Origin of the sequence: Nonomuraea sp. NPDC049714, assembly GCF_044465295.1 — a bacterium.
Lineage (GTDB): Bacteria > Actinomycetota > Actinomycetes > Streptosporangiales > Streptosporangiaceae > Nonomuraea.
This window is the reverse complement of the sequence record NZ_JBITLM010000018.1, coordinates 120,909-176,301: the sequence shown is the minus strand read 5'-3', so window position 1 is coordinate 176,301 and position 55,393 is coordinate 120,909. Positions and strand designations below refer to the sequence as shown.

54 protein-coding genes and 1 tRNA gene (2 of these 55 only partly in view) are annotated in these 55,393 nt (G+C 72.5%); 37 read left to right on the top strand and 18 right to left on the bottom strand.

From position 1 onward, the window contains the following. The 3 genes in view from fdh to nrfD are tightly spaced (each overlapping or abutting the next) and all read left to right on the top strand, a layout consistent with a single transcriptional unit that may run on beyond the window. Positions 1–2,534: the 3' portion of a formate dehydrogenase gene (gene fdh / locus ACIBQX_RS46015; protein ID WP_397016291.1), read on the top strand. Its footprint begins 643 nt before the window's first position; 2,534 of the gene's 3,177 nt are visible here — the last part of the coding sequence; its start codon lies off the left edge, out of view; its stop codon occupies positions 2,532–2,534. Next, the gene (locus ACIBQX_RS46010) at positions 2,527–3,315 is read left to right on the top strand and encodes a 4Fe-4S dicluster domain-containing protein (protein ID WP_397016289.1); all 789 of its coding nucleotides are present in this window, start codon (positions 2,527–2,529) and stop codon (positions 3,313–3,315) included. The genes fdh and ACIBQX_RS46010 overlap by 8 nt, the downstream gene beginning before the upstream one ends. Next, positions 3,312–4,232: an NrfD/PsrC family molybdoenzyme membrane anchor subunit gene (gene nrfD / locus ACIBQX_RS46005; protein WP_397016287.1), complete on the top strand. Its 921-nt coding sequence runs from the start codon at positions 3,312–3,314 to the stop codon at positions 4,230–4,232. Before ACIBQX_RS46010 ends, nrfD begins: the two co-directional genes overlap by 4 nt. Here nrfD and selD read toward each other — a convergent pair. Beyond that, positions 4,218–5,249: a selenide, water dikinase SelD gene (gene selD / locus ACIBQX_RS46000; protein WP_397016285.1), complete on the bottom strand. Its 1,032-nt coding sequence runs from the start codon at positions 5,247–5,249 to the stop codon at positions 4,218–4,220. The two genes, nrfD and selD, sit on opposite strands and share 15 nt — an antisense overlap. A gap of 121 nt (positions 5,250–5,370) precedes the next feature. On the opposite strand from selD, the gene ACIBQX_RS45995 reads away from it, so the two are divergent. From ACIBQX_RS45995 to fdhA, 5 genes are all read left to right on the top strand, one after another. After that, positions 5,371–5,463: transfer RNA gene (locus ACIBQX_RS45995), tRNA-Sec, on the top strand. Between the two features lie 14 nt (positions 5,464–5,477). Beyond that, the gene (gene selA / locus ACIBQX_RS45990) at positions 5,478–6,779 is read left to right on the top strand and encodes an L-seryl-tRNA(Sec) selenium transferase (RefSeq protein WP_397016283.1); all 1,302 of its coding nucleotides are present in this window, start codon (positions 5,478–5,480) and stop codon (positions 6,777–6,779) included. Beyond that, on the top strand, positions 6,779–8,644 hold the full coding sequence (locus ACIBQX_RS45985) for a SelB C-terminal domain-containing protein (RefSeq protein ID WP_397016281.1): 1,866 nt from the start codon (positions 6,779–6,781) through the stop codon (positions 8,642–8,644). The genes selA and ACIBQX_RS45985 overlap by 1 nt, the downstream gene beginning before the upstream one ends. 67 nt (positions 8,645–8,711) lie before the next feature. Further along, the gene (locus ACIBQX_RS45980; protein WP_397016279.1) at positions 8,712–9,602 is read left to right on the top strand and encodes an MIP/aquaporin family protein; all 891 of its coding nucleotides are present in this window, start codon (positions 8,712–8,714) and stop codon (positions 9,600–9,602) included. Positions 9,603–9,659: 57 nt separating this feature from the next. Next, positions 9,660–10,880, top strand: a complete 1,221-nt coding sequence (gene fdhA, locus ACIBQX_RS45975; protein ID WP_397016277.1) for a formaldehyde dehydrogenase, glutathione-independent — start codon at positions 9,660–9,662, stop codon at positions 10,878–10,880. Between the two features lie 61 nt (positions 10,881–10,941). Here the strand turns inward: fdhA and ACIBQX_RS45970 are convergent, their stop codons facing one another. Further along, entirely contained in the window at positions 10,942–11,796 is an 855-nt protein-coding gene (locus ACIBQX_RS45970) for a hypothetical protein (protein WP_397016275.1), read from the bottom strand. Positions 11,797–12,124: 328 nt separating this feature from the next. Between ACIBQX_RS45970 and ACIBQX_RS45965 the strand changes: the two genes are divergently transcribed. From ACIBQX_RS45965 to ACIBQX_RS45955, 3 genes are all read left to right on the top strand, one after another. Continuing rightward, on the top strand, positions 12,125–12,895 hold the full coding sequence (locus tag ACIBQX_RS45965) for a SigB/SigF/SigG family RNA polymerase sigma factor (protein WP_397016273.1): 771 nt from the start codon (positions 12,125–12,127) through the stop codon (positions 12,893–12,895). A gap of 79 nt (positions 12,896–12,974) precedes the next feature. Then, positions 12,975–13,313, top strand: a complete 339-nt coding sequence (locus tag ACIBQX_RS45960; RefSeq protein WP_397016271.1) for a hypothetical protein — start codon at positions 12,975–12,977, stop codon at positions 13,311–13,313. Positions 13,314–13,420: 107 nt separating this feature from the next. Beyond that, positions 13,421–14,329, top strand: coding sequence for a hypothetical protein (locus ACIBQX_RS45955; RefSeq protein WP_397016269.1), 909 nt, complete (start codon positions 13,421–13,423; stop codon positions 14,327–14,329). Positions 14,330–14,351: 22 nt separating this feature from the next. Here the strand turns inward: ACIBQX_RS45955 and ACIBQX_RS45950 are convergent, their stop codons facing one another. Further along, the gene (locus ACIBQX_RS45950) at positions 14,352–15,314 is read right to left on the bottom strand and encodes a sulfotransferase family protein (RefSeq protein WP_397016267.1); all 963 of its coding nucleotides are present in this window, start codon (positions 15,312–15,314) and stop codon (positions 14,352–14,354) included. Positions 15,315–15,376: 62 nt separating this feature from the next. Here ACIBQX_RS45950 and ACIBQX_RS45945 point away from each other — a divergent pair, with 62 nt between their 5' ends. The 8 genes from ACIBQX_RS45945 (at position 15,377) to ACIBQX_RS45910 (ending at position 23,691) form a co-directional block, all read left to right on the top strand. Beyond that, positions 15,377–16,702, top strand: coding sequence for a lanthionine synthetase LanC family protein (locus ACIBQX_RS45945; RefSeq protein WP_397016265.1), 1,326 nt, complete (start codon positions 15,377–15,379; stop codon positions 16,700–16,702). 338 nt (positions 16,703–17,040) lie between these two features. Then, entirely contained in the window at positions 17,041–17,562 is a 522-nt protein-coding gene (locus tag ACIBQX_RS45940; RefSeq protein ID WP_397016263.1) for a flavin reductase family protein, read from the top strand. Positions 17,563–17,738: 176 nt separating this feature from the next. After that, positions 17,739–18,671 carry a sulfite exporter TauE/SafE family protein gene (locus tag ACIBQX_RS45935; protein WP_397016261.1) on the top strand — a complete coding sequence of 311 codons (933 nt, stop codon included), beginning with the start codon at positions 17,739–17,741 and terminating at the stop codon, positions 18,669–18,671. Between the two features lie 5 nt (positions 18,672–18,676). Further along, positions 18,677–19,066 carry an RrF2 family transcriptional regulator gene (locus ACIBQX_RS45930; protein ID WP_397016259.1) on the top strand — a complete coding sequence of 130 codons (390 nt, stop codon included), beginning with the start codon at positions 18,677–18,679 and terminating at the stop codon, positions 19,064–19,066. A gap of 109 nt (positions 19,067–19,175) precedes the next feature. Then, on the top strand, positions 19,176–20,216 hold the full coding sequence (locus ACIBQX_RS45925; RefSeq protein ID WP_397016257.1) for an Ldh family oxidoreductase: 1,041 nt from the start codon (positions 19,176–19,178) through the stop codon (positions 20,214–20,216). Further along, positions 20,217–21,494 (top strand): MFS transporter, encoded by a 1,278-nt coding sequence (locus ACIBQX_RS45920; RefSeq protein WP_397016255.1) that lies wholly within the window; start codon positions 20,217–20,219, stop codon positions 21,492–21,494. A 14-nt stretch (positions 21,495–21,508) separates the two neighbouring features. After that, positions 21,509–22,273 (top strand): SDR family NAD(P)-dependent oxidoreductase, encoded by a 765-nt coding sequence (locus ACIBQX_RS45915; RefSeq protein ID WP_397016253.1) that lies wholly within the window; start codon positions 21,509–21,511, stop codon positions 22,271–22,273. Beyond that, positions 22,273–23,691, top strand: a complete 1,419-nt coding sequence (locus ACIBQX_RS45910; protein WP_397016251.1) for a mannitol dehydrogenase family protein — start codon at positions 22,273–22,275, stop codon at positions 23,689–23,691. Before ACIBQX_RS45915 ends, ACIBQX_RS45910 begins: the two co-directional genes overlap by 1 nt. A 105-nt stretch (positions 23,692–23,796) precedes the next feature. Here the strand turns inward: ACIBQX_RS45910 and ACIBQX_RS45905 are convergent, their stop codons facing one another. The 4 genes from ACIBQX_RS45905 to ACIBQX_RS45890 all read right to left on the bottom strand — a co-directional run bounded on the left by ACIBQX_RS45905 (position 23,797) and on the right by ACIBQX_RS45890 (position 30,989). Further along, positions 23,797–24,858 (bottom strand): glycoside hydrolase family 19 protein, encoded by a 1,062-nt coding sequence (locus ACIBQX_RS45905; protein WP_397016249.1) that lies wholly within the window; start codon positions 24,856–24,858, stop codon positions 23,797–23,799. A gap of 97 nt (positions 24,859–24,955) precedes the next feature. After that, positions 24,956–26,881 (bottom strand): serine/threonine-protein kinase, encoded by a 1,926-nt coding sequence (locus ACIBQX_RS45900; RefSeq protein WP_397016247.1) that lies wholly within the window; start codon positions 26,879–26,881, stop codon positions 24,956–24,958. A gap of 5 nt (positions 26,882–26,886) precedes the next feature. Further along, the gene (locus ACIBQX_RS45895) at positions 26,887–29,127 is read right to left on the bottom strand and encodes a hypothetical protein (protein ID WP_397016245.1); all 2,241 of its coding nucleotides are present in this window, start codon (positions 29,125–29,127) and stop codon (positions 26,887–26,889) included. Further along, positions 29,124–30,989 carry a serine/threonine protein kinase gene (locus ACIBQX_RS45890; protein WP_397016243.1) on the bottom strand — a complete coding sequence of 622 codons (1,866 nt, stop codon included), beginning with the start codon at positions 30,987–30,989 and terminating at the stop codon, positions 29,124–29,126. The genes ACIBQX_RS45895 and ACIBQX_RS45890 overlap by 4 nt, the downstream gene beginning before the upstream one ends. A 341-nt stretch (positions 30,990–31,330) precedes the next feature. Here ACIBQX_RS45890 and ACIBQX_RS45885 point away from each other — a divergent pair, with 341 nt between their 5' ends. The 11 genes from ACIBQX_RS45885 to ACIBQX_RS45835 all read left to right on the top strand — a co-directional run bounded on the left by ACIBQX_RS45885 (position 31,331) and on the right by ACIBQX_RS45835 (position 41,981). Beyond that, a complete protein-coding gene (locus tag ACIBQX_RS45885) occupies positions 31,331–31,495 on the top strand; it encodes a hypothetical protein (RefSeq protein ID WP_397016241.1) in 165 nt (54 codons plus the stop codon). 74 nt (positions 31,496–31,569) lie between these two features. Further along, positions 31,570–33,213, top strand: coding sequence for a TIGR04028 family ABC transporter substrate-binding protein (locus ACIBQX_RS45880; protein WP_397016239.1), 1,644 nt, complete (start codon positions 31,570–31,572; stop codon positions 33,211–33,213). Further along, positions 33,210–34,142, top strand: a complete 933-nt coding sequence (locus ACIBQX_RS45875; protein WP_397016237.1) for an ABC transporter permease — start codon at positions 33,210–33,212, stop codon at positions 34,140–34,142. Before ACIBQX_RS45880 ends, ACIBQX_RS45875 begins: the two co-directional genes overlap by 4 nt. Further along, entirely contained in the window at positions 34,139–34,948 is an 810-nt protein-coding gene (locus tag ACIBQX_RS45870) for an ABC transporter permease (protein WP_397016235.1), read from the top strand. The genes ACIBQX_RS45875 and ACIBQX_RS45870 overlap by 4 nt, the downstream gene beginning before the upstream one ends. After that, on the top strand, positions 34,945–36,489 hold the full coding sequence (locus tag ACIBQX_RS45865) for a dipeptide ABC transporter ATP-binding protein (RefSeq protein ID WP_397016233.1): 1,545 nt from the start codon (positions 34,945–34,947) through the stop codon (positions 36,487–36,489). The genes ACIBQX_RS45870 and ACIBQX_RS45865 overlap by 4 nt, the downstream gene beginning before the upstream one ends. Next, positions 36,486–37,490, top strand: coding sequence for a putative FMN-dependent luciferase-like monooxygenase (locus ACIBQX_RS45860; RefSeq protein ID WP_397016231.1), 1,005 nt, complete (start codon positions 36,486–36,488; stop codon positions 37,488–37,490). Before ACIBQX_RS45865 ends, ACIBQX_RS45860 begins: the two co-directional genes overlap by 4 nt. Beyond that, complete coding sequence (locus tag ACIBQX_RS45855; protein WP_397016229.1) at positions 37,487–38,083, top strand: CMD domain protein; 597 nt, start codon at positions 37,487–37,489, stop codon at positions 38,081–38,083. Before ACIBQX_RS45860 ends, ACIBQX_RS45855 begins: the two co-directional genes overlap by 4 nt. Then, positions 38,080–38,649 carry an alkylhydroperoxidase domain protein gene (locus tag ACIBQX_RS45850; protein ID WP_397016227.1) on the top strand — a complete coding sequence of 190 codons (570 nt, stop codon included), beginning with the start codon at positions 38,080–38,082 and terminating at the stop codon, positions 38,647–38,649. Before ACIBQX_RS45855 ends, ACIBQX_RS45850 begins: the two co-directional genes overlap by 4 nt. Positions 38,650–38,680: 31 nt before the next feature. Then, positions 38,681–39,307 (top strand): VOC family protein, encoded by a 627-nt coding sequence (locus ACIBQX_RS45845; protein WP_397016225.1) that lies wholly within the window; start codon positions 38,681–38,683, stop codon positions 39,305–39,307. Between the two features lie 10 nt (positions 39,308–39,317). Continuing rightward, positions 39,318–39,878 carry an OsmC family protein gene (locus ACIBQX_RS45840; protein ID WP_397016223.1) on the top strand — a complete coding sequence of 187 codons (561 nt, stop codon included), beginning with the start codon at positions 39,318–39,320 and terminating at the stop codon, positions 39,876–39,878. Between the two features lie 69 nt (positions 39,879–39,947). Further along, positions 39,948–41,981: a M14 family zinc carboxypeptidase gene (locus ACIBQX_RS45835; protein ID WP_397016221.1), complete on the top strand. Its 2,034-nt coding sequence runs from the start codon at positions 39,948–39,950 to the stop codon at positions 41,979–41,981. Here ACIBQX_RS45835 and ACIBQX_RS45830 read toward each other — a convergent pair. Continuing rightward, positions 41,966–43,090, bottom strand: a complete 1,125-nt coding sequence (locus ACIBQX_RS45830; protein ID WP_397016219.1) for a hypothetical protein — start codon at positions 43,088–43,090, stop codon at positions 41,966–41,968. The two genes, ACIBQX_RS45835 and ACIBQX_RS45830, sit on opposite strands and share 16 nt — an antisense overlap. A gap of 67 nt (positions 43,091–43,157) precedes the next feature. After that, entirely contained in the window at positions 43,158–44,549 is a 1,392-nt protein-coding gene (locus ACIBQX_RS45825) for an amino acid permease (protein ID WP_397016217.1), read from the bottom strand. A gap of 128 nt (positions 44,550–44,677) precedes the next feature. Here ACIBQX_RS45825 and ACIBQX_RS45820 point away from each other — a divergent pair, with 128 nt between their 5' ends. Further along, positions 44,678–45,034 carry a 4a-hydroxytetrahydrobiopterin dehydratase gene (locus ACIBQX_RS45820; protein ID WP_397016215.1) on the top strand — a complete coding sequence of 119 codons (357 nt, stop codon included), beginning with the start codon at positions 44,678–44,680 and terminating at the stop codon, positions 45,032–45,034. 11 nt (positions 45,035–45,045) lie between these two features. On the opposite strand, the gene ACIBQX_RS45815 is transcribed toward ACIBQX_RS45820, so the two are convergent. Genes ACIBQX_RS45815 through ACIBQX_RS45805 form a run of 3 tightly spaced genes read right to left on the bottom strand, consistent with a single transcriptional unit; the run spans position 45,046 to position 47,658 of the window. After that, positions 45,046–46,059: an NAD(P)/FAD-dependent oxidoreductase gene (locus ACIBQX_RS45815; RefSeq protein WP_397016214.1), complete on the bottom strand. Its 1,014-nt coding sequence runs from the start codon at positions 46,057–46,059 to the stop codon at positions 45,046–45,048. After that, on the bottom strand, positions 46,056–46,580 hold the full coding sequence (locus tag ACIBQX_RS45810; protein ID WP_397016213.1) for an isoprenylcysteine carboxyl methyltransferase family protein: 525 nt from the start codon (positions 46,578–46,580) through the stop codon (positions 46,056–46,058). Before ACIBQX_RS45810 ends, ACIBQX_RS45815 begins: the two co-directional genes overlap by 4 nt. A 7-nt stretch (positions 46,581–46,587) precedes the next feature. Beyond that, positions 46,588–47,658 (bottom strand): type III polyketide synthase, encoded by a 1,071-nt coding sequence (locus ACIBQX_RS45805; protein WP_397016211.1) that lies wholly within the window; start codon positions 47,656–47,658, stop codon positions 46,588–46,590. A 127-nt stretch (positions 47,659–47,785) separates the two neighbouring features. Here ACIBQX_RS45805 and ACIBQX_RS45800 point away from each other — a divergent pair, with 127 nt between their 5' ends. Further along, a complete protein-coding gene (locus ACIBQX_RS45800) occupies positions 47,786–48,637 on the top strand; it encodes a UbiA family prenyltransferase (RefSeq protein ID WP_397016209.1) in 852 nt (283 codons plus the stop codon). Positions 48,638–48,699: 62 nt separating this feature from the next. Here the strand turns inward: ACIBQX_RS45800 and ACIBQX_RS45795 are convergent, their stop codons facing one another. Continuing rightward, complete coding sequence (locus ACIBQX_RS45795) at positions 48,700–49,902, bottom strand: NAD(P)/FAD-dependent oxidoreductase (RefSeq protein ID WP_397016207.1); 1,203 nt, start codon at positions 49,900–49,902, stop codon at positions 48,700–48,702. Between the two features lie 165 nt (positions 49,903–50,067). Here ACIBQX_RS45795 and ACIBQX_RS45790 point away from each other — a divergent pair, with 165 nt between their 5' ends. Then, positions 50,068–50,502, top strand: a complete 435-nt coding sequence (locus ACIBQX_RS45790) for a hypothetical protein (protein ID WP_397016205.1) — start codon at positions 50,068–50,070, stop codon at positions 50,500–50,502. A 425-nt stretch (positions 50,503–50,927) separates the two neighbouring features. On the opposite strand, the gene tnpA is transcribed toward ACIBQX_RS45790, so the two are convergent. Next, on the bottom strand, positions 50,928–51,344 hold the full coding sequence (tnpA, locus tag ACIBQX_RS45785; RefSeq protein WP_397016203.1) for an IS200/IS605 family transposase: 417 nt from the start codon (positions 51,342–51,344) through the stop codon (positions 50,928–50,930). Positions 51,345–51,411: 67 nt separating this feature from the next. Between tnpA and ACIBQX_RS45780 the strand changes: the two genes are divergently transcribed. From ACIBQX_RS45780 to ACIBQX_RS45770, 3 genes are all read left to right on the top strand, one after another. Then, on the top strand, positions 51,412–51,636 hold the full coding sequence (locus ACIBQX_RS45780) for a helix-turn-helix domain-containing protein (protein WP_397016201.1): 225 nt from the start codon (positions 51,412–51,414) through the stop codon (positions 51,634–51,636). Between the two features lie 288 nt (positions 51,637–51,924). Next, positions 51,925–52,086: a hypothetical protein gene (locus ACIBQX_RS45775; protein ID WP_397016199.1), complete on the top strand. Its 162-nt coding sequence runs from the start codon at positions 51,925–51,927 to the stop codon at positions 52,084–52,086. Between the two features lie 11 nt (positions 52,087–52,097). After that, positions 52,098–52,391: a hypothetical protein gene (locus ACIBQX_RS45770; protein ID WP_397016197.1), complete on the top strand. Its 294-nt coding sequence runs from the start codon at positions 52,098–52,100 to the stop codon at positions 52,389–52,391. Positions 52,392–52,454: 63 nt separating this feature from the next. Here ACIBQX_RS45770 and ACIBQX_RS45765 read toward each other — a convergent pair whose 3' ends face one another. The 3 genes from ACIBQX_RS45765 to ACIBQX_RS45755 are packed head-to-tail and all read right to left on the bottom strand — an operon-like array spanning position 52,455 to position 53,781. After that, a complete protein-coding gene (locus tag ACIBQX_RS45765) occupies positions 52,455–52,814 on the bottom strand; it encodes an arsenate reductase family protein (RefSeq protein ID WP_397016195.1) in 360 nt (119 codons plus the stop codon). Between the two features lie 11 nt (positions 52,815–52,825). Beyond that, the gene (locus tag ACIBQX_RS45760; protein ID WP_397016193.1) at positions 52,826–53,236 is read right to left on the bottom strand and encodes a hypothetical protein; all 411 of its coding nucleotides are present in this window, start codon (positions 53,234–53,236) and stop codon (positions 52,826–52,828) included. A gap of 35 nt (positions 53,237–53,271) precedes the next feature. Beyond that, entirely contained in the window at positions 53,272–53,781 is a 510-nt protein-coding gene (locus ACIBQX_RS45755) for a DUF2231 domain-containing protein (RefSeq protein ID WP_397016191.1), read from the bottom strand. Between the two features lie 109 nt (positions 53,782–53,890). Here ACIBQX_RS45755 and ACIBQX_RS45750 point away from each other — a divergent pair, with 109 nt between their 5' ends. Then, entirely contained in the window at positions 53,891–54,628 is a 738-nt protein-coding gene (locus ACIBQX_RS45750; RefSeq protein ID WP_397016189.1) for a helix-turn-helix transcriptional regulator, read from the top strand. Here the strand turns inward: ACIBQX_RS45750 and ACIBQX_RS45745 are convergent. Then, positions 54,618–55,393, bottom strand: the 3' portion of a protein-coding gene (locus ACIBQX_RS45745; RefSeq protein ID WP_397016187.1) for an NAD(P)H-binding protein. 79 nt of this gene lie beyond the right edge of the window; 776 of the gene's 855 nt are visible here — the last part of the coding sequence; its start codon lies beyond the right edge, outside the window — the gene reads right to left on this strand; its stop codon occupies positions 54,618–54,620. The two genes, ACIBQX_RS45750 and ACIBQX_RS45745, sit on opposite strands and share 11 nt — an antisense overlap.

Below are 55,393 nucleotides of genomic sequence, written 5' to 3'. Positions count from 1 at the left end.
ACTGCATCGTCATCCAGGGCTCCAACATGGCCGAATGCCACCCGGTGGGGTTCCAGTGGGTGATGGAGGCCAAGGCGCGCGGGGCCAGGGTGTTCCACGTCGACCCGCGGTTCACCCGCACCAGCGCGATGGCCGACCGGCACCTGCCGATCCGCGCGGGCAGTGACATCGTGCTGCTCGGCGCGCTGATCAACCACGTGCTGGCGAACGAGCTGGACTTCCGTGAGTACGTGCTGGCCTACACGAACGCCGCCACGATCGTGTCCGCGGACTTCCGCGACACCGAGGACCTCGACGGCCTGTTCTCCGGCTGGGATCCGGAGACGGCCACCTACGATCCGCGAAGCTGGGCGTACGAGTCCACGGGCGAACAGCCGTCGGCCGAGCAGGCCGAGGGTGGCCGCCAGGATGCCGAGGCGGCCGGGCCGGACACGTACGGGGCGGGCGGGCCCGCCGCGCACCCCAGCCCGCGCACGGACCCGACGCTGACCCACCCGCGCTGTGTCTACCAGATCCTGAAGCGGCACTTCGCCCGCTACACCCCGGAGCTGGTCGAGCGGCTCTGCGGCATCCCGCGTGAAGGCTTCGCCGAGCTGGCCGACGCCGTCACCGCGAACTCCGGCCGCGAGCGCACCACCGCCTGGGTCTACTCGGTCGGCTGGACCCAGCACACCGTGGGCGCGCAGTACATCCGCACCGCCGCGATCCTGCAGCTCCTGCTCGGCAACATGGGGCGGCCCGGCGGCGGCATCCTGGCGCTGCGCGGCCACGCCAGCATCCAGGGCTCGACCGACATCCCGACGTTGTTCAACATCCTGCCGGGCTACCTGGACATGCCGCACGCCGAGCGGCACGGCGGCCTGGACCACTACCTGGAGCTGGAGGGCGGCACCACGGGCTTCTGGGGCAACCGGCGCGCCTACCTGGTGAGCCTGCTCAAGGCGTGGTGGGGCGAGGCCGCCACCGAGGCGAACGACTTCTGCTTCGGCCACCTGCCACGCCTGACCGGCGACCACGGCCACTACACCACCGTGATGGGCCAGATCGACGGCACCGTGAAGGGCTACTTCGTGGTGGGGGAGAACCCCGCCGTCGGCTCCTCCGGCGGCCGGGCGCAGCGCCTCGGCCTGGCGAACCTCGACTGGCTCGTCGTCCGCGACCTGACCCTGGTGGAGACCGCCACCTTCTGGCAGGACGGCCCGGAGCTGGAGACGGGCGAGCTGCGCACCGAGGACATCGGCACCGAGGTGTTCTTCCTGCCCGCCGCGAGCCACGTGGAGAAGGAAGGCACGTTCACCAACACCCAGCGGCTGCTCCAGTGGCGGGAGAAGGCGCTCGACCCGCCCGGCGAGTGCCGCAGCGAGCTGTGGTTCTACTACCACCTCGGCAAGCTGATCAGGCGGCGCCTGGCCGACGACGAGATCGACCGCCCGGTGCGCGAGCTGACCTGGGACTACCCGGAGCACGGCGTGCACCGGGAGCCCTCGGCCGAGGCCGTGCTCCGCGAGATCAACGGCGTCGGCCCGGACGGGCGGGCGCTGTCGACCTCCACCCAGCTCCGGCCCGACGGCTCCACGGCCTGCGGCTGCTGGATCTACTGCGGGGTGTACGCCGACGAGGTCAACCAGGCCGCCCGCCGCCGCCCCGGCCGGGAGCAGAGCGCCGTGGCGCCCGAATGGGGCTGGGCGTGGCCGGCCAACCGGCGCATCCTCTACAACCGGGCCTCCGCCGACCCCGAGGGCCGCCCGTGGAGCGAGCGCAAGGCGTACGTGTGGTGGGACGCCGAGCGCGGCGAGTGGACCGGCCACGACGTGCCCGACTGCGAGCTCGGCAAGCCGCCCGGTTACGTGCCGCCCGAGGGCGCCCGCGCCCAGGACGCGCTCGCCGGCACCGACCCGTTCATCATGCAGTCCGACGGCAAGGGCTGGCTGTACGTCCCGGCGGGGCTCGTCGACGGCCCGCTGCCCGCCCACTACGAGCCGCACGAGTCCCCGGTCGGCAATCCCCTGTACACCCAGCAGGCCAACCCCGCGCGCCGCACCTACCACCGGCCGGAGAGCCCGTACAACGAGCCGGGGGGACGCTTCCCGTACGTGCTGACGACGTACAGGCTGACCGAGCACCACACGGCGGGCGCGATGAGCCGGCCGCTCGCCTACCTCGCCGAGTTGCAGCCCGAGCTGTTCTGCGAGGTGTCACCGCAGCTCGCCGGCGAGCTGGGGCTGGACAACGGCGGCTGGGCCACGATCGTGACCAGCCGTGCCGTGGTGGAGGCCAGGGTGCTGGTCACCGGGCGGATGCGGCCACTGCGCGTCGGGGGCGGGATCGTGCACCAGGTCGGCCTGCCGTACCACTGGGGGTGGGGCGGCGGCGGCCTGGTCACCGGCGACGTCGCCAACGACCTGATGCCGCTGGTGCTCGACCCGAACGTCTACATCCAGGAGGGCAAGGCAATGACCTGTGACGTGCGGCCGGGCCGCCGGCCGAGGGGCCGGGCGGCGCTCGACCTGCTGGAGAGGTACCGCCATGGCTGAGCGGATGGGCTTCTTCACCGACACGAGCGTCTGCATCGGGTGCAAGGCGTGCGAGGTGGCCTGCAAGGAGTGGAACCAGCTCCCCGACGACGGCTTCGTCTTCGAGGCGACCTCTTACGACAACACCGGCATGCTGGGGGCGAGCACCTGGCGGCACGTGGCGTTCATCGAGCAGTCGCGGCCGGTGACCGTCGGCGGTGACGAGGGCGTGGATCGGTGGCTGATGTCCTCCGACGTCTGCAAGCACTGTACGCACGCCGCCTGCCTGGACGTCTGCCCGACCGGCGCGCTGTTCCGGACCGAGTTCGACACGGTGGTGGTGCAGCCCGACGTCTGCAACGGGTGCGGCTACTGCGTGCCCGCCTGCCCGTACGGCGTCATCGACCGGCGGGAGGACGACGGGCGGGCCTGGAAGTGCACGATGTGCTACGACCGGCAGCTCGGCGGCCTCGAACCGGCCTGCGCCAAGGCGTGCCCCACCGACTCGATCCAGTTCGGGCCGCTCGACGAGCTGCGGGAGCGCGCCGAGGAGCGGGTCACCCGGCTGCGCGCCGACGGCAACGACGAGGCCCGTCTGTACGGCGAGAGTCCGGGCGACGGCGTGGGCGGGGCGGGGGCGTTCTTCCTGCTGCTGGACGAGCCCGAGGTGTACGGCCTGCCGCCGGATCCCGTGGTGACCACCCGCGACCTGCCCGCCATGTGGCGCTGGGCGGGCGCGGCCGCGCTGTCGGCGGTGGGCACGGTGGCCCTCGCCTTTCTGGGCACGGGGGAGCGGCGGTGACGCGGGAACGGGCGATGGTGCCGGAGGCGGAGTTCCGGTCCTACTACGGCCGCCCGGTGATCAAGGCCCCCATCTGGCACGAACCACACATGCCGACATATCTTTATCTGGGAGGTTTGTCGGGAGTCTCGTCCTCGATGGCCGTCATGGCCCGGCTGACCGGCCACGACCGCCTGGCCCGCACCGCCCGCGTCGCGGCGGCGGCCGGGGCGGTCTTCGGAACCGCGTTGCTCGCCGCTGAACTGGGCAGGCCTGAACGGTTCCTCAACATGCTGCGGGTCTTCAAGCCCACCTCGCCGATGAGCGTCGGCTCGTGGATCCTCGCCGCCCAGGGCGGGCTGTCGGCCGCCGCGCTGGCCGGGGACCTGAGCGGCGTCCTGCCGGCCGCCGGCGACGCGGCGCTTCTGGTCACCGGGGTGACCGGGCCGCTGACCGCCACCTACACCGCCGTCCTGGTCGCCGACACCGCCGTGCCCGCCTGGCACGAGGGGTACCGGGAGCTGCCGTTCCTGTTCGCGGGCAGCGCCATGGCCGCCGCCGGGGCGGTCGGCATGCTCGGCACGCCCCGGGCCCACGCCGGTCCCGCCCGCGCCGTGGCCGCGCTCGGGGCGGGCATGGAGACGGTCGCGGGCCAGGCGATGGAACGCCGGCTCGGGTTCGTCGGCGAGCCGTACAGGATGGGACGGGCCGGTCGGCTCATGCGGGCCGCGCGCGTCCTGACGGCGGGCGGCGGGCTGCTCGCGGTGGTCGCCGGGCGCAGCCGCGCGCTCACCGCCCTGTCCGGCCTCGCCCTCACGGCGGGCTCGCTGTGCACCCGCTTCGGCATCCTCGAAGCGGGGCGCGCCTCGGCCGCCGACCCCAAGTACACCGTCGTCCCCCAGCGACGGCGTCTCGAAGAGGCGTCAGCGAAGGAGTAGGCGGGGGCCGTTCAGGGGGATCAGTTCGCCGATGACCGGCGCGCCCGGGAGCTCGCCGGCGATCAGGAGGCCGCCCGAGGTCTGGGCGTCGGCGAGCAGCAGCTGCTCGTCCTCGCCGAAGCCGCCCGGGTCGAGCCAGGGCCGTACCCAGGCGAGGTTACGGCGAGTGCCGCCGCTCACGTAGCCGTCGCGCAGCGCCTCCCGGGCGCCCTCCAGGTACGGCACCGCCGCCACGTCCACCACCGCCGTCACCCCACCGGCACGGGCGAGCTTGTACAGGTGGCCGAGCAGGCCGAACCCGGTCACGTCCGTCGCGCACGCCACCCCGGCGGCCAGCGCGGCGCGCGAGGCGTCGCGGTTCAGCGTGGTCATCGCCGTCACCGCCTGCGGGAAGACCTCGCCCGTCGCCTTGTGCCGCGAGTTCAGCACCCCGATGCCCAGCGGCTTCGTCAGCGAGATCGGCAGCCCTGGCCGGGCGGCGTCGATGCGCAGCAGCCGTGCCGGGTCGGCCAGCCCGGTGACCGCCATGCCGTACTTCGGCTCCGGGTCGTCCACGCTGTGACCGCCGGAGACGTGGCAGCCCGCCTCCCGCGCCACGTCCAGGCCACCGCGCAGCACCTCCCTCACCAGTTCGAGCGGCAGCCGCTCGCGGGGCCACCCGAGCAGGTTCACCGCCACCAAGGGCTCCCCGCCGACCGCGTACACGTCGGACAGGGCGTTGGCCGCCGCGATCCGCCCCCAGTCGTACGGGTCGTCCACCACCGGCGTGAAGAAGTCGGCGGTGAGCACGACAGCCCGGCCCCCGTCGATCCGCACCACGGCGGCGTCGTCCCCATCCTCCAGACCCACCACCAACTCGCCGGGAGAACGGGGGTACGGCGATATGGGAGGGGCGGCCCCGGTGATGAGGTCGGCGACGATGGACTCCAGTTCGCCGGGCGGGATCTTGCAGGCGCAGCCGCCTCCGTGGGCGTACTGCGTCAGCCTGACCGGATTCGCGGGTGCCGTGGCGCTCATCACGGTGGGCCACCTACCCACCGGTGGGTGCCTTCTCTCCCATGACGGCGGGGCATCTACCCACCGGCTCCCGCGCCCATGACAGTGGGTCACCCACCCGGTGGTGGGTAGGTTCCGCCGTGGAGGTGTCTGGGCGCCTGGTGGCCCCCGCGGTCTTCAAAACCGACGAGGCCGAGGTCCTCGGCCTGGCGGGTTCGATTCCCGTCCGCCTCCGGTTACGTTCGGAATATGGAGGACCGACGCAGGCTGGTGCCCCGCACCGACGCCGTGCTCGCCGACGCGCGCCTGGTCGAGGCGGGCGGGCGGCTGGGCAGGTCGGTGGTCAAGGCGGCGGTGGCAGCGGCGCAGGAGCGGGCACGGCAGGGCGAGATCGGCCCCGAGGAGGTGGCCGACGCGGCGGTGACGGCGCTCCCGGCCCGCGCGGCGAGCCTGCGTCCGGTCGTCAACGCCACGGGCGTGCTGATCCACACCAACCTCGGCCGGGCACCGCTGTCGGCGGCGGCCGTCGAGGCGATGACCGCCGCCGCCGGGCCCGCCGACGTGGAGTTCGACCTGCTGACGGGCGCCAGGGCGCGGCGGGGCCGGGGCACGCTGGAGGCGCTCGCCGGTGCCGTGCCCGCCGCCGAGGACGTGCACGTCGTCAACAACAACGCCGCCGCCCTCGTCCTGGTCGCCACCGCCCTCGCCGCCGGTCGGGAGATCGTGATCAGCCGGGGCGAGCTGGTGGAGATCGGTGACGGGTTCCGCATCCCCGACCTGCTCGCCGCCACCGGGGCGCGGCTGCGCGAGGTGGGCACCACCAACCGCACCTCCGTCCGCGACTACGCCGGCGCGGTGGGGCCGGAGACCGGGTTCGTGCTCAAGGTCCACCCGTCGAACTTCCGGATCGAGGGCTTCACCGGCTCGGCCGAGGTGCCGGAGCTGACCGGGTTCGGCGTGCCCGTCGTCGTGGACATCGGCTCCGGCCTGCTGGACCGTGAGCCGCTGCTGCCCGCCGAACCCGACGCCACCTCCATGATCGAGTCGGGCGCGGACCTGGTGACGGCCAGCGGCGACAAGCTGCTCGGCGGGCCACAGGCGGGACTCCTCCTGGGCCGGGGCGACCTGGTCGAACGCTGCCGCCGGCACCCGCTCGCCCGCGCGCTGCGGGTCGACAAGCTCACGCTCGCCGCGCTGGAGGCGACGCTGCGCGGCCCCGTCCCGCCGGTCCGGCAGGCGCTGCACGCCGATCCCGCCGCACTGTCGGCGCGCGCCGCCGCCCTGGCCGGTCGCCTGGCCCGCGCCGGGGTCGACGCGCTGGGGGTGCCGAGCGAGGCCGCCGTCGGGGGTGGCGGCGCGCCCGGCGTGCGGCTGCCGAGCGCCGCCGTGAGCCTGCCCGAACGGTTCGCCGTCCCGCTGCGGACGGGCGACCCGCCGGTCGCCGGCCGGATCGAGGGCGCCCGCCTGCTGCTGGACCTGCGCACCGTCCCGCCCGAACGCGACGACGACGTGGCACGCGCGGTGCTGCGGGTCGCGGAGGTGCCGGGCTGATGCACGTCGTGGCCACCGCGGGTCACGTCGACCACGGCAAGTCCACCCTGGTACGGGCACTCACCGGCATGGAGCCCGACCGGCTGGAGGAGGAACGCCGGCGCGGCCTCACCATCGAGCTCGGGTACGCGTGGACGGACCTGCCATCGGGGGAACGGCTCGCGTTCGTGGACGTACCAGGACATGAGCGCTTCCTCGGCACGATGCTCGCGGGGGTCGGGCCGGTGCCGGCCGTGATGTTCGTGGTGGCGGCCGACGAGGGGTGGATGCCGCAGTCGGAGGAGCACCTGGTGGCCCTGGAGGCCCTCGGCGTACGCCACTGCCTGCTGGTGGTGACCCGATCCGACCTCGCCGACCCGGCCCCGGCGATCGAGCGGTCCCGCACCCGCCTGACCACGGCCCTCGGTGGGCGGGCTCATACCTGTCCGGATGCCGTCCTTGGCGGGGAGGCCGGTGGGGTGGTGGCGGTTGCTGTCAGCGGGCGTACCGGTCAGGGGCTGCCTGAGCTGCGGCGGGCGTTGGACGGGCTGGTGGCTGGGCTGCCTCGGCCGGATCCGGGGGCGGCCGTCCGGCTGTGGATCGACCGGGCGTTCAGCGTGACCGGCAGCGGGACGGTGGTGACCGGCACCTTGCCCGCCGGGACGGTCTCGGTGGGCGATGAGCTGCTGCTCGCCGGTGAGCCGGTGCGGGTCAGGGGCCTGGAGTCGCTGAAGGAGTCGCGGGACACGGTGTCCGGGGTCGCCCGGGTGGCGGTCAACCTGCGCGGCCACGACCTCCCCGACCGGGGGCAGGCGCTCGTCACGCCAGGCGGGTGGACGTACACGGACCTGGTGGACGTACGCGTCCAGCCCGTCGGGGCGCTCCAGGAGGCCGCCGGGTTGCCTCGGCGGTTGACCGTCCACGTGGGGTCGGCGGCGGTGACGGCCGAGGCACGGCCGCTCGGCGGGCGCGTCGTACGGCTGCGCCTGGGCCGGCCGGTGCCGCTGCACCTCGGCGACGTGCTGCTGCTGCGCGACCCCGGTCGTGCTCCCGGACGTGACCCCGGCCGTGACCGCTCCGAGGTCCGCGTCCTCGCCGGTGCGCTCGTCCTCGACGTTCACCCACCGGCTCTCCGCCGTCGGGGCGCCGCCAGGGAGCGAGCCGCCCTGCTCGAAACAGCCCTGCCGAAGCGCGCCGCACCCCCCGCACCCCCCGCGCTGGGTGGGCTGGACGTGGCGTTCGCGTTGCGGGTTCATCGGTTGTTGCGTGCCGCTGAGCTACGGGCCATGGGGGTGGCGCCCGATGGGCCGGGGGTGGCGGGGGAGTGGTATGTCGAGCCGGGTCATTGGGAAGAGCTCGGGCGCCGGCTGATGGAGGTGGTGCGGGAGTACGGGGATGGTCATCCGCTGGAGCCCGGGATGCCGGTCGAGGCGGCTCGGCATGAGCTGGGGCTGCCTGATCGGCGGCTGGTCGGGGCATTGGTGCGGCCGCCGCTGGCGCTCGTCGGCGGGCGGATCGTGGCAGGGGCGGCGGGGCTGCCGGCGTCGGTGGGGCGGGCGGTGGAGCGGGTGAGGCGGGAGCTCGCGGCGCGGCCGTTCCAGGCGCCGGAGGCGGGGCGGCTGGCGGAGCTGGGGCTGGGGCCGAGGGAGCTGGCCGCCGCGGTGCGGGCCGGGAGTCTGCTGCGGGTGGGCGAGGGGATCGTGCTGCTGCCGGGGGCCGACGCGCGGGCGGCCGAGCTGTTGCGCCGGTTGCCGCAACCGTTCACGGTCAGCCAGGCCAGACGCGCGCTCGACACCACCCGCAGGGTCGCCGTTCCGCTGCTCGAACACCTCGACAGGGTCGGTCTCACCCAGCGGCTGGACGAGGTTCACCGGCGTTGCGGGTGAACCGTCCAAAAAGGTGGGTAGGTACAGAGGTTGGGGTATTGGGAACCATCGTCATCTGGGGGTAGCGATGGTCGGAGACCTTCCGCGGCGTCTCGTCGCAGAAGCCATCGGAACAATGCTACTGGTGATCTTCGGAGCCGGCTCCGTGGTGGCCGCGTTGCTCATGGGCGACGGTGAGCTCACCTACGCCGGGCTCGGCTTCATCTCGCTGTCGTTCGCCGTGGTCGTCGCGATCGTCATCTACGCCTTCGGCACCACCTCGGGCGCGCACATCAATCCGGCCGTCACCATCGCGCTGGCGGCGGGCCGCAGGTTCCCGTGGTCGGAGGTGCTGCCGTACATCGTGGCGCAGCTCGTCGGCGCGTTCGCCGGCGGTCTGCTCATCGTGGGCGGCTTCGGCCGCCGGGCGGCGGACCTGGGCACCGGGCTCACCGCTCTCGGCGAGGGCGTGAGTTATGGGCAGGGCATCCTGCTGGAGGTGATGGGAACGTTCCTGCTGATGCTCACGATCATGGCGATGGCGGTGGACCGCCGGGCGCCGACCGGCTGGGCGGGGTGGATGATCGGCATCGCCGTCGCGGGTGAGATCTTCGTGATCGGCCCGATGACGGGCGGCGCGGTCAACCCGGCCCGCACCTTCGGCCCGTACCTGACGACCAGCGTGTTCGGCGGTGACACGCCGTGGGCGCAGTTCGGCGTCTACATCATCGGTCCCGTCGTCGGCGCCGTGCTGGCCGTACTGGTGTACGACCTGGTGGCGCGCCCGGCGCGCGAGGTGCCGGAGGAGGCCGAGCAGGGCACCGCCGGTGAGATCGCCGGCGCCCGCGAGTCGCGCGGCGAGACGGCCGAGGAGGCAGCGGCGGGGGAGGTGCCGGCGGCCCGGCGTCCGCACCACGACGAGCTCCGCGAGCGTCTGGGGCACGGCGTCCGCCGCTGGCGCCCCGGACACGGGAGGTGATCGATGACCACGTGACCACCCAGCATCCACAGCGCGTACAAGGGAGAGGGCACCGTCATGCCCGGTAACAGAGGAGTCTCCTACGAGGGTCCAGGCAGAGTCGAGGTACGCGAGACCGACTACCCCGACTACGAGCTCAAGGACGGCCCGGGCGTGAACCCGGCCAACGTGGGCCGCAAACTGCCCCACGCGGCGATCCTCAAATCGGTCGCGACCAACATCTGTGGCAGCGACCAGCACATGGTCCGCGGCCGCACCACGGCCCCGACGGGCCTCGTCCTCGGTCACGAGATCACCGGCGAGGTGGTCGACACCGGTCCCGACGTGGAGTACATCAAGACCGGCGACCTCGTGTCCGTGCCGTTCAACATCGCCTGCGGCCGCTGCCGCAACTGCAAGGAGGGCAAGACCGGCGTCTGCGAGAACGTCAACCCGGACCGGCCCGGCTCGGCCTTCGGCTACGTCGACATGGGCGGCTGGGTAGGCGGCCAGGCCGAGTACGTCCTGGTGCCGTACGCCGACTGGAATCTGCTGAAATTCCCGGACAGGGACCGGGCGATGGAGAAGATCCTCGACCTGGCCATGCTCGCGGACATCTTCCCGACGGGGTTCCACGGCTGTGTGAGCGCCGGGGTGAAGCCGGGTTCGACCGTCTACATCGCCGGAGCCGGCCCGGTCGGGCTCGCCGCGGCGTGCTCGGCGTTCCTGCTCGGCGCCGCCGTCGTGATCGTCGGCGACCTGAACAAGGAGCGCCTGGACCAGGCCCACAGCTTCGGCTGCGAGACCGTCAACGTGGCCCTGGGCGAGCCGAAGGACCAGATCGAGCAGATCCTCGGCGAGCCCGAGGTGGACTGCGCCGTGGACGCCGTCGGCTTCGAGGCCCGTGGCCACGGCAAGGAGGCGGAGACGGAGCGGCCCGCGACCGTGCTCAACACGGTGATGGACGTCACCCGGGCGGGTGGCGGGCTCGGCATTCCGGGCCTGTACGTGACCGGCGACCCCGGCGCGGCGGACGAGGCGGCCCAGCACGGCTCGCTGTCGATCAAGATCGGCCTCGGCTGGGCCAAGTCGCTCAGTTTCGTCACCGGCCAGTGCCCGGTCATGCGGTACAACCGTCAGCTCATGCAGGCGATCCTGCATGACCGGGTGCAGATCGCCAAGGCGGTCAACGCCACGCCGATCTCGCTGGACGACGCTCCGCGCGGCTACCACGAGTTCGACGAGGGCGCGGCGCGCAAGTACGTGCTCGACCCGCACGGCATGCTCGCGTCCAGGTGACGGCCCACGCCGCGACCCTGCGTGCGCCGCGAGCGGCGTGAGCCGCCGCTCGCGGCGCGGGTCAGGTGAGCGGCAGGTCCTTGCGGGCCTGTTCCAGGTCGGTGGCCCAGATCCACAGCCGCTGCGCCGGAGGCACCTGGTGGTAGCCGAACAGGCCGACCTCGGTCAGCGTGCGCAGGTCCACGCACACCCGCTGGTAGGCGGCCGCGATGGCGTCCGCGGGATCGTCCAGAGTGCGGTCGCCGAGCTTGAGGCAGGCCCGGTACTCATAGCCGAGCAGCAGATCGGAGCCGAACTGGTGCCAGGCGCCGCGCTGCTCCCGCCACGCCGTGCCGGCCTCGTCGATGAGCAGGTTCAGGTCCGAGGCGCGCGGGATGGAGGGGTAGATGACGAAGGTGGCGGCCCAGCCGAGGGCGACCATGTCGAGGTTGAACGTCCTGCGGTCGGGGTGGTCGCGCGGCGGCAGCGGGTCGGCGTCCGAGCCGGTGAACCAGGGCGCGGTGTAGGCGAGCAGCCGGCCGTTCCGTTCCACCAGTTCGCCGGTGGCGATGACGGCCATCTTGCGCTGTGAGCCGTCCCGGCGGGTGAGCCGGGTGCTGACCATGCTCCGGTGGGCTTCGGCGGCCAGCTTGCCGGCGGTCAGGTGCCGCTGGGCGGCGTCGGGGGTGAGGCGGGCGATGAGATGCTCGCGCAGGTCCTCCGGCAGCGCGTCGTACGTGCCGTCGCTCAGGCGGGTCCTGGCCCGGTCGAGGGTGGCCTGGGCGGTGGGCGGGCTGCCGCCGAGCTGACTTTCCGGGGTGTCGATGGACACCATGCGGATCGACATCTCGATCGTGGGGGTGTCGCCGTCGGTCACCTTGACGAAGCGGTAGTCCTGGGCCGGGCGGCTGGGGCCGACGAATCCGAGATCCACCATGCTGAGCTCCTGCACCTGTCGGGCGGGTGAAGATCTGCCAGCGGCAACGTCGCAGCCGGTCCGCCCGCCGCCGCGCGGGGCACGCCGCCCTTGACGGTCACGGGCGGGAACCATGTCCAGCGCTTGGTTCCGGTGAAAGGGCGGTGCGCTGACCAGGGCGAAGAGGGTCCGTGACTTTTTTGTGACCTTTTGCAGGTTCGTTGGCCGTTCTGTGGGGCAAAATTGATCTCGAAGTCCAGCAGAGGGCTTCTTGCCTCACGTGTACGTGGCGTGCCTCTGCCTGGGCTTTTCTCCATGGGCGGGCCGCCGGCGAGTTTTGGAGCATCACATGGCCGTCCTGGATATCGCACTCGAGCAGATGAACGCCGAAGAGCTTCTGGCCGAGATGGTCAAGCCGCAGACCTCCGAGCTTCTGAAGGCACGTATCCGTGAACGCCTGGTGGAGATGTACGACGGGCTCGTGTCCGACGTCACCCGCCGCTACCGCTACCGTGGCGAGCCCGTCGAGGACCTGCGCCAGGCCGCGTACGTTGGGCTGATGAAGGCCGTCAACGGCTTCGACGCCGAGCTCGGTCACGAGTTCCGCGGCTACGCGATGATCACCATGATCGGCGAGGTCAAGCGTCACTTCAGGGACCGTACGTGGGCCATCAGGGTGCCGCGCGTCTACCAGGAGCGGCGGATCGAGCTCAACAAGGCCACCGCCGAGCTGACCCAGACGCTCGGCCACTCGCCGACCGTCGCCGAGCTGGCGGCCAAGATGGGCATCTCGGAAGAGGAGGTGCTGCTCACGCTGGAGGCGTCCACCGCCTACAGCGCGCTGTCCCTGGACGCGCCCGTGGGCGACGGCGAGGACGCGGCCGAGCTGGGTGACTTCCTCCCGGCGCAGGACGGCTCGCTCGACGTGCTGCTCGACAAGCACTCCGTCAAGCCGCTCATCGACGCCCTGCCGACCAGGGAGAAGAACATCCTGCTGATGCGCTTCTACGGCAACATGACCCAGGCCGAGATCGCCGCCGAGTTCGGCATCTCGCAGATGCACGTGTCGCGGATCCTGCGCGCCGTGCTCACCAAGCTGCGCAACGGGCTGTCCGACTAGCAGGGGACCGTCGAGCGGATAGGCTCGCAGATGTGGTCCCCTGCCGGGGAACACTCCCTATCCGAGAGTGACAGGCGACATGAGCAGTGTCCGCAACAACGACGATGTGCGGGTCGGGCACGGGGCCAACGCGCAGTGGCTCAAGGACAATCCCTCGGCGCTGCCCCAGGTGGGGCCGGGCCGCTGGGCGGTGTACGACCGGACCGGCCACCTGTGCGGCCACATCACGGGTGACGGCCCGACCCGCGAGACCCGGTTCAAGGCGGTCACGGCCGAAGGCGAGCCGGTCGCCGAGGACAGCTTCGGCATCACCCTGCCCGACGCGGGGGCGTACCTCCTGGACGTCGCCGGGGGCGGCGAACAGGAGCGGGAGCAAGAGCAGGAGCGGGAGCAAGAGCAGGAGCGGGACGCCGGCTAGCCGTGCCGGCCACGGATTTCCGGTAATGTCCATAGGCATTACATGGAATCCTAAAAGGAAGGTGACCAGGCATGCCTGGCTCCCCGTCGTGGCCTAATCTCGCGTCCATGTCGATCAATGAGGACGTTCTCGGCGGCCTGCTGCCCGATCCCGATCGTGCGGCCGTCGCGGTCCTGCCCCCGGTCACCGGGGAAGGGCACTGGGCGGGCGCGCCCAGTGCCGTCGCCGGGGACGGGTGGATCCACCTCGCCTACCGGTTGCGCCGCCCGGTGGGAGAGGGGCGGGGCTACGCGGTGGTGATCGCCCGCTCCCGCGACGGCGAGCGCTTCGAGACGCTGGCCACGATCAACCGCGAGCAGATGGACGCCGAGTCCCTGGAGCGCCCCGCGCTGGTGCGCCTGCCGCAGGGCCGCTGGCGGCTCTACCTCAGCTGCGCCACCCCCGGCACCAAGCACTGGCGGGTGGAGGTGCTGGAGGCCGGCGACCCCGCCGCGTTCGATCCGGCCGCGCGCCGGATCGTCCTGCCCGGCGCCCCGAAGACGGGGGTGAAGGATCCGGTGATCGTACGGCGCGGCGAGGTCTGGCACCTGTGGGCCTCCTGCCATCCGCTGGACGACCCCGACGAGGCCGACCAGATGGTGACCGACTACGCCACCAGCGCCGACGGCCTGGAGTGGACCTGGCAGGGCACGGCGCTGAGCGGCCGCCCCGGCCAGTGGGACGCGCGGGGCACCCGCGTCAGCGCCGTCCGGTTCGACGGCGGACGCGTGCTGGCGTTCTACGACGGGCGGGCCAGTGCGGCGGAGAACTACGAGGAGCGCACCGGCGTCGCGGTGGGAGCCGAGCCCGGCTCGCTCGCCCCGTACGGCGACGCCCCTGCGGCGGCGTCGCCGCACCAGGGCGGCGGCCTGCGCTATCTCGACCTCGTCGACCTGCCGGCGGGCGGCACCCGGCTCTACTACGAGTACACCCGCGCCGACGGGACCCACGAGCTCCGCACCGAACTCCGCACCTGAGTCCGCACCCGGGCTGCGCTGATCAGAGCGACGCCGCCCGGCCGTTCCTGGACTGGCGCTGGCTCGGCGGCCGGGTGCCGACCAGCCCGCCGGAGCGGGACTTGGGCCCGAGCCAGTCGCCGAAGTCGTCACCGGTGACCTGCCCCAGCAGGGCGATGTCGTCGGCGAAGTAGGGCAGGAGCCGGCTGCGCTGCTCCCAGGTCAGCGGCCGGCGCGACTCGCCCCGGTGCTGGAGCAGCGTCTCGATGGGCGCGGCCAGCGTGGCGGGCAGGCGCCGCCGGAACGACGACAGCAGGGCGTGGCGCGGGCTCGCGTCCGGGTGGGCCGTCACGTTCTCCCTCGGCACCTGGGTGACCAGGCCCTGCCGTACGCCGAGGAACGCGCAGATCCGGTCCAGCGTCTCGGCCGGCCGGTCCACCAGATCGCGGTAGCGGAAGATCAGCACCTGCTCCCGGGGGAACAGCGTGAACAGGTGGGCGAGCTGCCCGCCGTAGCGGCCCAGGGCCGTGTAGTGCCAGAAGTGCGCCCAGCCGGCGGAGATCCGCCCGCTCTCCTCGGCGCAGGCCCGCACCATGTCGTCGATCGGCTCCAGCCCGGCCGACCACAGGTGCGTCCAGTTCGAGTGGGCCCGCTCGACCGGGTCACGCAGGATCGCGATGATCCTCGCCTCCGGTATCGTCGTCCGGATACGGCGTTGCGCGTTCAGGTCGTACAGGTAGAAGGGGGTCGCCTCGCCCTTCAGGGTGCGGGCGGGCGCGGCGGCGAACAGCGCCTCGTAGTCCTCGCGCCGCCAGACGTGCTCGCGGTAGGTCCTGGCGTCGCCCGGCCCGCCTCTGGCCGGCGGCGGGCCGTCGGTGAGGAAGAACTTGGGCTCCTTGACCGGTGACATGTACAGCTGCGGATGGCGGTGCAGAGCGGCGTGCAGGGCCGTCGTCCCGGCTTTGGGCGCGCCTGCGATGAGGAAGTCCGGCAGGGGCACGATCATCCCTCCTAAGGACTGACAAGTATCACCTCATTACCTACCAACTATGTGGGATGCTTCAAAGCATGGGTTTGGACAGAACCCGCTCACCGAGCGACCACGTCGAGACACCGATGACCGCCGCGATCATGGCCGGGCGATGGATTCGCTCCGCCGCGGCCGACGACGAACGCGGGCGGCACTGGCGAGCCAACCCCGACCCCAGGGGGAGGGCGGCCGTCGACACCGAGCCCGCCTCCCTGTACGCCGGGGCGGCCGGCATCGTGCTGTTCTTCCTCGACCTCGCCGCCGCGACCGGCCACGAGGCCTACCTGGAGGACGCCCGCGCCGGGGCCCGCTACCTCGCCGCCACCTGGCAGGACCAGACGGACCTGTCCCTCTACCACGGCCTCTCCGGCGTCGTCGTCGCGCTCACCGAGGCGGGCTGGGCGCTCGGCGACGACCGGTTCGAGCAGGCGGCGGTGGCCGCCACCGACCGGATCGTCCAGGCGGCCCGCCCGTTCGGCGGCGGTCCCGGCTGGACCGGCGACCCCGCGCAGAGCGGTGACGGCGGGATCGTGCTCGGCCTGCTGCGGGCCGCCACGGTGCTCGGCGTGCCGGCCTACGAGGAGGTCGCGCTGGCCGCGGGGGAGCGGATCGCCGACCTCGCGGTGCCGGGCCACCGCTTCGGCGACTGCCCGGGGCTGCCCGAGGACGCCGTCACGCCCGGCTTCCTGTCCGGCACGGCGGGCACCGCCTTCCTGCTGGCCCGCCTGTACGAGCGCACGGGTGAGGGGCGTTTCCTCAACGCCGCGCTGCGGGGGGCGGGTTTCGTCCGTGAGGTCGGCGTCGTGGCCGGCCGGTGCGCCGTCGTCCCGCACCACGTGCCGCAGGGCAGGGGGCTGCACTATCTGGGGTTCTGCTCCGGTTCGGCCGGGGTGGCCCGGATGTTCTACGAGCTGCACCGGGCGACCGGCGACCCCGGTCACCTCGACTGGGTGGAGCGGCTGGCGCGCGGCATCATGGAGAGCGGCGCCCCGCACCGGCAGACGGCCGGGTTCTGGAACGTGGCCTGCCAGTGCTGTGGCGCCGCGGGCCTGCTGGAGCTGTTCGTCGGGCTGTGGGCGGCGACCGGGCGTCCCCTGTACGCGACCTACGCCGAGACCCTCGCCACCCACCTCATCGGCCGCGCCACCGGTTACGACGGGCGGGGCATGCGCTGGTACCAGGCCTACCGCCGGCTACGGCCCGGCGAGGTGTCGGCGGACACCGGTTACCTGGTCGGGGCCGCCGGGATCGGCGCGGCACTGCTCCACTTCGACGCCGCGATGAAGCCGGAGCAGGCGCGCAGGTGCATCCTGCTGCCGGACAACCCCTTCCCCGCGATTCCGGTGCCCACGGCCCAGTCGTGAGTATTTCATGTAAAGCCAGTAGGAAATGTTGACTTTGGGGGAACAGGAGCGTACGTTCCAGGTATGAGCCAGGGCATCAACCTGACCAAGCGCGCGCACGTGGACTTCGGCCACGTCGTCAGCGCGCAGTGTCGTTGATCACGAAGACGTTCCTTCCCTCCGACTTCTCCTGGCGTGGCCGACGGCGCTCACGCTCTCACTCGACGTCCTCCCTCCAGCGGGCGAGGCGTCTCTCCCGTGAGGAGCAATTTCGTGATCATGACCTCTGACCCATTCCCCGCCGAGACGCACTGGTACGACCTCCCCGACGACGACGCCGAGCCGGAGGCGACGGAGTCATGACGGACACGGTTTCCGATCCCCTGGCGCCCGACCGCACGGTGGACGCCGACGGCTTCCGGCGGGCGCTGGCCGTCCATCCCGCCGGGGTGGTGGTGATCACCGCCCGCAGTGAAGGCCTTCCCGTGGGGCTGACCGCGACGTCGTTCTGCTCCGTCAGCCTGGACCCGCCGCTGGTGTCCTTCTACGTGGACCGCTCCTCCAGCACCTGGCCGTCACTGCGCGCGGCGGACCATTTCGCGGTCAACATGCTGGCCGGCGACCAGGCCGACGTGGCGGCGCGATTCGCCCGCAAGGGCATCGACCGGTTCGCCGAGCCCACCCGGTGGCGGCCCGGCCCGCTGGGCGCGCCGCTGCTGCAGGACGTGTCGGCGCACCTGGTCTGCCTGCCGTACGAGACCCGCGAGGTGGGTGACCATGTCCTCGTGGTGGGGCTGGTCGCCGAGGCGAACGTGCGCGGCCCGGTCCGCCCCCTCCTCTACCACGGCGGCCGCTTCGGCCGGTTCGTCGCCCACGCCTGACTTCTCCCAGGGAACTTCGGTGTCCGTTCCTTTCGGCATGCCTGTTCTCAGACCCGGTGGGACCGATGACCCGGCGAGAACTTCGCCGGGCCGCGATACGTAAACGTGACTTGACTGTCAGTATCTATCCATTAGATTCCTACTTGTACAGTAGGAATCATAGGAAAGGGGAGGTCGTGCGAGCGCTCATCCTGCTCGGGCTGGTCGGCTTCGTGGCCCAGCTCGTCGACGGCAGCCTAGGCATGGCCTACGGTGTCACCTCGACCACGCTGCTGCTGGCCGTCGGCACCAACGCCGCGGCCGCGTCGGCCACCGTTCACCTGGCCGAGATCGGCACCACGCTGGCCTCGGGCATCTCACACTGGCGCTTCGGCAACATCGACTGGAAGGTGGTCGCCAGGATCGGCGTGCCGGGCGCGATCGGCGCCTTCGCCGGGGCGACGTTCCTGTCCAACCTGTCGACCGAGGTCGCCGCCCCCGTCATGTCGATCATCCTGCTGTCGCTGGGCGTCTACATCCTCGTCCGCTTCACCGCCTTCGGCCTGCCGCGCGGCAACCTGGGCAAGCCGCTGCGCCGCCGCTTCCTCGGCCCGCTGGGACTGGTGGCCGGCTTCGTCGACGCCACCGGCGGAGGCGGCTGGGGGCCGGTCGGCACCCCCGCCATCCTGGCCAGCGGCCGCCTGGCGCCGCGCAAGGTGATCGGCTCCATCGACGCCAGCGAGTTCATCGTCGCCATCGCGGCCAGCATCGGCTTCTTCGTCGGCATCGGCTCGGAGAACATCAACTTCTCCTGGGTCGCCGTGCTGCTGGTCGGCGGCGTCATCGCCGCGCCGATCGCCGCCTGGCTGGTGCGCCACATCCCGCCGCGCATCCTCGGCTCGGCCGTGGGCGGCCTCATCATCCTGACCAACGTCCGCACCCTGCTGCGCAGTGACTGGATCGACGCCCCCGGCGACGTCCAGACCGTGGCCTACCTCGCCATCGCGGTCCTGTGGGCCGCCGCCCTGGCCTACTCGATCCGCGAGTACCGCCGGGACAAGGCCAACGAGACCGTCGAGGCGGTCGAGGCCGATCTCCGCAAGCCCGAGGAAGAGACCACCTCCGCCTGACACCTGTGAGGATCTCCGCACGCACCCAGTACGCCCTGGGAGCCATGCTCGCCCTGGCGGAGGCAGGCGGCCCGGTCCACGCGGAATGGGTCGCCACCTCGCAGGACATCCCGCGCCGCTTCTGCGACAACATCCTGCTCCAGCTCCGCCGGGCCGGGCTCATCCACAGCCAGCGCGGTCCCGAGGGCGGCTACTGGCTTGCCCGCCCGGCCGGGCAGATCTCCCTGGCCGACGTCATCCGCGTCACCGAAGGAACCGAGCAGGCCGCCAGGCCGTTCCCCAAGGCGGCGGCGCCCCTCGAAGAGATCTGGGCGCGGCTGCACGACCATGAGCACACCCTGTTGCGCGAGATCACCCTCGCCGACGTCATGGCCTCCGGCGGCTCACTCCCGTGACCGAGCCCGATGGGACCGTTCCACCTGGTACGCCCTGGTTTCAGTGGGGAAGCAGCGGGCATATGCGCCCACACGGAGCGACAGTTACCGCCTAACGAGACAGCTCGCCATGGCCTCGACATCCCACGTCAGCACCGCCGACCACCTACGTGACCTGGCCCGCGACATCCTCCAGGCGGCCGGTACGCCCCCTGAGACGGCCGCGGTGGTCGCCGCGTCCCTGGTGGACGCCGACCTGGCCGGGCACGGCTCCCACGGTGTCCGACGGCTGGTGCCGTACCTCGACATGATCGAGACCGGGATGATCGTGCCGGCCGCCCGCCCGCACGTGGTGTCCCGCCGTGGCGGGACCGCCGTCGTGTCCGGGCGGCGCGGCTTCGGGCAGGCCGCCGCCCGGCTGTCCGCCGCCGAGGCGGCCGAGCTGGCGGGCGCCCACGGCGTGGGCGTGGTGGCCATCGGCGAGTGCAACCACGTCGGCAGGCTCGGCGAGTACGCCGAGACGCTCGCCCGGCAGGGCCTCATCGCGCAGATCGTCGGCAACGCGGACCCCACCGTGGCCCCCTACGGCGGCGCCCACCGCAGGATGCTCGGCACCAACCCGATCGCCTGGGCCGCGCCGCGCGCCGGCGGCGAGGCGGTGGTCATGGACTGGGCGAGCGCCGCCATGGCCGAGGGCAAGCTGGCCCTGCTGAGCGCCGCCGGCGAGGCCGCGCCCGAAGGAGTGCTCGTCGACGCCGGCGGGCGCCCCTCGACCGACCCGGGCGACTTCTACCGGGGCGGGGCGCTGCTGCCGTTCGGCGGGCACAAGGGCTACGGCCTGAGCGTGCTCGTCGAGCTGGTCGGCGGGCTGCTCACAGGCACCGGCGTGTCCTGCTCCGAGGCCTACGACGGCACGTTCGGCACCGTGATCACCGCGCTCGACGTGGCGGCGTTCGTCCCCCTGGACGCCTACGTCGACCAGGCCGAATCCTTCTGCCGGGCGTTGCGCGAGTCCGGCCCCGGCGTGGTCGTGCCCGGGGAGCCCGAGGCGGAGGCGCGCCGCACCCGGCTGGCGGAGGGGATCCCGGTGCCGCACGCGGTGTGGGCGGAACTGGGCGGGCTGGCCGCGCGGCTCGGCGTTCCGTGGGCCGATTCGTCCCCAGGAGGTTAGATGGCCGCCACCCCCCAACTCAAGCGCGTCGTCGCGGGCGCCCTCGTCGGCACCGCCCTGGAGTGGTACGACTTCTTCATCTACGGAACCGCCGCCGCTCTCGTCTTCAACCAGCTCTTCTTCACCGACGCCGATCCGGCCGCGGGCACGATCGCCGCCTTCGCCACCTTCGGCGTCGGTTTCGTGGTCCGGCCGTTCGGCGGCGTCCTGTTCGGCCACCTGGGAGACAGGATCGGCCGCCGCTCCACCCTGATCATCACCACGGTGATCATGGGAGTGTCCACGGGGCTGATCGGCCTGCTGCCCACCTATCCGGCGATCGGGGTGTGGGCGCCGATCCTGCTCACGCTGCTGCGGGTCTGCCAGGGGCTCGGGGCGGGCGCGGAGTTCGGCGGCGCGGCGACGCTGCTGGCCGAGCACGCCCCGCAGAACCGGCGCGGCTACTACGCCTCCTTCGCCCAGACCGGCGTGCAGATCGGCCTGGTACTCGGCACCTCGGCGTTCCTGCTCGTCCAGCTGCTGCCCCAGCCGGACGTCACCTCCTGGGGCTGGCGGGTGCCGTTCCTGGTGAGCTTCGCGCTGATCGGGGTCGCGCTCTACGTGCGGCTGCGGGTCGCCGAGTCGCCGGTGTTCCTGGAGATGGAGCGCAGTCGCGAGATCGTCAAGCTGCCGATCAGGGACACGATCGCGCGCTACCCGCGCAGCTTCCTCGTCGGCGTCGGCGCGCACATCTGCGACACCGCCGTGGTCTACACCCTCGCCACGTTCAGCGTCGCGTACGCCACCGCCGAGCTGGGGCTGACCAATCGCACGGCGCTGCTCGGGGTGATCTTTTTCGGGCTGACCGTGATCGTGCTGCAGCCGGTGTACGGCGCGCTGTCGGACCGGGTGGGCCGTCGCCCGCTCAACCTCTTCAGCGTGCTGTTCGTGGCCGCGTTCGCCTACCCCTACTTTCTCATGGTCGACACCGGCGTCCCCTGGGTCGTGTGGCTGGCCATGATGATCATGGGGGCGGGCGGGTTCGCGCCGCAGGTGGCCGTGCAGCCGGTGTTCTACGCCGAGCTGTTCGGGGCGCGGGTCCGGTACACGGGGTTCGCCGCCTCCCGCGAGGTGGGCGCGGCCATCGCCGGGTTCTCCCCGCTGATCGGGGCGACGCTCGCCGCCCGGTCGGGCGGCGAGCCGTGGCCGGTCGCGGCGTTCCTGATCGGCACCGCGGCGATCTCGTTCGTGGCGTTCTACGCCTCCCGCGAGAGCAAGGATCTGGACATCGCGACCTGAGGAGACGTGCGCAGATGGACATCCAGGGGACGGTCGCCGTGGTCACCGGCGGCGGCACCGGCATCGGCGCCGCCGTCGCGGAGCGGCTGGCCAGGAAGGGCGCGGCGGCGGTCGTGGTCAACTACTCGCGCTCGGCCGCCGAGGCGGAGGCGACCGCAGCCCGCCTGCGGAGTTCGGGCTGCGCGTCCGAGGCGGTCGCCGCCGACGTGTCCGACGACGCCGCCGTCCGCCGCCTGGCCGAGCGGGTACGCGCCGGCTACGGCCGGGCCGACCTGCTGGTCTGCAACGCGGGGACGACCCGTTGGGTGCCTTTCCCCGACCTGGAGGCGCTCACCGACGAGGTGTGGGAGCAGGTCATGGGCGTCAACCTGATGGGCGCCTTCTACTGCGCCCGCGCCTTCGCCCCCGACCTGAGGGCCGCGCGCGGCGCGATCGTCAACGTCGCCTCCATCTCCGGGCACCGCGCCCTCGGCTCCTCACTCGCCTACGGCGTGAGCAAGGCGGCCCTGCTCCAGCTCACCCGCGGCCTGGCCGTCGCGCTCGCGCCCGAGGTCAGGGTCAACGCCGTGTCGCCGGGCACGGTGGAGACCCGCTGGCACGTCGACCGCCTGGGCGAGCAGGGTTTCGCCGAGATGACCGCCAAGGAGCAGGCCAGGGTGCCGCTGCGGCGCACCGCCCGGCCCGAGGACATCGCCCGGATGGTGACCGCGCTGCTGGAGGCCGACATGGTGACGGGGGAGACCCTCATCGGCGACGGCGGCAAGCACCTGGTCTACTGATGCGGCTCTCGCGCCGGACCCTGTCCGCGGTGCCCGAGGAGGCCAGGCCCGCGCTCGGCCCGGACGGCCTGCGTACCGGCCTCGTCCACCTGGGCCTCGGCGCCTTCCACCGCGCCCACCAGGCCGTCTACACCGAGGACGCCGGCGACCCGGCCTTCGGCGTGTGCGGGGTGACCATGCGCAGCATGGCCGCCGCCGAGGCGCTCGCGCCGCAGGACCACCTCTACTCGGTCCTCGAACGGGACGGCGCGCACGCCTCGATCCGGGTGGTCGGCGTGCTGACCGCGGTGGTCGGGCCGGAAGTGGGGATCGCCAGGATCGCCGACCCGGACGTACGGGTGATCACCATGACGGTGACCGAGCCCGGATACCGCCACGACCCCGCGACGGGACGGCTGCGCGCGGACGACCCCGAGGTGGCCGCCGACCTGGCGGGACGGCCGCCGGTCACCGCCGTGGGACGGCTGGTCGCCGGGCTGCGCGCCCGCCGCGCCGCCGACGCGGGGCCGGTGACCGTGATGAGCTGCGACAACCTGGTGGGCGGCGGCCGGCTGCTGGCCGGGCTGGTGGCGGAGCACTGCCGCCTCGGCCGCGAGGAGGACCTGCTCGCCTGGATCGAGCCGAACGTCGCCTTCCCGTCCTCGATGGTGGACCGGATCGTGCCCGCGGCCACCGCCGCCGACCGGGCTGCCGCCTCGCGGCTGCTCGGTGTGGAGGACCGGGCGGCGCTGGGCACCGAGCCGTTCCGGCAGTGGGTGATCGAGGACAGGTTCGCCGCCGGCCGGCCGCCCTGGGAGCGGGCGGGGGCGATCGTCACCCCCGATGTCGCGCCGTACGAGACCATGAAGCTGCGCATGCTCAACGGCGTCCACTCGCTGCTCGCCTACCTCGGCGCGCTCGCCGGGCTCCGCACCGTCGACCAGGCGATGGCCCGCCCCGACCTGGTCGAGGTGGCCCGCCGCTACCTGGAGCACGACGCCGCGCCCACCCTCACCCCGCCGCCCGGCGTCGACCTGGCCGACTACGGCGCCCGGCTGCTGACGCGCCTGGCCAACCCGGCGCTGCGCCACCCGATCGCGCAGATCGCCGCCGACGGCACGCACAAGCTGCCCCAGCGGCTGCTCCCGGTGATCCGCGACCGCCTCGCCCACGGCGCGGAGGCCCGCTGGGCGGCGCTCGGGGTGGCGGCCTGGATGCGGTGCGTCGCTGCCGGGCGCGCCGACGACGGCGCGCCGCTGACCGTCGCGGACCCGTCGGCCGAGCGGCTGCGCATGCCTGAGGCGGGGCCGGCAGAGGTGGTGGACCGGCTGATGGGCCGTGAGCCGGCGGGGTCACGGGCGCTGCTGGTGGACTGGCTCTTCCGGCTGACCGCCGACGGCGCGCTCGCCACCGCCCGCGCCGCAGCCCGCGAGGGGTGACGCCGCCGCCGGGCTGCCCGCCTTTCACGGGCGCCCGGCGCGGTGCCGCCGCGCGGGCGTGAGCTCGCGCGGCGCCTTCGGCTCACCGGCCTGCCGGCAGGCCCGTCAGCAGGACAGGTTGTCGCCCGGCGTGGTGCCGAGGATCTGCACGAACCGCTGGTAGGTGTTGATGCGGCTCTGCACCTGGGCGGGGTTTCCACCGTTGCACTCGATGCGGCCGTTGATGCTGCGGATGGTCTCACCGAAGCCGGGGCCGTTGACCATGGCGTTGTGCGGGGTCATGGTGCCGGGGCCGCTCTGGGTGTTCCAGTACCACAGGCCGGTCTTCCAGGCCACGGAGGCGTCGTTCTGGACCAGGGAGGGGTTGCGGAGCAGGTCGAGGCCGAGGGCGTCGCCGGCGGCCTTGTAGTTGTAGTTCCAGCTGAGCTGCATCGGCCCGCGACCGTAGTAGGCGGACTGGCCGGCGGGGCAGCCGAAGGGCTGGCCGGTGTCGCAGTAGTGCGAGTAGTTGGCGGTGTTCTGCTCGACGATGTGGACCAGGCCGCCGGTCTCGTGGCTGACGTTGGCGAGGAATGCCGCGGCCTCCCGCTTGCGTACGGTGTCGCTGCCGGTCTTGGTGAAGCCGGGATAGGCGCTGAGGGCGGCGGTCAGCCCGCTGTAGGTGTAGAAGCCGTTCCTGCTCGGGAACATCTGGTTGAACTGCGCCTGACTCACCAGAAACCCGGACGGGTCCGGCGGGTCGGTGGGGGTGGTCCCGCCGCAGGTGTACGGCTCCCAGAACCAGGTGCTGATCGTGGGGTCGTAGCCGGGGTTCTCATGTTCGGCCCGGTAGTAGCGGCCGTCGGTGAAGCGGACGATGGAGCCGGCGGGATACCAGGTGCCCGCCGCCCAGTTCGGGTGGTTGCACGTGGGCGAGGTCGAGCCGCCGGTGCAGCCGCCCTTGTCCGACCAGACCGCCGCGCTTCCGGGAGCCTCGCCCTGCGTCCACCACAGGGCGGAGTAGTTGCGGCCGTTGTGGGAGACGGAGGCGCCACCGGTGTAGACGGCGCCGGAGTTCCACGTGGCGGCACACGCCTCGGCGGAGGCGCTGGACATCGGCAGTGCGAAGGTCAGCGCGCCGGCCATCGCCGTGGCGGACATGGCGGCGAAGATGCGTTGTTTGTACACCCGATCACCCTCTCTGAATCTCTTAGGAAAGTTTCCTAAGAGATTGGTGCCTGAGGATAGCCCTGACTCATCGCGGCAACAAGACCCAAAAAAGGAGTCAGCGGACGCCGTAGTGGACGGTCCACGACATGCCACCGGTGAACTCGGCCAGGACGCGCACCGGCCTGCCGGTGAGGTCGATGGCCTGGGCCCGGGGCGGGACGCTCTTCTCGGTGTAGACGGCCAGGTGGTCCCTGCCGTACCAGAACCAGACCTTCCCACCCTCGGGGAGGGGCACGGCGGCCAGCCGCCGGCCGGTGGCGGCGTCGAGGACGCACGCGGTGCCGGTCCTGCCGGGGCACCGGGCGATCAGCCGGCCGTCTCCGGAGAAGTGCGGGACCTCGTCCTCCGCCAGCGCGGCCTGGCCGATGGTGCGGCGCACAGCGCCGTCCAGGCCGTGCACGCTGATCCGGTCGGGGCCCGAGGCGCGGGCGACGGTGTCCTCGTCGGGCCCCCACGTGTAGCCGGCCTTGCCGGACTCCGGCGCGCCCCGCCGGGTCACGGTGGCGGTGCGCTCGGCGGGGTCCACCACGGCGAAGCCCACCGTACGGTCCTCGGCCGCGGTGTCGAAGACGGTCACCAGCAGCCGATCGCCCTCCTCGCTCCAGCTCGCCCGCCGCAGGGCGAGCGGCGGGTCGACCACGTGCACCCAGAACTCGCCGCCGAGGTCACGGTCGGTGAACCGGACCCCGCCCGCGTTCTCCACGGCCAGACCGGGGGACTCGTGGATGGCGGCGGTCCGCTCACCGCTGGGGGAGACCAGCGGCAGCATGCGGCTGGTCAACGGCCGGAAGGTGTCGCCTCCGACGGCACGCAGGCCGGCCCTGAAGGCCAGCCCGTCGGTCAGCTCCGTGCTGCCGCGCAGGAAGGAGGTCACCCGCAGCGGGTCGGAGGGATGCTCGTGCAGCGTCGCGCCCAGCTCCGGGACCTTGACCACGTGGGTGTCGGTGGCCAGCGGCCCGCTGGTGGCGAGGGTGACCGCCCACGGCCTGAGCACGGCGAGCGCGACGGATGCCGCGACGATCACGGCCGCCACGGCGGCGGTCATCATCACCAGGCGGCGTTTGCGCGGGCCCGGCTCGCCGAAAGGCACGAGGGTGGACGGCCACCGGCCGGGCCGGGTGGTGGACGCCCGGGTGACACCGGCGGTCAGCTCCTGCGGGGAGGTGGCGTCGGTGGCGGCCTCGGCCGGGCGGCCGAGCAGGCGCAGGAGCACCTGCCGGGCGGCGGGCCGGTCGGCCGGGTCCTTGGCCAGGCAGGCGGCGACCGCCTCGCGCAGGTCGTCGTCGAGGGGGCCGAGGTCGGGCTCGGAGTTCACGATCCGGTTGACGATCGCGGGCAGCGCGCCGGTGCCGAACGCGGGCGTCCCCGTGGCCGCGAACACCATGGTGGAGCCCCACGCGAACAGGTCGGCGGCGGGCCCGCCCACCCCGAGACGGAACTGCTCGGGCGCCATGTACGGCGGGGTGCCCATCAGGTCCTCGCCGGGGACGTCGGCGACGCCGGCGGGACGGGCGATGCCGAAGTCGATGACGCGCGGCCCTTCCGGGCTGAGCAGCACGTTGCCCGGCTTGAAGTCGCGGTGCACGACCCCGGCGCGGTGGATGGCGGCGAGCGCGGTGATGGTGCCCACGGCCAGCCGGTGCAGCTCGCGCCCGCGCAGCGGCCCACGGGCGGCCACCGCCTGCTGCAGGGTGGGCCCCTCGACGTACTCGCTGACCACGTACGGCGCGTCGCCGGCCGTACCGACCTCTAGGACCTGCGCCGTGCAGAAGGTGGCGATCTTCGGCAGGATCTCGGCCTCGCGGCGCAGCAGCGCCGCGGCCTCCTCGTCGGCCGCGAGCAGCACCTTGACCGCCACCGGCCGGCCGTCCGGCGCCTCGGCCAGGTAGACCACGCCCTGCCCGCCGGCGCCGAGCCTGCCGCGCACCCGGTAGCCGCCGATCGTGCCGGGGTCGTCGGACCGCGGCTCGGTGGCGGGCACGACCGCTATCCCTTGGTGTAGCGCACGTCGACCACCACGTCGTCGGCCGCCTTGAGCATGGCCAGCACCCGGACGGGCTTGCCCGCCATGTCCGTCACGAACACGCCGCGCTGCCCCTTCTCCACCGGGACGACCACGATCAGGTGGTTCTCGTCGTACCAGCCGACGAATCCCGCGCCCTTGAGGAGCGGCACGGTGTGCAGGCGGGAGGCGTCGGCCGCCTTCCAGACGCAGGCGGCGAGGGTCTTGGAGCAACCGCCGGTGATGAGCTTGTCACCCGAGGGGGAGTACCAGTCGGCCACGCCCTGGACCTCCCCGGTCCAGTGCATCATGCGGGTCACCCGGCCCGAGTTCGCGTCGCGGATGCGCACCCCCTGCCCCCACTCGGCGGTCAGGAAGCTGGAGATCACCGACCGCCCGTCCGGCGTCCAGCGGTACTCCGCGTGGAACTCGATGGGCTTCAGCCGGCCCTCCGACGCCCGGGCGGCCTGCTCCACCTCGTCGCCGTCGGTGGTCGGGACGAACCGCGCGGTCCGCGCCGCCACGTCCACGATCACGTACCCGGCCGTGAACGGCGCGTCCTCGCCGTTCACCTCGGCGAACCGCTGCGCCGTCAGCAGCACCCGGCCGCTGTCGCGGGACCAGGACAGCGCCACGCTCTGGTACGGCGGGCGCAGGACCGGCACACTGAAGCGCTCGCCGGTCAGGCGGTCGGCGAAGGACACGGCCAGGTGATCGCCGGTCGCCGCGTACATGGTGTTGAAGGAGGCCAGCCAGCGCCCGTCGGGAGACTGCTCGGCCATCACGGTGTGCGGGCCGATGTCGGCGAACGCGCCGGTACGTGGATCGCGTACGTAACGGCGGCTCTCCGCCACTCTGATCGAGGTCAGCCGGACCGGGTCGGCGGGATGCTCGTAGGCGGTGCCGAGCCCGCCGGGCAGAGCCAGCTCGGTGCCCTGGACCGGCGGGGTGGGCAGGGGAGCGGCCGAGCGAGGCGTCCACGCGGCCGTGGGGGAGGCCGCGGCCGTGGGCCGGGGAGCGGGCCGGGCTGCGGGCTCGGAGGCCGAGGCCAGCGTCAGCGCGGCGGACGTACCGCCGGCGACCAGGGCGATCGTGACGCCCGCCGCGGCGATCAGCAGCGCCCGCCGGTGCCGCCCGGGCGGCTTCGGCGGGGCGGCGAGGTCCGGCGGCGGGGCCGCCAGGCCGGTCTCCTCGACCAGGCGCAGCAGCGCCTCCTCGGCGGTCGGCCGGGCGGCGGGGTCGTCCGCCAGGCAGTCGGCCAGCAGGTCGCGCAGCCCGCCCTGGGGCACCGCGGCCAGGCTGGCGGCCCCCTCGGCCATCCGCGCCAGCCGCCGGCCTTCGCTGTCAGCGGCGAACGGGTCACGCCCCGCCGCGGCGTAGGCGACCGTGACGGCCCAGCGGTACACATCCACGGCCATGACCGCCCGACCAGCGGCCTCGGCTTCGCCGGTGGGCTGGGCTTGAGCGGTGATTCGGGGTGGGGCGGTGGTTCGGGGTTGGGGGGACGGGTGGCGGGGGGTGGGATCGATGGCCGGGTGGGTATCGGGGCGTAGCTGCTCGGGGGCGGTCCAGGCCGGCTCGGGCGAGGTGTCGTGCGATGCGCCGGCCTGGTCGTGGGCCTCGGGCACCGCGCACAGTAAGCGCGGGCCGTCCGGCCCCAGCAGGACCCGGCTCGGCCGGATCCCGGCGGGCGCCAGCCCGGCACGGTGCACGGCGGCCAGGGCCGTCACGGTGGCGATCGCCAGCCGGCGCAGCGCCGGCTCAGCCATCGACCCGCCCTCACCCTCGACCGGTGGCCGTGCTGCGGACTGGTCGGCCAGCGAGCCGCCCTCGACGTACTCGGTGACCACGAAGTCGGCGCCCGAGTCGAGCACGGCGACCGTGCCCACGGGGGCCGCCTGCCGCATCCGCTCGGCCCAGTCCGGGTCGGCGGGTCGCCGGTCGGCGGGCCTGCCGTAGCGGCGCAGGACCACCTTCCTGCCGGAGGGCGCCACCGCCAGATGGTCGACCACCCCGCAGCAGCTCACCCGCAGCCTGCCGGTCAGCCGGTAGCCGCCCACGCTCTCCGGGTCGGCCGATCGGATGTTCACGGTCTCGGGCCCGGCCGATCGGATGTTCACGGTTTCGGGCTCGGCGGATCGGACGTCCATGGTCTCGGGCTCGGCGGATCGGACGTTCGCGGTCTCCGGCTCGGCGGTCTCGCCGTCCGGGCGGGTGGCGTTCATCGGGCCGCTCGGGCGAGGCGCAGGTCCGGGGTGTTGTCCTCGGTCGTCAGCGTGGCCAGAAGCCGGCGGTCGCCGTCACGGAAGTCCACGGCGAGCAACTCGACCGGCTTCTTGTTCGGGTCAAGGATGATCAGGTGGTCGTCGTCGTACCAGCCCCAGTTCTCGGCGTTCTTGATCGAGTTCACGTACGTGGCCACCCGCGCGCCCGTCGCGGCGTCCCACGCGCACTGGGACCCGCCGCTCGGGCAGTCCGTCATCAGCAGCCGGCCCGACGGCGAGAGCAGGCCCCGGCCTATGCTCGCCCCGGTCCAGGGCATCGTTCGCACCTGTCGTCCTTCCAGATCACGTATGCGCAGGCCGCTGCCCGAGTCGCTCGCGTAGGAGACGGCCACCTGGTCGCCCGCCGGCATCCAGCCGAACGTGCCGGAGCCCTTGTGCCGCCGCTCGTCGGTGTCGACCGTGCGGACGTCGCGGGTGACCGCGTCCACCACCGCGAACCCGGTCGGCGGGCGGTCCTTGCCGGGTCCGGTCAGCGTGAGCAGCAGCCGCGACGATCCGCGGTCCCAGACCGGTGAGACCGACCGCTCCGGCACCCGGACGGTGAACCGCTCGCCGCTCACGCGGGCGATCAGCGTCACCTCGGTCTTCGCCAGCAGCGCGAACCAGGCGCCATCGGGGGACGCGGCCACGTCCTCGGCCCGCACCCCCGCGTCGACGAACCCGCCGTCCTTGCCCATGCGCAGCCAGGTGCCGCGCTCGTTGCCGTAGGCCACGATCCGCAGTGGGTCGCCGGGGTGCTCATGGAGCGTCAGGCCGATGCCGGTCGCCGGGACCGTCTCGGTTGCCGTGGGCAGGGTGGCGGGGCCGCTCGCGGTCACCGACAGGTCGGGCAGCGAGACCGACGGCGCCACGGCGACGGCGGCGGGCGCCACGACCACCCGGTCGACGACGAGGTGGCCGGTCACGGCGGCGGCCACCGCCACCGCCACGCCTCCGGCGGCCAGGGTGGCCAGCATGGGCCAGGCCGTCCGCATCGGGGGCGCGGCCGGCGCCTGGTCGCCCATGACCGTCTGGGTCGAGTGCCCGACGAGCCGGAGCAGCACCTCGCCGGCCTCGGGCCGCTGGGCGGGCTCCTTGGCCAGGCAGGCCGCCACGACCGGGCGCAGGTGCTCTTCGAGCGCCTCCAGCCCGGGCTGGTGCTGGGCGAGGCGGTTGACGGTGGCGGCCATCGACTCGCCCTCGAAGGCGTGCGCGCCGGTGGCGGCGAACAGCAACGTGGCCGCCCAGGCGAACACGTCCGCCGCCGGCCCCGAGGTCTGTCCGGTCAGCTGCTCGGGTGCCGCGTAGGCGAGCCGGCCGAGCTCCCGGGTCTCCATGTCCGCAGACTCGTCCGTACCGAGGCCGGACAGGCCGTAGCCGGTCACGGTGATCCCGTCCGCGTCCACGAGGACGGTGCCGGGACGCAGGTCGCCGTGCGTGACGCCTCTCTGGTGCAGCCCCACCAGGGCCGACGCCATCGCGATGCCCAGCCGGTGCAGCGCGGGCCCGTGCCAGGGGCCGGCCCGCGCCACCACCTCCTCCAGTGGCGAGCCGGTGACGTGCTCGCTCACCAGGTACGGCCGGTCCGCCAGCACGCCGGTGGCGATCACCCGGGCCAGGGAAGGGGCGCTGACGTCGGTCAGCGAGGTGGCGGTCGTCTCGAACCCGGCCGATGCGGCCCGCATCCAGGTGATCTCCACCTGGGCGTCCGCGCCCCGGGCCAGGAACACGCGGGCGCGTTCGTCCTCCCGCAGCGCTCCCAGCAGTGAGAACCCCCCGATCTCCGTCGGGTCGGAAGGCTGAAGAGGGACGATATTGGCCATTGCCTCAGCAATTCTTCGACAGTAGACGGCCCCGATTATCGGCCACCGGGTCCGGGGTACGAAAGATCCACCCGGTAACTATCCGGAAGTAATGCCTCCTTGTCATCAGATTCCATGTAAAGCCAGTAGGGAAAGTTGACTTCATGGCGCCGTGAGGAGTAGGTTTCCGGCATGAGCCAGGGTCGCAACCTCATCAGGCGCGCGCACGTGGACTTCGGTCACGTCGCCGGCGCGCGATGTCGTTGATCAGGAAGACGCACCGCCTGGCGTGACCGAAGCCGCTCACGCTCTCCCCGACCGCCGCCGCCCGCGTACGTCGCCGACCCGTGAGGACCGTCCTCGTGACCGCTTTCCGGCGCGTTCCGCCCGTCGATCCCGTCGAGCCCGCCGCCCCGGAAGCGGATCCGTTCCCGGGTGACACCCACTGGTACGACCTGCCCGACGACGACGCCGAGCCGGAGGAGGCCGCCTGGTGGTGGCGCTTCCGGTGGACCGCCCGCGGCTGACCTTTTCTCCAGCGGGACGTGTCGGGATATATCCGCACGTCCGCCTCCACTCGTTTCAAGAAGGGCCATTCCCCATGTCTTCCTCCAGACCGCGGTCACCGATCGTGGTGAGCGTCGCCATGCTCGCCGTCGTGGGGCTCCTCGGCGCCTGCGGTGGCGGCGGGGCCGCCGCCGGGCAGGCGAGCGCCGACGGGAAACCGGTGTACGGCGGCACGCTCACCTACCTGGAGCATCAGCCCCCGACCTGCCTCTACCTGCCGGCCGCGGGCTTCTATCCCAACGGCGGCATCCTCAACCAGATCACCGACAAGCTCACCTGGCAGAACCCGAAGACGCTGGAGATCGAGCCATGGATCGCCACCAAGTGGGAGATCGACGAGGACGCCACCGAGTACACCTTCCACCTGCGTGACGGCGTCACCTTCAGCGACGGCACCCCGCTCGACGCCGAGGCCGTGGCGGCCAACTTCGACGTGTACGGCCTCGGCGACGACGAGCTGAAGCTGCCCGTCGCAGAGTTCGTCAACAACTACGAGCGCAGCCAGGTGGTCGACCGGCTGACCGTGAAGTTCTTCTTCGACAAGCCCTCGCCCGGCTTCCTCCAGGGGACGTCGGTCATCGGCGCGGGCCTGGTCTCGAAGAAGACGATCTCGTTGCCGTACGAACAGCAGTGCCAGGTGAAGAACATCGTCGGGTCCGGGCCGTTCACGGTCAAGAACCAGGTCATCGACAAGCAGATCGACCTGGCCGCCCGCGAGGACTACGACTGGGCGCCGCCGTCGTCCGCGCACCAGGGGCGCGCCTACCTCGACGAGATCAAGGTCATCGTGACGCCCGAGGACAACGTGCGCGTCGGCGCGCTGACCTCCGGCCAGGCCGACTTCGTGCGCTACGTGCAGGCCTACGACGAGGAGACGGTCAAGAGCGCCGGCTTCACGATCTACGCCGAGCCGACCAGAGGCGTCAACAACGGCTTGTACCTGCGGCCGGGTAACAGCATCCTGAAGGACCTCGACGTCCGCAAGGCGCTGCAGGCCGGGACCGACGCCAAGGAGGTCGTCGACACCCTGTTCACGCCCAGCTATCCCCTCGCCACCTCGGTGCTCAGCCACCTCGCGCAGGGCTATGTCGACCTGTCCAAGGAGCTCGCCTACGACCCGGCCAGGGCCAACGCGCTGCTCGACAAAGCCGGTTGGGCGCGCGGCGCCGACGGCGTCCGCGTCAAGGACGGCACGCAACTGCGGCTGGGCGTGTTCGTCGCGGGCCCGCAGCCGCTGTCGAAGCAGACCCTGGAGCTGATCGGCCAGCAGTGGGCCGAGCTCGGCGTGAAGCTGGAGATCCGGCCCGCCGACGCGGGCACCCAGGCCGTGGACATCAAGGACGCAGAGAAGACCGCCCTCGCGCACGCCATGGTCGGCCGTACCGACCAGGACGTGATCAAGAGCCACTTCCACAGCGAGAACCGCGACGTCATCCTCTCCGACGACGAGAAGCTGGACCGGCTGCTGGAGGAGGAGTCGGCCGAGCCCGACACCGCCGCGCGCAACGCCAAGGTCGCCGAGATCCAGCGGTACGTGATCGAGCAGGGGTACGCCATCCCGCTGTTCGAGGAGCCGCAGGTCTACGGCGGGGCGCCGCACGTGCACGGGGTCGCGTTCGAGGCGGTGGCCAGGCCGGCCTTCTACTCGGCCTGGAAGTCGCAGCAGGGCTCGCGATGACCAGATATCTCCTGTCCAGGGTGGGGCAGGCGGCGCTCGTCCTGTGGGCCGCCTTCACGGTCGGCTACGTCCTGCTGCAGTCGCTGCCGGGCGACTCGGTGCTGATCAAGTTCCAGGACCCCGAGCTCGGCCTGTCGCCGCAGCAGATCGCGGAGATCCGCGCGTACTACTCGGGCGGGGACCCGCCCGTCGTGGCCTACCTGCACACCCTGCTCGGCTTCGCCCGCGGCAGCTTCGGCTACTCGATCGACACCGGCACCCCCGTGGTCGAACGGCTGGCCGAGGCGCTGCCGGAGACGGCCGAGCTGGCCTCGGCCGGATTCCTCCTGGCGGTGCTGATCGCGATGGTGATCGCGTTCGCGGCCGGTTACAGCAGGACCTCGTGGATCAGGGGCGTCCTGCTGTCCATGCCGTCGCTGTTCGTGTCCGTGCCGGTGTTCTGGCTGGGCATCCTGCTGATCCAGGTGTTCTCGTTCCGGCTCGGTCTGGTGCCCGTCATCGGGGGCAGCCGGACACAGCAGCTCATCCTGCCCGTGCTGACGCTCGCGGTGCCCATCTCGGCGCCGATCGCCCAGGTGCTCGCCCGCAGCATCGACCAGGTCCACACCCAGCCGTTCGTGCCGGTGGTCGCGGCCAAGGGCGCGTCCCGATGGTGGATCCTGTGGCGGCACGTGGCCAGGAACGCGGTGCTGCCGACGCTGACCATGGCGGGGCTGACGTTCGGCGAGCTGATCGCGGGCTCCGTCGTGACCGAGACGGTGTTCGGCCGCAACGGCGTCGGCAGGCTGACCGAGCAGGCCGTCAACGCGCAGGACACGCCGGTGATGCTCGCCGTGGTGGTGCTCGCCACGACCGTGTTCGTGCTGGTCAACCTCATCGTCGACGTGCTGTACCCGGTGCTCGACCCACGCCTTCGGGCGGCGGCGTGAACAGGCCGGGGACCGGACTGGTCCTCGCCTGGCTGGTGATCGGCGTCGTCCTGCTCTGGGCCGTCGTGCCCGGCGTGTTCACCGGCCACGACCCGATCGCCGGCGTCCCGGCCGAGAAGCTCCAGGCGCCGAGCGGGCAGCACCTGTTCGGCACCGACGCCGTGGGCCGCGACCTGTTCGCCAGGGTCGTGCACGGGGCCGTGCACTCGCTGTCGGGGGCGTTCGTCGCCGTCGCGGTGGGCCTGGTCCTCGGCACCCTGCTCGGGCTGCTGGCCGGGTCCGCCGGCGGGCTGCTCGACGACGCGATCATGCGGTTCGTCGATGTGCTGCTGTCGGTCCCCGGACTGCTCCTGGCGCTGACCGTGATCATCCTGCTCGGTCCCGGCACGGTCAACGTGGCCATCGCCGTCGGGATCGGCTCGGTCGCGGCGTTCGCCAGGCTGGCGCGCTCCGAAGTGGTGCGGGTGCGGCGCACCGACTACGTCGAGGCCGCGTTCGGCAGCGGCGGCCGGTACGTGACCGTCCTGCGCCGGCACGTCCTGCCGAACTCGCTCGGCCCCGTCGTCGCGCTCGCCGCCCTGCAGTTCGGGCTGGCCATCCTGGCCATCTCGACGCTCGGCTTCCTCGGGTACGGCGCGGAGCCGCCCACCCCGGAATGGGGGCTGCTCATCTCCGAAGGACGCGACTATCTGGCCACCTCCTGGTGGCTGACCTCGCTGCCGGGCGCGGTGGTGGTCTCGGTGGTGCTCGCGGCCGGTCGCGTCAGCCGGTCGATCGGCGCCGGCCTCGGAAGGGACAGGGCATGAGCCTGCTCGACGTACGCGATCTCGCGGTCTCCTACGACGGCAGGCGCGCGGTCGAAGGGATCTCCTTCACGGTGGAGCCGGGCGAGACCGTCGCCGTCGTCGGCGAGTCCGGCTCCGGAAAGTCGACCACCGCGCACGCCCTCATCGGGCTGCTGCCCCCGAACGCGACCCTCGACCGTGGCCGGATCCTGCTCGGCGACACCGACCTGGCCACCTGGTCCTCGCGGCGGATGGAGTCGGTGCGAGGGGCCAGGATCGGCCTGGTCCCGCAGGACCCGGCGAACTCCCTCGACCCGGTCAAGACCATCGGCGCCCAGGTCGGCGAGGTGCTGCGCATCCACCGGCGCGGTGACCGCCGGACGGTCTCCCGCCGGGTCGCCGACCTGCTCACCCGCGTCGGCCTGCCCGGGGCGGAGGCGCTGGCCCGCAGGTACCCGCACGAGCTGTCCGGCGGGATGCGCCAGCGGGTGCTCATCGCCATCGCGATCGCCCTGGAGCCCAGCCTCCTCATCGCGGACGAGCCCACCAGCGCCCTGGACGTCACCGTGCAGCGGCGCATCCTGGACCTCATCGACGACCTGCGCGCCGAGTTCGGCACGGCCGTGCTGCTGGTGACCCACGACCTGGGCGTGGCCGCCGACCGCTCGGACCGGCTGGTCGTCATGAAGGACGGCCGGATCGAGGAGCAGGGGCGGAGCGCGGCCGTGCTGGCCGATCCGCAGGCCGCCTACACCAGACGGCTGCTCCACGACGCGCCCGCCCTGTCGGTGCGCGCGTTCAGGACGGCCGAGCCGCCTGCCCGCGAACCCGCGATCGTGGTGCGCGACCTGGTCAAGGAGTTCCGCGGCGGGCACCGTGCCGTGGACGGCGTCTCCTTCGAGGTCGCGCACGGCACCACGCACGCGCTGGTGGGCGAGTCCGGATCGGGTAAGACAACCACGGCGCGGATGGTGGTGCGCCTCGCCCGGCCCACGTCGGGGACGGTGGAGATCGCCGGAGCCGGCACCGGCCGGTGGTTCCGCCGCCACGTGCAACTCGTCTACCAGAACCCGTACGGCTCGCTGGACCCCCGCCAATCCGTCGCGGAGATCGTGGAGGAACCGCTGCGCAACTTCCGGCTCGGCGACCAGGCCGCGCGCCGCGCCCGCGTCGGCGACCTGATGGACCGGGTGGCGCTGCCTAAGGACCTGCTCACGCGCAAGCCGCGGGAGCTGTCCGGCGGGCAGCGGCAGCGGGTGGCCATCGCCCGCGCCCTGGCCGCCGGACCAGAGGTGGTGGTGCTCGACGAGGCGGTCTCCGCCCTCGACGTCACCGTGCAGGCGCAGATCCTCGACCTGCTCGAACAGCTCCAGCGCGACCTGGGGCTGACCTACCTGTTCATCTCGCACGATCTGGCGGTGGTCCGCCAGATCTCGCACACCGTCTCCGTCATGAGCGAAGGACGAATCGTGGAATCCGGAACGACAGCACAGGTCTTCACCGCACCAAAGCACGACTACACCCGCGAGCTGCTGGCGGCGATCCCGGAGCCGGTGCGATGAGGCTGGGCTTCTTCACCCGGCTGCTCGACGACGTGCCGCCGGGGGAGCGCTACCGGCTGGCCGCCGAGCAGATCCGGCACGCGGAGGCGGCCGGGTTCGACTCGGCCTGGGTCGCGCAGCACCACTTCGACGGCACCGAGGGCGGCCTGCCCGCTCCCCTGGTGTTCCTCGCCCACGTCGCGGCCACGACCACCCGCGTCCGCCTCGGCACCGGCATCATCACGCTGCCCCTCGAACACCCGGTGCGGGTGGCCGAGGACGCCGCGGTGCTCGACCTGCTGACCGGGGGCCGGCTGGAGGTGGGCGTCGGCAGCGGCGGCACGCCCGCGTCGTTCGCCCCCTTCGGCCACGACAGCGCGAACCGCTCGGCCGTCTACGCCGAGCACCTGGCCGTGCTGGTCAAGGCCTGGTCCGGGGCGGACCTGGGCGCGGGCAACCGCCTCTACCCGGCGGCGCCCCGGCTGCTGGGCGCCATCTGGGAGGCGACATTCTCGGTCGGCGGCGGCGCCCGCGCGGGCCGGGCGGGCAACGGGCTGATGCTGTCGCGCACCCAGCCGCGACCTGTGGACGACCCGCAGGCGACGCTGGCGCGGATCCAGCGTCCCATCGTGGACGCCTACCACGAGAACCTGCCGCCGGGCGCCACCCCGCGGATCATGGCCTCACGCACCGCGTTCGTGGCCGACAGCCGGGCCGAGGCGCTGCGGTACGCCGAGCTCGGCCTCGGGCGGGGCAGGCTGCCGTTCGAGCTGCCCGACAGCGACCTGGACCGGCGGATCGCCGCGTTCGACGTGCACGTGGGCACGCCACAGGACGTCATCGACAGCCTGCGGGCCGACCCGACGCTGGAACGGGTGACCGACCTGGTCTTCCAGACGCACTCCGTCGACCCGCCGCACCCGCTCGTCCTCCGCTCGATCGAGCTGCTGGCGACCGAGGTCGCGCCCGCGCTCGGCTGGACCCCACGGCCCGCCCCCTCCACCGAATGGAGCACCACATGATCATCGACGTCATCGACCATCTGGCGGACATCGCCCAGGACTCGCCACTCGACCGGCTCCGCGACCGGCGGCCCGACACCCGCGAACAGGCCCAGCGCAGCTACGACGCGCTCTTCGCCCCCGACTCCGACGACGAGGTCACCCTGGTCGAGCGCGACGCCGTCGCGGCCTTCGTCGCCGGGCTGCACGCGGACGCCACGGTCGCGGCCTTCTACGCCGATCGGCTGACCCAGCTCGCGCCGCACCTGGCCGAGCCGGTCCGGGCCGAGATCGCGGCGGGCCGCACCACCGGGCCGTACGGGGTCCACCCCGACGCGGCGCCGGCCGGCGAGAGCGACGAGGGCATGCGTTACCAGGCGCGGCACGCGGACCTGCTGGGCGTCCGGCTCACCGCCGCGTTCGAGCACGCGCACCTGCTCGTGTTCCGGCCACGCGAGGCCAGCCGCAAGGCGCTGACGGCGCTGGCCGACGCGGGCTGGAGCACCACCGGGATCGTGACGCTCGCACAGCTCGTCGCCTTTCTCAGCTTTCAGGTACGACTCGTCGCCGGCCTGCGGGTGCTCGGCGCCACCCCGAAGGGATCCACGTCATGAGCGGCTTCACCCAGGACCGGCTCGGCTGGCGGCCGTGGCTGACGCCGCTGGCCGAGGAGGAGCTGACCGACGAGCACTACGAGGCGCTGGTCGACAGGGCCCGTGCCGCCTCGCCGTACTTCCTGCTGCTGGCCCGCGACCCGCGGATCCTGCACGCGCGGACGCAGACCGACCATGACATCTTCCACAACACCGCGGGCGGGCTGCCGCGCGCGGAGCGCGAGCTGGCCGCGACCGCCACCTCGCGGCGCAACGGGTGCGTGTTCTGCGCCTCGGTGCACGCGCGCTTCACCGCCCACTACTCCAAGCGGCCCGACGACGTACAGCGGCTGCTGGACGAGGGCGTCGACGCGCCGCAGGACGGCAGGTGGCGGGCCGTCATCGACGCCTCGCAGGCGCTCGCCGCCACCCCGGCCGAGTTCGGCGCCGAGCACGTCACGGCTCTGCGCGCCGCCGGGCTCGACGACCTGGCCATCAGCGACACCATCCACGCCGCCGCGTTCTTCAACTGGGCCAACCGGCTCATGCTCTCCCTCGGCGAACCCGACACGAAGGAAGCCAGATGATCACCCGTAAGCCCGGCACTGAAGGAGCCCGATGACCGACGCACGTCTCGACCACCTCGTCCACGCGGTCCCCGATCTGCTCGCGGGGGTCGCCGAGTTCGCGGAGCGTACCGGGGTCACCCCGGTCGCCGGTGGCAGCCATCCGGGTGGTACGGCCAACTACCTGGTGGGGTTCGGGCCCGCCGCCTACCTGGAGATCATCGGCCCGGACCCGGCGGCCGAGCCGGGCAGCCGGCCGCGCGCCTTCGGACTGGAGACGCTCGACACCCCCAGGCTGGCCGCGTGGGCGGTGCGGCCGGACGACCTCGACGAGTCCGTACGGCGAGCCCGCGACCAGGGCTACGACCCCGGCGACGTACAGCCGCTGTCACGGCGCACGCCCGCGGGCACCCTGCTGGAGTGGCGGCTCACCCGCCGGGAGGACCCGGCGGCCGTCAGGCCGGTGCCGTTCCTCATCGACTGGGGCGCCACCGCCCACCCGGCGGCCTCCCCGCTGCCGCGCCTCGGCCTGACCTCCCTCACCGCCGTCCACCCGGAGCCGGAGGCGCTCCGGCGAGATCTGGCCGCGCTCGGCGTCCTGCTCGACGTCGTGGAGGGCCCCGAGGTGGAGCTGCGGGCCGTCCTCGACACCCCGCGCGGCACCGTCACCCTGCGATGAGAGAGAAGCCATGAGCACCCTTCGCGAGTACCTGTCCCACAAGCGCGCCGCCCTGCTGGCCCGTCGCGAGGCGCCCGGCAGCGGACCGGTGCCCCTGCACGCGCACGTCACGGCCGAAGGGCGCAGCGGCGTCCGGCGCATCAGGATCAGGGACTTCCAGATCCTCAGCGACAGCGGCCCCGACTTCGCCGGCTACGACCTGGGGCCCGGCTCGCCGGAGCTCCAGGCGGGCGTGCTGGGCAGCTGCGTCACGCACATCTTCCTGATCAAGGCGGCCGAGCTGGAGGTGCCGATCGACTCGCTGGAGGTGGACGTACGCGCCGAGTACGACCCCGCGGCCCAGCAGCCCGGCAGCACCGGCATCCCGGTGTACCCGCGGAATTTCCGGTACGAGGTGCAGCTGGACTCGCCCGCCTCGGACGAGAGGCTGGCCGCGTTGCACGCCGAGGTCGAGCGGGTGTGCCCGATCCTCAACCTGATCCGCCACCCGCAACAGATCAGCGGTTCGGTGGTGCGCGTGTCCCCTTCCGAGGCGCCGCGCCCGCCCGCCCGCACCGGTGAGGTCTTTTGACCCGGGTCCTTGCTTGTCGGGTCGAGTCGGCTTTCAATGATCTCCATACCGGTGCCCTAGGAGGAGCCGATGCGAGGCTTTCGTGCGGGTGTAGTGGTCCTGACGCTGATTCTCACGACGTTCCTGATGGCAGAGCCGTCCATCCCGGAAACCTCCGGGCCGACCGACCCCGAGCCGGCCTCACTGGTCACGCTCTCCGTGCCCGACCAGGCGGCGCTGGAACGCCTGGTGGCCGCCGGCGCCGACCTCACCGAGCGGGTCCGTACACAGCCGGACGGGAGCATCCAGGTCGACGCGGTCGTCACCCCCAGCCAGCTCACCGCGCTCCGGCCGCTGGGCGCGACCCTGGCGTCCGAGACGCCGCAGCAGCGGCAGACGCCCCGGGGCACCACCACGAAGGACCGGATCGTCGTCGAACGGGCCGTCTGGTTCAAGTCACGCTCGGGCTACTTCCTGTCCGTCGAGGCGACCAGCAGCGCCGGAGAGGCGGCCACGCTCAACGTGACCTGGAAGGGCGGCCGCGGCTCCACCGGCCAGGCCGCGATGGTGCCGTACGTCGACGCGGGGGCGTACCTCGGCCACCAGCTCAGCACGCCGGTGCCGGCGGAGAGCCGGCCGGGATGGGTCACCATCACCTCGGCCGGCGGCGGCAAGGCGGAGGCGCGCGTCAGGGAGTGGCCCGACGGTGAGCGGCCCGACCATCGGCGTCCCGGCTACCAGAAGGACTTCGTCAGCCAGTACATGCCCCCGGCGCAGCTCAACGAGCGCGTCAAGGCCCTGCACCAGCGCTTCCCCACCCTCACCGACATCATCGAGCTGCCGAACCTCACCAACGGCTACCGGCGGCACGCCCAAGCCCTCCTCGGCGCCCCGCCCGCCGCGGCCGTCGTCGTCACCTCCACGGCCTACGGCTCCGAAGGCGGCAACGACCTGGCCATCGAGCTCGTCACCCCCGGCGCGCCCGGCCGGGCGCTCCAGGTCACGGTGAACGGCAAGCAGATCACCGTCAGCCTCGCCACCGACGCCTCCGGCGCCCCGGTCAGCACCGCCGCCCAGGTCGTCGCGGCGATCAACGCGACCGCCGGGGCCGGCGTCACGGCCTCCACCTACCGGGGCGACGCGGGCGCCGGCGTCCTGGCGCCCGTGTCCCTCACCCAGCTCAGCGACTTCCTCTCGGCGCCGGCCGACGTCTCCCGCGAGCCGATGCGCGTGCTGGCCCTGCGCGTCGGCGTGCACCGCGACGGCTCACGCACCGGCGTGCTCGCCTACGCCCAGGAGCACGCCAGGGAGTGGGTGACGCCGCTGGTCACCATCGAGGCCGCCGAGCGGCTGCTGCGCAACTACCGCCACGACCCGGCGACGCGCAGGCTGCTGCAGCGCACCGACATCTTCATCGTGCCGACCGTCAACCCCGACGGCGCCAACTACAGCTTCTACGACTTCAACTCCCAGCGTAAGAACATGACCAACCACTGCCCCGCCCAGCAGGCCGACCCGGCGCTGCGCAACACCTGGGGCGTGGACGTCAACCGCAACTACGCCGTCGGATCCCTGCACGACGGCTACTTCGGCGCCTCCGCCAACTGCCAGAGCGGCACCTACGCCGGCCCCGCCGAGCACTCCGAGCCGGAGAGCCGCAACGTCATCTGGCTGGCGCAGACCCACCGCAACATCAAGTTCGCGATGAACGTGCACAGTTACGGCGGCTACTTCATGTGGCCTCCCGGCGCCTACAAGCTCGACGGCCGCGCCACCCTGCCCCGCCCCACGGCCCAGCAGGAGGCGTACTTCCTGCGCTCGGCCCGCACCATCGAGGAGGCCATCGCCGCCGAGCGAAGCACCGTCACCTGGCCGCAGCAGACGGGCCCGGTGACCGACGTCCTCTACTCGGCCGCGGGCAACTCCGCAGACGAGCTCTGGTACGACTTCGGCGTCTTCGGGTGGGACTTCGAGGTCGGCGGCGACCTGTGGAACCCGCAGACCCGGGCGTGGGAGGGAGTGGGCTTCCAGCCGCCGTTCAGCGAAGGACACGACGAAGCGATGGAGTACGCCTCCGGCCTCATCTCGCTGATCGGCGTCGCCGCCGACTACCGGGACCGCTGACCGGCCGGCGCGCCCAGGTGCTCGGTGATCGCGCCGGTCATCGGGATCACCGTCGGCAGCGGCGGCGCGTCGTAATGGCCGGGCTTGTGGGAGCGCAGCAGCAGTTCGCCGCTGCGCTCCCACCGGAAGCCCTTCCTGTTGAGCAGCCCGGCGAAGACCTCGTCGGCGCCGCCGGGGTGCCGCTCGACCAGCCGCTGGATCGGCACGGGGGAGACCTCGTCGCCCCGGAGGTAGGTGGACAGCAGCTCGCGGTAGTCGCGCCTGACGATCAGCCGGGGATCGGCGAACAGCTCCTCCAGCTTGCCGAAGTCGGCGTAGAAGCCGAGCCCGCCCACCTCGTCGAAGATGAGCGCCACCGTCTCGGCCGACGTCATCGTCTCCGGCGGCTCCAGCGCGTCACCCGCCGGCGGGCCGCCGAGCCGGGCCGCCTGGTGGCTCAGGTACCCCCGCATCGCCATGGCGACGTCGTCGCCCATCAGGACGGCCAGATCGGCCCCGAAGTAGCCGATGAAGCACCGCCGCTGCTCCCGTTGCAGTGCCCTGGCCTCGTCCAGCAGCACGGGGTTGCGGAACACCCAGGCCGGATGCTCCAGCGCGACCTGCGCCGCCACCGGCACCAGCGTGTCGCGCGCCTCGGCGGGGTGCACCGCCGGGGTGCCGCTGATCAGCCAGTCCGCGCCGAGCGGGATCAGCCGGCCCACGACGTGCATGCCCGGCGCGAGCGTGTCGAAGGCCCGGTCCCCGAGGTTGGAGAACACCCGGTAGACCAGCTCGTCGACGAGGTTGAACAGCAGCGCCGCCGCGCCGTCGACCGCCCGCGCCTCGAAGACGCCCTCCACCACGGTCTTCCAGCTCAGCAGCAGCTCGATGTCCGCCCGGTCGAGCCCCGCCCGCTCCGCCACGAACCGGTCCACGACCGTCTCGCCGGAGGGCAGCCGATGCTGGTGGGCGAAGTAGTCGACCGGCAGGAACGCGGCGGCCTCGTCGGCCGGGTGGTCGCCGGCGTAGAACCGGTCCAGCACCGTGGTCAGCTCGGCGCCGAACCTGCCCGACGTGGCGAAGTGGACCAGCTCTGCCTTGAGCTCCACGGCCCGCGCAAGCTTGTTCATCGTCACTCCTCGTGTCCGGAGTGACACTATCCGTCCGTGCTCGCCTCGTGCAGCGGTTCCGCCGAGGTCACGTGTTGAGCAGCGAGCGGCGGCGGCTGTAGGCGAAGTAGACGATCAGGCCGAGCAGGAACCAGGCGCCGAAGCGGAGCCAGGTGTTCGGCGACAGGAAGGAGATCAGCCAGAGCGAGAAGATCACTCCGATGCCGGGCACCACCGGCATCCCCGGCAGGCGGAACTGCCGGGGGACGTCCGGCTGGCGGTAGCGGAGCACGATCACGGCCACGCACACCACCACGAACGCCAGCAGGATCCCGATGTTGGTCAGCTCGGCGGCCTCCCGGATGGGCAGGAACCCGGCGATCACCGCCGAGGCGACCCCGACGATCCAGGTGACGCGGGTGGGCACTCGCCGTACGGGGTGCAGCTTGGCGAACCACTGCGGCAGCAGCCCGTCCCGGCTCATGGAGAACCAGACCCGGGTCACCCCGAGCATGAACGTGAACATCACGGTCAGGATGCCGATGATGGCGCCCACCGCGATCACCGAGGCCAGCCCGGACAGCCCGACCGACGCGAACGCCGAGGAGAACCCGCTCTCGGGGTCGATCTCCCGGTAGTTCTGCATGCCGGTGAGCACCAGCGTGGCGAGCACGTACAGGATCATCGAGATGACCAGCGAGTAGATGATCGCCCTGGGCATGTGCCGCATGGCGTCCTTGGACTCCTCGGCGGCGGTGCTCATCGCGTCGTAGCCGAAGACGGCGAAGAACACCGTGGCCGCGCCGGTGATCGCCCCGCCGATGCCGAAGGGGAAGAACGGCGTGTAGTTGGCCGTGTCGATGAAGAAGAAACCCACCACGATGACCAGCAGCACCACCGCTACCTTGATGGCGACCACGAAGGTCTCGAACCGGGCCGCCGTCCGGATGCCCAGGTTCAGCAGGAAGGCGATCAGCAGGCACAACAGCACCGCGAACAGGTCCACCACCCGCCCCTCGCCGGTGCCCGGCGCGCCGAGCATCCAGGCGGGCAGGGAGAAGCCCAGTTCCTGGACGAGGAAGCCGAAATAGCCGGAGATGCCGATGGCCACGACCGCGACGATGGCGGTGTACTCCAGCAGGAGGTCCCAGCCGATGAACCAGCCCACGATCTCGCCGAGCACCGCGTAGCCGTAGGTGTAGGCGGACCCGGCCTTCGGGATCATGCCGGCGAACTCGGCGTACGACAGCGCCGCCGCCGCGCTCGCCACCCCGGCGATCAGGAACGACACCAGCACGGCCGGCCCCGCCGTCTCGTTGGCCACCGCGCCGGCCAGGGCGAAGATGCCCGCGCCGATGATGCCGCCGACGCCGATCGCGGTGAGTTGCCACAGCCCCAGGGTCCGTGACAGCTCACCCTCGTGCTCCGTCGCGATCTGTTCCACCGGCTTGCGGCGGAAGATCCCCCGAGTCGAAGCCATCACAGCCCCCGATCACCCCGTTCGAGCCCCAGACCAGGCTCCTTTCCCACCTGCGCCTTTCCTATGCGGTGGCCCGCCGCCGTTGACCATGGCCATACCCGGGCGGGCCGCACGTGTGAAACCCGCCGGTGGTGGTAGCCGTCAGCGAGGACCACGACACCGACGCAGGGGAGGGGGACGCCATGGCCGAGCTGCTGACCGACGACGAGATCGACACCGCGCTGGTGGCCCTGGAGGGCTGGCGCCGCGACGGCGACACCCTGCTCAGGGACATCCCGATCATTCCGGCCAACTTCGACTGGCTGAGCAAGGCGGTGCTGAACGAGGCGAACGCCCTCGACCACCATCCCGACATCGAGCGCACCGACGCGGGCATCCGCTTCCGGCTGTCCACGCACAGCGCGGGCGGGGTGACGGCCAAGGACGTCGAGCTGGCCGCGCACATCGACCAGATCGTCGACGGAGCCGCACGGGACCGAGGCTGACCGTACGCCGGTCAGGCCAGCATTCTGACGATGGAGGTGAACAGCCGGGGCAGGGTGCGCGCCGCGGGCACCACCAGCCGCGCCGTGCCGGGACGGCGGGCGGCCTGCACCAGCGCGCCCGTCAGCAGCCGGTGCGTCCGCGACAGCCGCAGCCAGGCGCCCTCGTAGTCCTGCGGCCGGTCCTCGCGCAGGCAGCGGGCCAGGACCTCCGCCGAACGCACCGCGAGCGAGATGCCCTCACCGGTGAGCGCGTCGACGTACCCCGCGGCGTCCCCCACCAGCAAGACCCGCCCCGAGCGGCGGGCCCGGACGTGCTGCCGCAGCGGCCCGGCGCCCCGCACGGGGGTGACGGCCGGGCCGCGCAGCCGCTCCGTCAAGCCGTGGAAGGCGCCCAGGTGCTCCTCGAAACCACGCCGCACCGAGCTCAGGATCGCCACCCCGACCAGGTCGTGGCCGACCGGCGTGACGTACGCCTCCCCGCCGCCCGACCAGTGCACCTCGACGAAGTCGGTCCACGGCGTCATCCGATAGTGCCTGCGCTGGCCGTACCGGCGCACTCCTCGCGCGGGCAGGTCGAGCCCGAGCGAGCGGCGCAGCGGCGAGTGCAGGCCGTCGGCGGCGACCAGCCAGCGCGCCCGCAGCCCGGCGGCCCGCACGCCGTCGCCGTCCTGCGCCACCTGGGTGATCCGGCCGATGACGGTCTTGACCCCGAGCTCGGCGGCGCGCCGGGCGAGTGCGGCGTGCAGGAGCGTGCGCCGCACGCCCAGGCCGGTGGCGCGGCCGAAGGTGGCCCGCGCCTCGCGATCGCCGTCGAGATAGTGGATGCCGCGCAGCGGGCGGCCCGGCACCGTCACCCCCATCGCCGTCAGCGCCGCGACGCCGCCGGGCATGACGCCTTCGCCGCACGCCTTGTCCACGGGGGTGGCGCGCGGCTCGACGACGACCGCCTCCATCCCGATCAGCGCCGCGTGGATGGCGGTCGCCAGGCCGGCGGGCCCGCCTCCCGCGACGAGCACGTCGATCACGGTCGTTCCGCGGCCAGGGTGAGCGCCTCGTTCTCGCAGCGGATGCGCACCACCATCAGCGCGGCGTTCAGCACCGTGAACACCAGCGCGGTGATCCAGGCCGTGTGGGTCAGCGGCAGTGCGATCCCCTCCACGGCCACCGCCACGTAGTTGGGGTGGCGCAGCCAGGTCAGCTTGTAGGGGCCGCCGGTCACCAGCGGCAGGCCGGGCACCACGATCACCTGCGTGTTCCAGCGCGGCCCGAGCGTGGTGATGCACCACCAGCGCAGCGCCTGGGCGGCGACGACCAGGACGAGCATCGGCCAGCCGAGCGCGGGCAGGAACGGCCGGTCGGCGAGCGCGACCTCCAGCGGCGCGCAGATCAGCAGGCCGGTGTGCAGGGCCACCATCCACGGATAGTGGCCCTGGCCGGTCAGCACGCCGCCGCGCGCCATGCTCCACGCGGCGTTACGGCGGGCGACGACGAGCTCGGCCAGGCGTTCGAGGCCGACGAGCAGGATGAGGACGAGATACCAGGTCATGAGGCGGTCACCAGCGCAGCAGGACGAGTTCGGAACAGAAACCGGGGCCCATCGCGATGAGCAGCCCCCAGGCGCCGGGCTCCGGCATGCGCGTGGCCAGCGTCTCGCCCAGCACATGCAGGACGGACGACGAGGACAGGTTGCCGTGGTCGGCCAGCGACCGCCAGGTCACGTCCAGCGCCCCGGCCGGCAGGTCCAGCACCTCCGACACGGCTTCGAGGACCTTCGGACCGCCCGGATGGCACACCCACGCCGCCACCTCCTCGATCGTCAGGCCCTGATCGGCCAGGAAGTCGTGCACGTCCTGCGCGAGATACTGTCGCACGACCGAGGGAACGCTCGCATCCAGCAGCACCCGGAATCCGCCGTCACCGACCTGCCAGCCCATGACGTGCTCGGAGCCGGGATAGAGATGGCTGCGGGTGGCCACCACCGCCGGGCCCGCCGGCTCCGCCTCGTCCGCCGGAGCACGGCCGTCGCCGTGGCACACCACGGCCGCGGAGCCGTCGCCGAACAGCGCGCTGGCGACCAGCCCGGCCGGTGAGGAGTCGCCGCGCTGCACGGTCAGCGAGCACAGCTCCACCGACAGCAGCACCGCCACGTGATCGGGCCAGCCGCGTAGATAGTCGTGGACCCGGGCGATCCCCGCCGCGCCCGCCACGCAGCCCAGGCCGAAGATCGGCAGCCGTTTCACGTCCGGCCGCAGGCCCAGCTCCGCCGCCAGCCGGGCCTCGATCGACGGCGCGGCGATGCCCGTCACCGAGGTGAACATGATCAGGTCGACGTCCCCCGGGGTCAGCCCGGCGGCCTTCAGCGCGGCGCTGACGCTCTCCCGGCCCAGCTCGACCGCGGTGGAGACGAAGGCGTCGTTGGCCGCGCCGAAGCCGGTCAGCTTCTCGTACTCCTCGATCGGCAGGGCCAGGTTGCGGTGGTCGACGCGGGCGCTGTCGTGCAAACGGTCCAGCAGTCGACGGTCGGCGTTCTCGGGGAGGCACACGCGCGCAGCCAGGTCGGTGAGCTCGGACTGCGCGTATCTGTTCGGAGGGAACGCGCAGCGGACTGCGGCGATGTGGGTCATGGAGGCTCCCGGTGCATTCAGCCGATAACTCTCACTCTCCGCACGCTTCCCATCGGCAAGGTCGGTTAAGCCACGGCGGCACGGCGAGTAATTCGCGGCAACCCCTGCCCCGCCTACGATCGAGCCTGTGACCGACATCGGACAGCCGCCCGCCGCGTCGGCCCGCGCACTCGCCGGGCTGGCACGCGCCTGCCACCCGGGCCCGACCGTGGCCGTCACCGCCCTGGTCACTGCCCTTGCCGTCGCCGCCGGACAGGACGCCGCCGGGTGCGTCCTGGTGGCCGCCGCCGTCCTGGCCGGGCAGTTGTCGATCGGCTGGTGCAACGACGCAGTCGACGCGCGCCGCGACGCGACGGCGGGCCGCACCGGCAAGCCGATCGTGGACGGCACGGTGAGCGCGCGCGCCGTCCGGATCGCCGCGGTGGTGGCGCTGGCGTGCTGTGTGCCGCTGTCCCTCGCCTCCGGCCCGATGGCGGGCGCCGTCCACCTCGTGGGGGTGCTGGCGGCCTGGGCCTACGACTTCGGGCTGAAGGGCACCGTCCTGTCGTGGGCGCCGTACGCGATCGGGTTCGGCAGCCTGCCCGCCTTCGTGACGCTCGGGCTGCCGGGCGCGCCGTGGCCCGCGTGGTGGGCGGTCCTGGCCGCCGCGCTGCTGGGAGTGGGCGCGCACCTGGCCAACGTGCTGCCCGACATCGACGGGGACCTGGCCACCGGCGTGCGCGGACTGCCGCAGCGGCTCGGCGCGGCCACCGTGCGCGCGCTGATCCCCGTGCCGCTGCTGGCCGCGACCTGCCTGCTCGTCTTCGGCCACGCGCCGCCCGGCCTCGCCGGCTGGACGGCCCTGGCCGTCGCCTGCGCGCTCACGGCCGCGGGCCTGCCGGCGCGCGGGTCGTCACGGCTGCCGTTCGGTACGGCCATCGCCGTGGCAGGCGTGGACGTGATCCTCCTTCTGGCCAACGGCGCCTCCCTCACCGCGTGACGCGGTGCTGAGTGCGGTGCTGGGTGCGGTGTTGGCGTGCGGTGTGGGGTGCGGTGCCGCGTTCACCGCCTGGTGCCGCCCAGCGTGTCGCGCAGCCAGCGCGCGCCCACCGCGAGCGCCAGCGGCGGGGGCACCGTGCCGGCCCCCAGCCCCACCTCCACCAGCAGGTCGAAGACCTCCTTGCGGTGTACGGCGGTGCCGATCGCCGCGTCGATGAAGCCGGTCGACTGGGCCAGGCGGGCGAGCACGTCGGTGGTGCGCAGATGCCGGCCGAGCGCCCGGCGGAGCCTGCGCCGGTAGAGCGGCAGCGGGTCGTCGGGGGCCTCGACGGCGGACTCCCCGGCGAGCCGCCCCGACAGCAGCGCGTAGTAGATGCCCTCGCCGGTCAGCGGGTTGATCAGGCTCGCCGCGTCGCCCGCGAGCATCACCCGCCCCACGCCCGGCGTCGGCCGGCCCGTGGAGAGCGGCAGGTGATGAGCGCGCAGGTCGCGGGCGGGCCGGTCGGGCAGCAGCTCGGCGAGCCTGCCGTGCAGCACCTGCCGACCGGGTGAACCGGTGGCGTGCAGCCGGGGCAGCAGCATGCCGAAGCCGACGTTGGCGGTGCCGTCCCCGATCGGGAACGACCACGCGTACGCCGGCCAGCCGGCCTTCTGCATGGCGATCAGCTGCACGTCGTCGGCCTCCGGCACGTCGGCGTAGCCCCGGACGGCGATGGCGGTGTGCCGGGAAGCGGTGACCGGCAGGCCGATCAGCCGCCGCACGGCCGAGTTCGCGCCGTCGGCGGCGACCACGGCACGGGTCCTGTACCGGCCGTCGACGACGACCTCCGGCCCGTGCGGGTCGAGCGCCTTGACGCGGTGCCGCCGCACCTCCACACCGCCGGCCCGCGCGGCCTCGATCAGCCGGGCGTCGAACACCATCCGGGGCACCACGTGGTTGGGCCGCGAGACGTCGGCCGAGACCCGGACTCCGCTGGGGGAGACGACGGACAGGCGGGGCGTGGGCCGGTAGTCGTCGATCAGATCGGGAACGCCCAGCCTGGCCAGCTCGTCACGCCCGTGCGCGGCGATGCCGTCACCGCAGGCCTTGTCACGCGGGAAGTCCGCCTTGTCCAGCAGAAGCACCCGCAGGCCGGGCCGCGTCCGCACCGCCCCGAGCGCCGCCGCCGCCCCTGCCGGCCCCCCACCCACGACCACCAGATCCCACACGCCTTGGTCCCTTACGCCTCGGTCCTGAGCGCCGTCGTAACCTCTGGAGTCATTCATGGCATGGACTGTGCCACCGCCGGTAGCGGGGAAAACGCCTTGGCGCCGGTGTGTGCAGTAGTGCACATCCGGTGTGTGGACTAGTGCGCAGATCGCCGGGTCGAACGCTCGTAATCTCCGTGGTGTCGGACAAACCGGCAGCACCCACTGGGGGAGGAACCCGAAATGCGTAAGACTCTCGCGATCGCCGCTCTGGCCGGTTCGATGGCCGTCACCGGTCTCGCCGTCGCTCCCGCCGCTCAGGCCGCCACGCAGACGGCCGGCGTCACCACCACCACCACCGCCAGCACCGCAGGCACCGCCACCGTCGTCAAGTGGGGGAAGTTCTTCTCCAGCGACCGCAAGGCCTACACCTACGGCAAGACGTGGAAGAGCCACGGCAAGGTGTTCACGAAGTGGTACGGGGTGGACAAGTTCGGCGGTAAGAAGGGCTGGGTGTGGTTCGAGGTCTACAAGAACGGCTCGTGGAACAAGTTCAACCACGCCTGGGACGGCAAGAAGGTCGGCTCCTGGAGCGGCCACGGGATCGGCAAGGTCTACACCTACACCTGCTGGGCCGGCAAGTTCGACAACTGCGGCAAGAAGTACCGCATCTACTGAGCCTGACCTGCCCATCACCAGCGGCGGCTGCCTTCCGGCAGCCGCCGCTGTGCATTACCATCCAGTTCTGGCGGTGTTCTCCCGCCTAACCTCCAGAGCAGGTCCCCACGCGACCCGCCGAACGCGGAGGCAAAGGGGACGTACGAGCCTCGAGCGCAGCGGTTCCGCCGGTCAGCGATCTCACGCGGCCGCCGAGGATCGCGGGCGTGGGCCGGGTCCTGGGCGACAGCCGCGAGGAAAGCCGTCATGACCAGCAAGAAGCAGCTCAAAGCCCGCATTCGTGAGCGGATGGCCAAGACGGGCGAGAGTTACCGAAGGTCCGCAGAAGGCCTCGGCCTTCAGCTTCAGGTCGGGGATGAATGCGGTCTCCCTTTGGGGGATAGCTGGCCCGCTGTCGGGGTGTCCCGGAGCGCGGATCCGGAACCTCAGGTGGGGCGGCGCTGCTGTTCGACGTACGCCTTGATGATCGATGGTGGCGCTTCGCCACAGGAGGCGGCGAGGTAGCTGGGTGACCAGAAGCGATCATGCATGATGGCGCGGTTGAGGTGGCCACTGAACTCCTTGCGAAGGTAGTGCGAGGAGACGCCTTTCAGCGAGTTGACGAGTTTGCTGATCGCGACCTTGGGCGGGTAGTGGACGAGCAGGTGGACGTGGTCGTGTTCGCCGATGAACTCGCGGAGCTCGGCCTCGAAACTGTCACACACCTCGATCATGATGTCTTCGCAGCGGTGCAGCATCGCGTCGTTGAATACATTTGTGCGATATCTGGTGACAAAGACCAGATGGACGTGCATCGCAGAAACCACGTGCCTGCCTCGTCGATATTCCACTTCCAGGCTCATAGACCAGATGATGATTTGTTCGAGTCCGTGAGACGTGAGCGTCCCGTGGGAGAGGGGGTGTTTGTGCATGCTGGCGGGCCGGAAGTACCGCCTGGAGCTCGACTTCGGGCAGCGGGCGTTCGCCGACAGGCTGGGCGGGATCTGCCGGGCCGTGTGGAACACCGGTCTCGAACAACGCCTGGAATACCGGCGGCGCGGGGAGTGGATCAACTATGCCGAGCAGTGCGCACAACTCGCCGATGCCAAGAAGGACCCGTACTGCGACTGGCTCGCCGACGCCCCCGCCCAGTGATCCAGCAGACCCTCAAGGACCTGGATGCGGCGTGCCGCGAGCATGGCACGTGGAAGGTGCGCTGGAAGTCGAAGGCGAAGTGGCGGCCCTCGTTTCGGTTCCCCACCGCCAAACAGCTCCCCGTAGAGCGGATCGCCCGTAGGTGGGGGCGGGTGTTCCTGCCCAAGTTCGGGTGGGCGCGGTTTCGGATGTCGCGCCCGCTCGGGGGAACCGTCAAGTCCGCGACCGTGTCCCGGGACGGCGAGCACTGGTTCATCAGCTTCCTCATCGACGATGGGATCACCGAGCATGCGGAACACCCGCCTCGGCGTGCCGTACGAGCAGCACACCGCCGACGGCGTCCGGGCGGCCGGGGCCAAGCTCGCCGCGGATCCACGTCCCACGGGATCGGCTCGACGCCGCTCGGGCGCGGGTCGGATCGTACAAGAACGTGACGCACGTGCTGGGTGAGGCCGTGCTGGGTGAGGCGGCGCTCGCGGGCGCCGTGCGGGAGGGGCTGCGCGACTGTCCCGGAGTTCGCCCGGATCCGCGACCTGACGGCGGGGATCAAGCAGAGCGTCATGGAGGAGGGCAGCGCGGGCGCCGAGCGGACGGCGGAGGCCGCCGCCACGCTCTGGCGGGCACGCGCCGACGCCGACGCCTCCTTCCCCGGCGGCGACGCGACCGCGCTCCTGGCCGACCTCGGTGAGCGCGTGGAGGCCGTCTACGACGAGGAGCGGTCCGCCATCGCCGACCTCAAGGCGCTGACCCGGTAAGGCGGCGCCGGGTCGAAGGGGCGTAGGGCCTGCTCGTCCTGGCCCGGCAGGGCGACGCCGGGGTCAGGGGAGCAGGGAGCGCACGGCCTGCTCGCTGCGGCCGACCACCGCGCTCCCGTCGTCGGCCGTGATGATCGGCCGCTGGATCAGGATCGGGTCGGCCGCCAGCGCGTCGATCCAGCGGTCACGGTCGTCGCGGGGCCAGGTGTCGATGCCCAGCTCGACGGCTCGCGGCTCGCCGGTGCGGGTGATGTCCCACGGTTCGAGGCCGAGCCTGGCCAGCACCTCGCGGATCTCGCTCCCGGTCGGCGGGTCGTCGAGGTAGCGGCGCACGGTGTAGGCGGCGGCCTCGGCGTCGAGGATCGACAGGGCGGAGCGGCATTTCGAGCAGTCCGGGTTGATCCAGATCTCCATGGACTCCATGCTTCCTTACGTCAGCCCATGCCGAGGGCGGTGAGCAGGACGAGGACGAGCGTGACGACGGCGAGCAGGCCGTGGCCCACGACGACCGCGACGGGGATGCTCTGCTCGGCGGGCGCGGCCGTCGTGGCGCGGGCGCGGTGGACGGGGATCCAGCGGGCCAGCATGACGAAGCCCAGCAGGGCGACCGGCAACAGGATGACCAGGGCGGCCCAGGCCAGCGCGGGGGCGCCGACGGCCAGGTAGACGATCCAGACGACCAGGCCGGTGGCGGCGAGCAGGAAGTGCCCGAAGAGCACCGGAGCGGGGAAGCGGGTGGGGGCGCGCCCCTCGCGGCGGAGCCCGCCCTTGGAGATCCAGACGCCCAGCATGTAGAACCCGCCGAGTGCGGCGAGTACCCAGGTGACGAGTGCGGCGATGGCCATGGAAGTGCCTCTCTTGATGACGCGGTGGTGGTCGGTCAGGGGGTGAAACCCTCGGCCTGCGTCTCCTCGTCGGCGACGCGTACGCCGTAGCGGTAGGCGAGTTTCCCGCCCAGCGACCCCGAGACCGCCAGCGCGGCCAGGCTGATCGCGGACAGGGCGAGCTGGGCCGCGCCGACGGGCTCGGGCTCCGGGCCGCCGGCGGCGCGCCAGGCCCAGGCCGCGCCGTACGCGACGGTGATCAGCAGGCTCAGGCTCAGGTGCGCCAGCCCGGTGCGGAACGCCACGGTGCCGGGCTGGATGCCGAGGAAGTCGAGGAAGCCGAGCATGGCCGCCGCGGTGGCCCCGACCACGCCCACAGCGATCAGCCACACCGAGCCCTTGACCAGGAAACCCGGGTCGTCGACGACATGGGAGGCGACGTCGAAGACCAGGCTGGTCACCCAGGCGCCGATCGGCACCGTCACCAGGACGGGATGCAGCGGATGGCCGTACGTCCCGGCGAGGATCGTCGACGGACGCTTGGCCTGATGCAGCGGACCGGACAAGGGCCACCTCCTATTTCGCTAATAAGTCTTAGTGAAATACGAGAAGCCCGTCAATACTCAGGGGAGGAAAGCTCGTTCAGCCCATGACAATGGGTGTTAACCTCTCTGTATGGCCCAGGACGACGCCTCTCCGATCGAAGCCGTCGCGACGCTCAGCGACGACCTGCGGCGCCGCATGTACGACTTCATCCGGCGCTCGGGCCGGCCCGTGACGCGGGACGAGGCGGCACAGAGCGTCGGCATCTCCCGCAAGCTCGCCGCCTTCCACCTCGACAAGCTGGTCGACGTGGGCCTGCTGTCGGCGGGCTACGCCCAGCCGGCCGGGCTGCGCAGGGTGGGGCGCGCTCCCAAGGTGTACGAACCGACCGACCTGGACGTCCAGGTGAGCATCCCGCCGCGCGAGCACGGCCTGCTCGCCGACATCCTGCTGCAGGCCGTACGCGATCAGGACCCGACGGAGAGCGGCCGGGACGCCGCGCTGCGGGTGGCCGCCGAGCGCGGCCGCGAGCTCGGCCGGGCCGAGCGGGGCCGGCTCAAGCCCGGACGGCTCGGCGCGGAGCGGGCGCTGACCTGCGCCGGGCAGCTGCTCGAACGGCACGGCTTCGAGCCCGAGCGCGCCACCCCGACCCTGATGCGGCTGCAGAACTGCCCGTTCCATCCGATGGCGGCCAGGGATCCCGGCCTGGTCTGCGCGATCAACCACGCCTTCCTGACCGGCGTCCTCGACGGCCTGGGCGCCACCACGCTCGACGCCACCCTGGCGCCGAGGCCGGGCGCGTGCTGCGTGGAGCTCGGCGCGGGCGACCCGCCGCCGCAGGGCCGGGAGAGCCAGGCGTCTACCGGCTGAGGACGAACTCCCGCAGGGTCGTCGGCGGCCGTCCGCCGATGCGTTCGATGCTCTCGGTGACCCCGTAGAGCGGGTGGTGGCCGGCGCCGATGAGGCGGAAGATCGCCCACAGGTGGGTCAGGTGCTCCACCGTGTACGGGTCGCGGTAGATCTCCATCGCCCGCGCCTCCCACTCCTCGGGCGGCAGATCGACGTACGCCACCCCCATGGCGTCGGCCGCCTCGCCGACGGTCGCCATCTGCCCGGTCACCAGGCACACCGGCTCGGCGGGCCCGGGTTCCAGCAGCAGCCCGGCCGCCACCCTGGCGACGTCGGCCGCCGCGACGAGCGGGATCAGCGTGTCCCTGGAGCCCAGCGGGAGGGCCAGCTCGCGGCGGTCTCCCGCGGCGGCCGCCACCGCGGCCAGGTTCTCGAAGAACACCGCGGCCCGCAGGTGCACCGCACCCACCCCGGCCCAGTCGAAGACCTGCTCAGCCACCCAGTGCCGGCGCATCCGGGGGGTGAGCGCGTCGGGAGAGGCGTCCAGCTGCGACACCTCGACCACGCGCGCCACCCCCTCCTCCCGCGCCGCCGCCGCGAAGGCCCCCGTGGCGTCCAGCAGGCCGGCCGTCACCGGATAGGTGAAGAAGGCCCGGCTCACCCCGCGCACGGCCGGCCGTACAGAGGAGATCTCGCGCAGATCGCCCACGACCACCTCGGCACCGAGCTTCCGCAGCTCCTCGGCGCGGTGGTCGTCGGCGTGCACGAAGGCCCGCACCGCCTCGC

Coding starts and splice junctions, on each gene's coding strand:
- ACIBQX_RS45920 (WP_397016255.1), top strand. CDS start 20,217: ATGGCCGCCACCCCCCAACTCAAGCGCGTCGTCGCGGGCGCCCTCGTC.
- ACIBQX_RS45910 (WP_397016251.1), top strand. CDS start 22,273: ATGCGGCTCTCGCGCCGGACCCTGTCCGCGGTGCCCGAGGAGGCCAGG.
- ACIBQX_RS45805 (WP_397016211.1), bottom strand. CDS start 47,658: ATGACCCACATCGCCGCAGTCCGCTGCGCGTTCCCTCCGAACAGATAC.
- ACIBQX_RS45980 (WP_397016279.1), top strand. CDS start 8,712: ATGGTCGGAGACCTTCCGCGGCGTCTCGTCGCAGAAGCCATCGGAACA.
- ACIBQX_RS45850 (WP_397016227.1), top strand. CDS start 38,080: ATGAGCGGCTTCACCCAGGACCGGCTCGGCTGGCGGCCGTGGCTGACG.
- ACIBQX_RS45960 (WP_397016271.1), top strand. CDS start 12,975: ATGAGCAGTGTCCGCAACAACGACGATGTGCGGGTCGGGCACGGGGCC.
- ACIBQX_RS45825 (WP_397016217.1), bottom strand. CDS start 44,549: ATGGCTTCGACTCGGGGGATCTTCCGCCGCAAGCCGGTGGAACAGATC.
- ACIBQX_RS45840 (WP_397016223.1), top strand. CDS start 39,318: ATGAGCACCCTTCGCGAGTACCTGTCCCACAAGCGCGCCGCCCTGCTG.
- ACIBQX_RS45775 (WP_397016199.1), top strand. CDS start 51,925: ATGCGGAACACCCGCCTCGGCGTGCCGTACGAGCAGCACACCGCCGAC.
- ACIBQX_RS45830 (WP_397016219.1), bottom strand. CDS start 43,090: ATGAACAAGCTTGCGCGGGCCGTGGAGCTCAAGGCAGAGCTGGTCCAC.
- ACIBQX_RS45985 (WP_397016281.1), top strand. CDS start 6,779: ATGCACGTCGTGGCCACCGCGGGTCACGTCGACCACGGCAAGTCCACC.
- ACIBQX_RS45965 (WP_397016273.1), top strand. CDS start 12,125: ATGGCCGTCCTGGATATCGCACTCGAGCAGATGAACGCCGAAGAGCTT.
- ACIBQX_RS45940 (WP_397016263.1), top strand. CDS start 17,041: ATGACGGACACGGTTTCCGATCCCCTGGCGCCCGACCGCACGGTGGAC.
- ACIBQX_RS45750 (WP_397016189.1), top strand. CDS start 53,891: ATGGCCCAGGACGACGCCTCTCCGATCGAAGCCGTCGCGACGCTCAGC.
- ACIBQX_RS45760 (WP_397016193.1), bottom strand. CDS start 53,236: ATGGCCATCGCCGCACTCGTCACCTGGGTACTCGCCGCACTCGGCGGG.
- ACIBQX_RS45790 (WP_397016205.1), top strand. CDS start 50,068: ATGCGTAAGACTCTCGCGATCGCCGCTCTGGCCGGTTCGATGGCCGTC.
- ACIBQX_RS45865 (WP_397016233.1), top strand. CDS start 34,945: ATGAGCCTGCTCGACGTACGCGATCTCGCGGTCTCCTACGACGGCAGG.
- ACIBQX_RS45895 (WP_397016245.1), bottom strand. CDS start 29,127: ATGAACGCCACCCGCCCGGACGGCGAGACCGCCGAGCCGGAGACCGCG.
- ACIBQX_RS45890 (WP_397016243.1), bottom strand. CDS start 30,989: ATGGCCAATATCGTCCCTCTTCAGCCTTCCGACCCGACGGAGATCGGG.
- ACIBQX_RS45780 (WP_397016201.1), top strand. CDS start 51,412: ATGCTGGCGGGCCGGAAGTACCGCCTGGAGCTCGACTTCGGGCAGCGG.
- ACIBQX_RS45835 (WP_397016221.1), top strand. CDS start 39,948: ATGCGAGGCTTTCGTGCGGGTGTAGTGGTCCTGACGCTGATTCTCACG.
- ACIBQX_RS45950 (WP_397016267.1), bottom strand. CDS start 15,314: ATGATCGTGCCCCTGCCGGACTTCCTCATCGCAGGCGCGCCCAAAGCC.
- ACIBQX_RS45880 (WP_397016239.1), top strand. CDS start 31,570: ATGTCTTCCTCCAGACCGCGGTCACCGATCGTGGTGAGCGTCGCCATG.
- ACIBQX_RS46010 (WP_397016289.1), top strand. CDS start 2,527: ATGGCTGAGCGGATGGGCTTCTTCACCGACACGAGCGTCTGCATCGGG.
- ACIBQX_RS45970 (WP_397016275.1), bottom strand. CDS start 11,796: ATGGTGGATCTCGGATTCGTCGGCCCCAGCCGCCCGGCCCAGGACTAC.
- ACIBQX_RS45765 (WP_397016195.1), bottom strand. CDS start 52,814: ATGGAGTCCATGGAGATCTGGATCAACCCGGACTGCTCGAAATGCCGC.
- ACIBQX_RS45945 (WP_397016265.1), top strand. CDS start 15,377: ATGGGTTTGGACAGAACCCGCTCACCGAGCGACCACGTCGAGACACCG.
- ACIBQX_RS45810 (WP_397016213.1), bottom strand. CDS start 46,580: ATGACCTGGTATCTCGTCCTCATCCTGCTCGTCGGCCTCGAACGCCTG.
- fdhA (WP_397016277.1), top strand. CDS start 9,660: ATGCCCGGTAACAGAGGAGTCTCCTACGAGGGTCCAGGCAGAGTCGAG.
- tnpA (WP_397016203.1), bottom strand. CDS start 51,344: ATGAGCCTGGAAGTGGAATATCGACGAGGCAGGCACGTGGTTTCTGCG.
- ACIBQX_RS45925 (WP_397016257.1), top strand. CDS start 19,176: ATGGCCTCGACATCCCACGTCAGCACCGCCGACCACCTACGTGACCTG.
- ACIBQX_RS45875 (WP_397016237.1), top strand. CDS start 33,210: ATGACCAGATATCTCCTGTCCAGGGTGGGGCAGGCGGCGCTCGTCCTG.
- ACIBQX_RS45860 (WP_397016231.1), top strand. CDS start 36,486: ATGAGGCTGGGCTTCTTCACCCGGCTGCTCGACGACGTGCCGCCGGGG.
- selD (WP_397016285.1), bottom strand. CDS start 5,249: ATGAGCGCCACGGCACCCGCGAATCCGGTCAGGCTGACGCAGTACGCC.
- ACIBQX_RS45955 (WP_397016269.1), top strand. CDS start 13,421: ATGTCGATCAATGAGGACGTTCTCGGCGGCCTGCTGCCCGATCCCGAT.
- ACIBQX_RS45855 (WP_397016229.1), top strand. CDS start 37,487: ATGATCATCGACGTCATCGACCATCTGGCGGACATCGCCCAGGACTCG.
- ACIBQX_RS45795 (WP_397016207.1), bottom strand. CDS start 49,902: ATGAATGACTCCAGAGGTTACGACGGCGCTCAGGACCGAGGCGTAAGG.
- ACIBQX_RS45915 (WP_397016253.1), top strand. CDS start 21,509: ATGGACATCCAGGGGACGGTCGCCGTGGTCACCGGCGGCGGCACCGGC.
- selA (WP_397016283.1), top strand. CDS start 5,478: ATGGAGGACCGACGCAGGCTGGTGCCCCGCACCGACGCCGTGCTCGCC.
- ACIBQX_RS45845 (WP_397016225.1), top strand. CDS start 38,681: ATGACCGACGCACGTCTCGACCACCTCGTCCACGCGGTCCCCGATCTG.